We start from the raw sequence: 55,436 nt of genomic DNA, 5'->3' as shown, positions 1-55,436 counted from the left end.
TGCAGTCACCCCGCGCGCTGGATTTGTCATATCTTCATAGCGTTGGGCGCATGAACCACTCACCGCGTCTTTGGACGGTACTCAGCTGCTCCCTGCTGGTCGCGTCCCTCGGGGCCGGCGCCACCGCATGCGGGTCCGGCGACAACAACCCGCTGTCCGCCCGCCCGTACGACGCGGGCGACCAGGTCGTCTTCAACCAGCCCCCCGGCGGCCGCCCCACCGACCCCGACAAGCCGCTGGAGATCACCGCCAAGGGAGCCGAGGCGCGGATCACCGACGTGATGGCCGTGGACACCCACGGCCGCCGCCTGGCGGGCGAGCTCTCGGCCAAGGGCGACCGCTGGCACAGCACCGTCCCGATGGCCGCGGGCGTGCGCTACACGGTCATCGTGAGCACGGAGGACCAGCGGGGCGCCCCAGGGCAGCGCACGCTGACTTTCGAGACCACCCCGGCCAAGAAGGTCCTCAAGGTCGAATTCGGCCCGGACGAGGGCAAGTACGGCGTCGGACAGCCCCTCACGGCCGAACTCAACGAGCCCGTCAAGGACAAGGCCGCCCGCGCCGTCGTCGAACGGGCCCTCGTCGTCGACGCGCCGGCCGGCGTCGACGGCGCCTGGCACTGGGTGGACGACAAGAACCTGCACTACCGCCCGAAGGACTACTGGCCCGCCCACACCACCGTCTCCGTACGGAGCAACCTGGAGGGCATCAAGGTCTCCGACGAGCTCCACGGAGCCGCGTCCAAGCCGCTGAAGCTGGAGATCGGCGACCGCGTCGAGGTCACCACCGACGCCGCCTCGCACTACCTCACGTTCGAGCGCAACGGCGAAGTGATCAACACCATCCCGGTGACCACCGGCAAGCCCGGCTTCTCCACCCGCAACGGGGTCAAGGTGGTCCTCGGCAAGCAGTACTTCGTCCAGATGCGCGGCGACACCGTCGGCATCGGCGGCAGCGAGTACTACAACTTGCCCGTCTACTACGCCACCCGGGTGACGTGGAGCGGTGAATACGTCCACGCCGCGCCGTGGTCGGTCGGCTCCCAGGGCTACGAGAACGTCAGCCACGGCTGCACCGGCATGAGCACCGGCAACGCCGCCTGGTTCTACGAGAACATCACCGAGGGCGACATCGTCAAGGTGATCAACAGCATCGGCGACGACATGGACACCTTCGGGAACGGCTTCGGCGACTGGAACATGGAGTGGAAGGAGTGGCGCGAGGGCAGCGCCCTCCTGAAGGGCACCCAGGAAGGCCGCAGCCCCGTCGACCAGGCGCGGCTGCGCCCCACCGTCTGAGAGCCCCGCAGAAGGCCGTACGGGCCCGCGGGCGGCCGACAGGCCGGCCCGCGGGCCCGCGTCACGTACCGGGGCGTCTCCGGCGCCCCGGGCGCCCCCGGCGCCCCGGCAGCCTCAGGCGGCCGACGACAGCCGCGACCGCAGCAGCCCCGCCAGGGTGTCGGGGAAGTCGACCGGGTCCACCGGAAGGGTGACCGCCGCGTCGGCCCGGCTCCACGTGGCCAGCCAGGCGTCCTGGGGACGCCCCATCAGCAGCAGCACCGGGGGGCACCGGAAGATCTCGTCCTTGATCTGCCGGCACACACCCATGCCCCCGGCCGGCACCGCCTCGCCGTCCAGCACGCACAGGTCGATGCCGCCCGCGTCCAGCTCCTTGAGGACCGCTGGAAGCGTGGCGCACTCCAGGAACTCCACCGGCGGCAGGTCAGCGGCGGGCCTGCGCCCGGCGGCCAGCCGCACCTGCTCCCGGGTGCCCGCGTCGTCGCTGTAGACCAGAACCCGCGCAGTCGCCCGCATTTCGTCCTCCACCCGGCCGTGAATCACGCTGATGATGCGCGGGATGCTACTCCGTCCGACCCGCTGTCAACATCGGTTCCGCAAGCCTCGCGACCGGTCTTCTGATGGGCCGTTCGGGCCTTGCACACCCCCCTGACACTCCGAACGGCACCCCCCGGGGTGAGGGCGGGATAAGCGACCGACATAATGTCGGTCGTGGCGACAGCAACGACAGTAGATACCGGGCACGCGCACCCGACGGTCAATCGGCCGAACCTCGTCAGCGTCGGAACCATCATCTGGTTGAGTTCCGAGCTGATGTTCTTCGCGGCCCTCTTCGCGATGTACTTCACCCTGCGATCCGTGACGGGTGCCGAGTACTGGACAGAGCAGGCCGAGGCCTTGAATCTGCCCTTCTCGGCAACGAACACCACGATCCTGGTGCTCTCCTCCCTCACCTGCCAGCTCGGCGTGTTCGCCGCCGAGCGCGGTGACGTGAAGAAGCTCCGGACGTGGTTCATCATCACGTTCGTCATGGGTGCGATCTTCATTGGCGGCCAGGTGTTCGAGTACACCGAGCTGGTCAAGCACGAGGGCATGTCCCTCTCGTCCGGTCCGTACGGCACGGTGTTCTACCTGACCACCGGCTTCCACGGTCTGCACGTGACGGGCGGTCTCATCGCCTTCCTGCTGGTCCTCGGCCGGACGTACGCGGCCAAGAGGTTCACCCACGAACAGGCCACGTCGGCCATCGTCGTGTCCTACTACTGGCACTTCGTCGATGTCGTCTGGATCGGCCTCTTCGCGACGATCTACCTGATCAAGTAGCGAACACGTCGCCGGGTACCGCTCGGCACACCGTCCAGAAACACCGACGCAGAAGATCCTGACACCGGGGTAATCCGTGAAAAAGCTCTCCGCACGACGACGCCATCCGCTGGCGGCGGTCGTCGTTCTACTCTTCGCGCTGGCGGTCACGGGGGGGCTGTACGCCGCCTTCGCGCCCGCGGGCAAGGCGCAGGCCGATGAAACCGCCCAGTCCCTCGCCATCGAGGAGGGCAAGAAGCTCTACGCCGTGGGCTGCGCAAGCTGCCACGGAACCGGCGGTCAGGGTTCCACTGACGGCCCCAGCCTGGTCGGCGTCGGCTCCGCGGCCGTCGACTTCCAGGTGAGCACGGGCCGCATGCCCGCCCAGCAGCCCGGCGCCCAGGTGCCGAAGAAGCCGAACATCTACACCCAGCCCCAGATCGACCAGCTCGCGGCGTACATCGCGTCGCTCGGTGCCGGCCCGATCACGCCGACCGAGAAGCAGTACGACCCGGCTGGTGCCGACATCGCCGCTGGTGGCGAGCTGTTCCGCAACAACTGCGCGCAGTGCCACAACTTCACCGGCGAGGGTGGCGCGCTGACGCTCGGCAAGTACGCCCCGAACCTCGAGGACGTCGAGCCGAAGCACATCTACGAGGCCATGCTCACCGGCCCGCAGAACATGCCCTCCTTCCCGGACAGCACCATGCCGGAGAAGCAGAAGAAGGACATCATCGCGTACCTCCAGAACGTCAACGGCGAGAAGTCGACCAGCCCCGGTGGCCTCAAGCTCGGTGGCCTCGGCCCCGTCTCCGAGGGTCTGTTCGGCTGGATCTTCGGTCTGGGTGCGCTGATCGCTGTCGCCGTCTGGGTCGCGGCCCACACCGCTAAGGCCAAGAAGTCATGAGTAGCCAAGACATTCCCGAAGACAAGCACCTGCCGAGCGAGCAGGGCGACGCGCACCACGGTGCCGTAGCGGTCGCGGACGACCCGTTCGCGGACCCCGGCCTCCCGGTCCACAAGCCGCGCATCCAGGACATCGACGAGCAGGCCGCCAAGCGGTCCGAGCGTACGGTCGCGATGCTGTTCACGCTGTCGATGCTGGCCACGATCGGCTTCATCGCCTCGTACGTGGCCATCCCGGTCGACAAGATCGTTTTCATCTTCCCCGTCGGGAAGGTCAGCGCGCTGAACTTCGCGCTGGGTCTGACGCTCGGCACGGCCCTGTTCTGCATCGGCGCCGGCGCGGTCCACTGGGCCCGCACGCTGATGTCCGACGTCGAGGTCGCCGACGAGCGCCACGAGATCGCCGCCTCCCCGGAGGTCAAGGCGAAGGTCATGCAGGACTTCGCCGACGGTGCGAACGAGTCCGGCATCGGCCGCCGCCCGCTGATCCGCAACACGATGCTCGGCGCGCTGGCCCTGCTGCCGCTCTCCGCCGTCGTGATCCTGCGCGACCTGGGCCCGCTGCCCGAGGACAAGCTGCGCAAGACCCTGTGGTCCAAGGGCAAGCTGCTCATCAACCAGAACACGATGGAGCCGCTGCGTCCCGAGGACGTCCTGGTCGGTTCGCTGACCTTCGCCATGCCGGAAGGCCTGGAGGAGGACCAGCACGACTTCCAGGTCCAGATCGCCAAGGCCGCCCTGATGATCGTCCGTATCCAGCCGGAGGACATCAAGGACAAGCAGGAGCTGGAGTGGTCCCACGACGGGATCGTGGCCTTCTCCAAGATCTGCACCCACGTCGGCTGCCCGATCAGCCTGTACGAGCAGCAGACGCACCACGTGCTCTGCCCGTGCCACCAGTCCACCTTCGACCTCTCCGACGGCGCCCGTGTCATCTTCGGCCCGGCCGGTCACGCTCTGCCGCAGCTGCGGATCGGCGTGAATAGCGAAGGCTTCCTCGAGGCGCACGGCGACTTCGAAGAGCCCGTCGGTCCTGCATTCTGGGAGCGCGGATGAGCACCTCAGACAACAACGCGCGCAACGCGTCGCGCGGCGAGCGCGTAGCCGACTGGGCGGACGGCCGCCTGGGCATCTACGGCCTCGCCAAGGCGAACATGCGCAAGATCTTCCCGGACCACTGGTCCTTCATGCTGGGTGAGATCTGCCTCTACAGCTTCATCATCATCATCCTCACGGGTGTGTACCTGACGCTGTTCTTCCACCCGAGCATGAACGAGGTCGTGTACCACGGCTCGTACGTGCCGATGCAGGGCGTCATGATGTCCGAGGCCTTCGCCTCGACCCTGGACATCAGCTTCGACGTCCGCGGTGGCCTGCTGATCCGCCAGATCCACCACTGGGCGGCGCTGATCTTCGTCGCGGCCATGGTCGTGCACATGATGCGCGTCTTCTTCACCGGCGCGTTCCGCAAGCCGCGTGAGGTCAACTGGATCTTCGGCTTCCTGCTGCTGGTCCTCGGCATGTTCACCGGCTTCACCGGTTACTCGCTGCCGGACGACCTGCTCTCGGGTACCGGTGTCCGCTTCATGCAGGGCGCCATCCTCTCCGTCCCGGTCGTCGGCACCTACCTGTCGATGTTCCTGTTCGGCGGGGAGTTCCCGGGCGGCGACTTCGTCGCACGCTTCTACTCGGTGCACATCCTGCTGCTGCCCGGCATCATGATGGGCCTGCTGGTCGCGCACCTGATCCTGGTGTTCTTCCACAAGCACACCCAGTTCGCCGGCCCCGGCAAGACGAACAACAACGTCGTCGGCATGCCGCTGCTGCCGGTCTACATGGCCAAGGCCGGAGGCTTCTTCTTCCTGGTCTTCGGTGTCATCGCGGCCATCGCGGCGATCGCCTCGATCAACCCGATCTGGGCGCTCGGCCCGTACCGCCCGGACCACGTGTCCACCGGTGCGCAGCCCGACTGGTACATGGGTATGCCGGAAGGCCTCATCCGAGCCATGCCGGGCTGGGAGATCAACCTGTGGGGCCACACGCTCGTCCTGGGCGTGTTCATCCCGCTGCTGCTCTTCCCGCTGGTCCTCGGCGCCATCGCCGTCTGGCCGTTCATCGAGTCCTGGGTCACCGGCGACAAGCGCGAGCACCACATCCTGGACCGCCCGCGCAACGTCCCGACCCGTACGGCCTTCGGTGTCGCCTGGATCGCGGAGTACATCGTGCTCCTCATCGGCGGCGGCAACGACATGTTCGCCCAGTACTTCCACCTGTCGATCAACTCGATCACGTGGTTCGTCCGGATCGGCTTCTTCGCCGTCCCGGTCCTGGCGTTCATCGTCACCAAGCGGATCTGCCTCGGCCTCCAGCGCCGGGACCACGACAAGGTGCTGCACGGTCGCGAGACCGGCATCATCAAGCGCCTGCCGCACGGTGAGTTCGTCGAGGTCCACGAGCCGCTGTCGCAGGGCAAGCTGCACACGCTCACCGCGCACGAGCAGTACAAGCCGGTCGAGATCGGCCCGACGGTCGACGAGAACGGTGTCGAGCGCAAGGTGACGCGCGGCGAGAAGCTGCGTGCGAAGCTCAGCAAGGGCTTCTACGCGGAGAACAACCAGATTCCGAAGCCCACGGTGGAGGAGTACAAGGAGATCCAGGCCGGACACGGCCACCACTGATCTCCGGCACGACCGCTTGAGGGACCGGTTCCGGCCGATCCTGGTGTCGCCACGGCGAGAGCCCCGTCCAGTCGCTGGACGGGGCTCTTTGCCGTCTCCGGGGCTGGATAGGCTGAGATCCTTCCCATCGGACGTACGAACCCCGACGAGCAGCAGGAGCTGACCATGAACGTTGCGACCCCGGCAGGCGGCGACAGCGTGGCGGCCCGCGGCTGGCCGGGCATCCTCGAAGCGCTGGTCAACCGGCAGGACCTCGGCAGCGACGACACCGCCTGGGCGATGGAGCGGATCATGCGCGGCGAGGCCACGGACGCGCAGATCGCGGGCTTCGCGGTGGCCCTGCGGGCCAAGGGCGAGACCGTGGCCGAGTACACGGGGCTGGTCCGGACGATGTACGCCCACGCCAACCTGATCGAGGTGCCCGGGCGGACCGTGGACATCGTCGGCACGGGCGGCGACGGCGCCAAGACGGTCAACATCTCGACCATGTCGGCCATCGTGGCCGCCGGTGCGGGCGCCAAGATCGTCAAGCACGGCAACCGGGCGGCGTCCTCCGCCAGCGGCTCCTCCGACGTCCTGGAGAAGCTCGGCGTCAACCTGGCCCTCACCCCTGAGCGGGTGGCACAGGTCGCCGAGGAGGCCGGCATCACCTTCTGTGCCGCGGTCGTCTTCCACCCGGCCCTGCGGTACGCCGCCTCGGCCCGCCGCGACCTCGGGGTGCGCACCGCCTTCAACGGCCTCGGCCCGCTCACCAACCCCGCCCGCGTCAAGGCGCAGGCGGTCGGCGTGGCGGACGCGCGGCTGGCCCCGATCATGGCCGGGGTGCTCGCCGAACGGAACACCTCCGCCCTGGTCTTCCGCGGCGACGACGGCCTGGACGAGCTGACCACCACCGGGACCTCCCGGGTGTGGTGGGTCCGGGACGGCGAGGTCACGGAGCACGCCTTCGACCCGCGCGACGTCGGCATCGAGACGGTCGACATCTCGGCCCTGCGGGGCGGCGACCCGTCGTACAACGCGGACGTCGCCCGCCGCCTGCTGGCGGGGGAGACGGGCCCGGTGCGCGACGCCGTGCTGCTGAACTCGGCGAGTGCCCTGGTGGCGCTGGACCCCGGCACGGGCACGCTGGAGGAGCAGCTCGCGGCCGCCATGGCCCGCGCGGCCGGGGCCATCGACTCCGGGGCCGCCCGTGCGGTGCTGGAGCGCTGGGTGGCGGCCAGCAACGCCTGAGCCCGCGCGGCCCCTCCGGCCACGGCCCCGGTCCACGATGTGGACCGGGGCCTTGCGCGTGCGGGATCTTGTGGCAGGATGCTTTCCAAGGTCACGAGTGACAGCGTTTAGGCCCCGGCTTGCTGTCCGGCAACCCTCCTTCCGTGGCGGGGTGCCCCGGGTGATGACCAGGTCGTAGGCAGCGAGGTCTACGGCAAGCGCGGATCCCTCGACACCAGGGGTCCTGGTCTCTCGAGGAGCGTTTTCCGTGAGCAAGCGAATGCGATAGGGCGACTCCGCCCCTTCTTCAACCCTCGGATCAGGGTCCCTTCCGCGTACCCCCGATCAGTCCGAGGACTTTCCCGTACCCCTGACGGCCGCCGCCGCGCAGCCGTACCCGCGTACGGGCACACCGAAGCCATTCAGCCCTGCCTGCCGGGAGATACCGCCATGTCCGCATCCCTGAACGCCGCCACCGCCGCCTGCACCGCCGACGCCGGGGGCCCCGCCTGTGACGGGCCGCTGCCGGTGCTCGGCCGGGACGTCACCGTCCCCCTCGTCACCGGCGGCGAGGTCACCTACGCCGCCCTCGACTACGCGGCCAGCGCCCCCGCGCTCCAGCGGGTCTGGGACGACGTCGCCGCGTACGCCCCCTACTACGGCAGCGTCCACCGCGGCGCCGGGTACCTCTCGCAGCTGTCCACCGACCTGTTCGAGCAGAGCCGGGCCACGGTCGCCGAGTTCCTCGACTGCCGCCCCTCCGACCAGGTGGTCTTCACCCGGTCCACCACCGACTCCCTCAACCTGCTCGCCGCCGCGCTGCCCGCCGGCTGCCGGGTCTTCGTCTTCGAGACCGAGCACCACGCCTCCCTGCTGCCCTGGGGCGACGCCCGGGTCACCTACCTCAACGCCCCCCGCACACCCGGCGAGGCCGTCGCCACGCTGGAGCGGGCCCTCGCCGACCGCACTGCATCCATTGAAGAGGGCCACGGCCCGGCCCTGGTCTGCGTCACCGGCGCCTCCAACGTCACCGGTGAGCTGTGGCCGGTGAAGGAGCTCGCCGCCGCCGCGCACGCCCACGGTGCGCGGATCGTGCTGGACGCCGCCCAGCTGGCCCCCCACCACCCCGTCTCCGTGCGGGAGCTGGACGTGGACTGGGTCGCGTTCTCGGGCCACAAGCTGTACGCCCCCTTCGGCTCGGGCGTGCTGGCAGGCCGCGCCGACTGGCTCCAGGAGGCCGAGCCGTACCTCGCCGGGGGCGGCGCCTCCCGCAAGGTGGCCCGCCGCGAGGACGGCGGCGTCGACGTCGAGTGGCACACCACCGCCGCGCGGCACGAGGCCGGCTCGCCGAACGTCATCGGCGTCTACTCCATCGCCTCCGCCTGCCGCGCGCTGCGGGAGGCCGGCTTCGAGAACCTCGTCGCCCGGGAGGAGCACCTCATCGCCAAGGTCCGCGAGGGCCTGGCGGAGGTCCCGGCCGTGCGGGTGCTGTCCCTGTTCGGGGACGACGCCCCGCGCGTCGGCGTCATCTCGTTCGTGGTCGACGGCTGGAACAGCTCGCACTTCGCGGCCGCGCTGTCCGCCGAGTACGGGATCGGGGTGCGGGACGGCCTCTTCTGCGCCCACCCGCTGGTACGGACCCTGCTGGGCAGCGAGCCGCAGGCCCAGGGCGCGTGCGGGGCGCCGGAGGCGGCGCCGGGGGAGCGGTCGCTGAACGCGATCCGGGTCAGCTTCGGGGCCGGCACCCCGGACGAGCACGTCGAGCGCTTCGTGAGGGCAGTTCGGGAACTGGTCGAGGACGGCGCGAAGTGGCAGTACCGCACGGAAGAGGGCCGCTGCGTCCCGGCTGTGTAGTGCGGTGGCGCGGTGGCGGCCGCTGCGCGGGGAGCGGCCCCGCGCAGCGGTGACCGGGTACCGGCCCGGGAGGGGGCTAGGCGTCCAGGCCGATGGCGAATGCGGCTTCGAGGTCGTGCTGGGAGTACGTGCGGAACGCGACGTGGGTGTCGGTGGCCTCGACGCCCGGGATCTTGCTGATGCGCCCCGGGATGATGTCCGCGAGGTTCTCGTGGCGGGCCACGCGGACCAGGGCGATCAGGTCGTACGTACCGGTGACGGAGTAGACCTCGCTGACGCTGTCCAGCTGCGCGATGGACTCGGCGATCTCGGGGATCCGGTCCACGCTGGTCTTGATGAGCACGATCGCGGTGATCACGGTTGGCTGTCTCCCTCGCCGGCAGTCACTGGTCTCCTCACTCTAGTCGTACGGCGATAGCGGGCCCACGCGTAGAAGAAGCCCAGCGAGAAGCCCACCACGTGGGCCAGATAGGCCACTCCGGGACCGCTTCCCGCGCGGTGCGCCGCCAGCCATTGGAGGCCGAACCAGAACAGCAGCACGATCCACGCCGGGAACCGCAGCGGCAGGAAGAGCAGGAACGGGAACAGGCTCGTCACCCGGGCCCGCGGGAAGAGGCACAGGAAGGCCCCCAACGCCGCCGAGATCGCCCCCGAAGCCCCCACCAGGGTCTGGTCCGAGGACGCGTTGGCCGCCGCGTAGGCCGTCAGCGCGAGGTACCCCGTACAGACGTAGAACACGAGGAACGGCGTGCGGCCCATCCGCTCCTCCGTCATCGCGCCGAAGACGTAGAGGAACAGCATGTTCCCGAGCAGGTGCAGCCAGCTGCCGTGGACGAAGAGCGCCGTCAGAGGGGTCAGCAGCGGGCGCCCGGCACCCGAGAACAGCTCGTCGGGTACGACGCCCCAGTGCCGGAAGTACGCCGTCCCCGTCTCGACCAGCAGGTCGCCCGTCCCGTAGGCCGGGTTCAGGCCGGAGGCGGGGCCCATGAAGAACACCGCGCAGCAGGCGGCGATCAGCGCGTACGTGACCACGGGGCCCCGGGCGGCATCGCACAGGGTCCGCCACTTTACGATCATGAGACAGAGCATGACGCAGGCGGACCCACCTGAGGGTGGTGCCAGGCCGTAGGGTTACGTGCTGCGGTCCGCCGACCGCGGCGTAGGGCTTTAATTGAATGAGCTACGAAGGAGAGAGCGGCCTGATGACGGTTCCCCTGCCGACCGACACCACCCGGTGGCGCTGCACCCTGTGCGGCAACCTCACGCGGTTCGATGTCACCCGATCGTCGAAGGTCGTGGAGTACGTCCACCTCGATCTTGCCGGGGAGCCCAAGGTCGAGGAGCGCGAGGTGGTCAGTGAGACCATCGAGTCGGTCCGCTGCCGCTGGTGCAACGCGGTGGACCAGATCGAGCTCGTGGACAGGCCGGGCGCCGACTCCTGACGGAGCCGGGCCCACAGTAGATCACGGTAGGGGTGACGGATTGTGGAGCCAGCAAGCGGCGCGAGGCCGGCCGACGCGGCCGGCGACGCCGCGGAGGTCCTCGACCGCCCGCTGCCGGAAGGCGTGCGGCGCCGGGTCGTCGCGATCGTCTCGGACGCCTTCGGCGGTCTGACGGTCGGGGACCTCCCGGCGCAGCTGCGCCAGTACGCCCGGTTCACCCCGACCCGGCGCGCCAAGTTCGCGGGCAACGCCATGGCCGCGGCCGTGGAGACCGACGGGGTCTTCCGCAGCCGGATCGCGGAGAAGCTGCGCGAGGCCCAGCCGGAGCTGGCCGGGGCCCTGGAGTCCGGGGCGCCGCCCGCCGCGGCGGACCCGCTGGACGTGGCGGCAGCCGCGTACGTGCTGCGCCCGGTCGGCTGGGTGAAGCTGGTGGCGTCCGCCGGTGAGGAGGCGCAGCGCGCCGACGCCGAGCGGGTCGGCGACGAGACCCGGCGGGAGCTGGAGCGGCTGCGCGAGGAACTGGCCCACCTGAAGGAGGCCCACCGCTCCGGGGGCGAGCAGGTGCGTGCCGAGCTGGAGGCCGCCCGCAAGGAAGCGGAATCGCTTCAGCGCAAGCTGCGCAGCGCCCTGAGCGACGTCAAGCGGGGCGAGGCGGCCCTGCGCAAGCTGGGCGGCGAGATCGACGGGATCCGCGGTGAGGCGGCGGCGCAGGTGGCCGCCGCCGAGAGCGAGTCCCGGCGCCTCAAGTCCCGTCTCGCGGAGGTGGAGTCGGCGCTGGAGACCTCGCGCCGGGCCACCCGTGAGGGGCGCAGCATCGAGGACATGCGGCTGCGGCTGCTGCTGGACACGGTGCTGGACGCGGCCGCGGGGCTGCGCCGCGAGCTGGCGCTGCCGCCGGTGTCCACGCGGCCGGCCGACACCGTGGACGCGGTGGAGCCGGGCCGGATGACCCCGAAGGACATTGCGGCGCGCGCCCTGTCCGAGACCGATCCGGCGCTGCTGGACCAGCTGTTGGCGCTCCCTCAGGCGCACCTGGTGGTCGACGGCTACAACGTGACGAAGACCGGCTATCCGACGATGCCGTTGGAGAAGCAGCGGCTGCGGCTGCTGGGCGGGCTGTCGATGCTGGCCGCGCAGACGGGTGCCGAGATGACGTGCGTCTTCGACGGCGCGGAGCTGGCGGCGCCGGTGCTGCTCGCGCCGCCGCGCGGGGTGCGCGTGCTGTTCTCCAAGGCGGGTGTGACGGCCGACGAGTTGATCCGCCAGCTGGTGCGGGCGGAGCCGCCCGGCAGGCCGGTGGTGGTGGTCTCCACCGACCGTGAGGTGGCCGACGGGGTGGCGAAGGCGGGCGCCCGGCCGGTGACGTCCGCATTGCTGCTCAAGCGGCTTTCGCGCGTTTCGTAACGCAAGCGGAAGACGTACTGTCAGCTCCTCGGTACTCAGCGTGGGGCCTCTGTGAAGAAAGCGGAACGGCGTTGGGATTTTTTCTGCAGGGGGTTTGAAGTGATCAAGGACAGGTCGTTAGGGTCCGCTCAAACCTTCGTGCGGTAGCTCACTCGTTCGGGTGCGGGCGGGGGTGACCCCTAGGGAGAAGGAGCCCGCCCCCGTGGCGTCCCACCGTCGACCCAAGCCGCCGGCCCGCACGCGCGTGACCGTGCTCACCGCGACCGCCGCCGCGGCGGTCGCCCTCTCCTCGCAGTCCGCCACGGCCGCCCCCGCCGGGCCGGACAAGGACGAGGTCAAGAGCAAGGCCGACGCCCTCTACGAGGAGGCCGAGCAGGCCACCGAGAAGTTCAACGGGGCCCGCGAGCACCAGGAGCGGCTCGAAAAGGAGATCGCGCAGCTCCAGGACGCCGTGGCCCGCGACCAGGGCGAACTCAACGACCTGCGCAACACGCTCGGTTCCCTGGCCACCGCCCAGTACCGCGGCGGCGGCGTCGACCCGTCCGTCGCACTCCTGCTCTCCGGCGACCCCGAGACCTACCTCGACAAGGCCTCCACCCTCCAGCAGTTGAGCAGCAGGCAGTTGGAGGCGATAGCCAGGATCCAGGCCAAACAGCGCGCCCTCGCCCAGCAGCGCCAGGAGGCCGCCGGCAAGCTCGCCGACCTCGACGCCACCCGCAAGGAGCTCGGCGAGAAGAAGAAGGCCGCCCAGGACAAGCTCGCCGAGGCCCAGGCCCTCCTCAACACGCTGAGCGCGCAGGAGCGCAGCCGGCTCAAGGAGGAGGAGGCCAAGCAGAGCAGGGCCGGCCAGAAGGCCGCCCCCGCCGTCAGCGCCTCCGGCCGCGCCGGAGCCGCGCTGGCCGCGGCGAAGACCAAGCTGGGCAGCGCGTACATCATGGGCGCCACCGGCCCCAGCGCCTACGACTGCTCAGGGCTGACCCAATGGGCCTACGGACAGGCCGGCGTCGGCATCAGCCGTACCACCTACACCCAGGCGAACGACGGCACGCGCATCGGCCGCAGCCAGCTCCAGCCCGGCGACCTGGTCTTCTTCTACGACGACCTGCACCACGTCGGCCTGTACGCCGGCAACAACCTGACCCTGCACGCCTCCAACCCGCGCGGCGGCGTCAAGTACGAGTCGATGGACAACATGCCGTTCCAGTTCGGCGTCCGCATCTGACCCGACGCCCCAGGGGGTGCGCCGCACACCGCCCATCCGGGCGAATTGCGCGGACCCGCCCTGACCCCGCGCCCCGCCCATGACCTGCGTCTGAGGCGGGGCGCCGTCATGTGCGCTCCCCGGCGGCCGTTGGCCGGTGCGTGGCCGCGCGGCTACTGTCTGCCAGCGCGGAACCCGGCACACGTCCGTCCACGGGGGGCGGACCCGGGCCGCGCGCAGCGGAAGGGAGCGGTTCCCCATGGCGTCCCACCGCCGGCCCGGGCACAGCGGCCTCGACCGGAACACCAAGGTCACCGCCTTCACCGCCGCCGCGGCCGGCGCCGCCGTGGCCATCACCGGCGCACCCGCGCTCGCCTCCCCGGGCCTCCCCCAGGAACCCGCCGGCGGCGCCCGCGCCCAGGTCGACCGGCTCTTCGAGGAGGCCGAGCAGGCCACCGAGCGGTACAACGAGGCCGGCGAGAAGGCCGACGCCCTGCGCACCGAGATCAGCCGCGCCCAGGACGCCGTCGCCCGCGGCCAGGACCGCATCAACACCATGCGCGGGGTCCTCGGCACCTTCGCCGGCGCCCAGTACCGCTCCGGCGGCCTCGACCCCACCGTCGAGCTGATGCTCTCCGACGACCCCGCCGCCTACCTCGACAAGGCCGCCGTCCTGGGCCGCCTCAGCGGCCGCCGCGCCCAGCAGCTGGGCGAACTCCGCGAGGAGCAGCGGAGGATCGGGCAGCAGCGCCAGGAGGCCGCCCGCAAGCTCGCCGAACTGGAGGCCCTGCGCACCGAGGTGGCCACCCAGAAGCGCTCCGTCACGGCGAAGCTCGCCGCCGCGCGCCGGCTGCTCAACGAGATGCCCTCCGAGGAGCGGGCCGACTTCGAGCGGGCCTCCCGCTCCGGCGGCCGCGGCGCCGACCGCTTTGGCGGACCGCCCGACCTGCCCTCCGGCGGCGGCCGCGCCTCGGGGCGCGCCATGGCCGCCGTGATGGCCGCCCGGGCCGCCGTCGGCCGGCCGTACGTGTGGGGCTCCACCGGTCCCTCCGGCTTCGACTGCTCCGGGCTGATGGTGTGGTCGTACCGCCAGGCCGGCGTCTCCCTGCCGCGCACCTCGCAGGCCCAGCGGTACGCGGGCCGGCAGGTCCCGCTGTCGCAGGCGCAGCCCGGGGACCTGGTGACGTACCGCTCCGACGCCAGCCACGTCGGCATGTACGTGGGCAACGGCCAGGTGGTGCACGCCCCGTACCCGGGCGCGCGGGTGCGGTACGACCCCGTCGGGATGATGCCGGTGTCCTCGGTGACCCGGCCCTGAGTCCGGCCGTGCGTACGATCGGCGGATGATCCCGGTCCGCCGCCGCACCGCCGTACGCCTCCTCGCGCTCGCGCTGTGCCCCCTGCCGGCGGCGGCAGGCTGCACGGACCCGGCGCCCGCCGCCCGTGACGACGCGGCCGTACGGCGGGCCGTGGCCGACTGGTCGGCGGCCCCGCCCGCGCGGCTCGCCGGGATCCCGCTGGAGGGCTGGTCGTACGAGGCCGGCCCGGTCCGGCGGGACGGCGTACGGGCCTTCGCGCGCGCGGAGCTGCGCTACCGGCTCGCCGGCTACGACGCCGCCCCGGCCTCCTCGGCCCGCGAGGTGGAGCTGACCAGGGACGGCACCGGCTGGCGGGTCACCGCGGACCGGCCGGCCCCCGGCGCGGCGGCGCAGCTGTGGGACCAGGGCGAGCCGGCCGCCGTACGGGGTGCGCACAGCCTGGTCCTCGGCGTCGGCCGGAGCGCGCAGGAGCTGTCCGCCCTCGCGGCCGAGGCCGACCGGGCGGTGCCGGCGGTCAGCGCCGCCTGGCCGGGGCCGTGGGCGGGGCGGGTGGTGGTCCTGGCCCCCGCGACGCTGGACGCGATGGCCGCGCTGCTGGGGCGGCCGGCCGGCACCTACCGGGGCCTCGGGGCCGTCACCACCGGAACCACCGGGGGAGGGCCGGCCCCGGCCGACCGGGTCGTCGTCAACCCGGAGGGGTACGCGGGCCTGTCGCAGGCCGGGCGGCGGATCGTCCTCACCCACGAGGTCACCCACGTCGCGACCCGCGCCGCCACCTCGGCGCGGACCCCGCAGTGGCTGTCCGAGGGCTTCGCGGACTGGGCGGCGTACCGGGGGACCCCCACCACCCCGGCGGAGGGCGCGCCCGAGCTGGCGGGCGCCGTACGCCGCGGGGAGCTGCCGGGCGCGCTCCCGGCCGACACGGCCTTCGCCTTCGGCGGCGACCCTTCGGCGGCGGCCCGGGCGTACGAGGGCGCCTGGCTGGCCTGCCGGCTCGTCGCCGCCCGCTGGGGCGAGGCGGCGCTGGTGCGCCTGTACGAGCTGGCCGGCCGCGAACCGCTGCCGGCGGCGCTGGAACAGGCCCTCGGGGTGGATCTTCCCGGGCTCACGGAGGCCTGGCGGCAGGCGCTGCGGGAGGACCTGGCGTAACCGTCGGGTACGTTGGCGGGGATGCACAAGACGCTGATCGTGACCAACGACTTCCCGCCGCGCCCGGGCGGCATCCAGGCCTTCCTGCACAACATGGCGCTGCGGCTGGACCCCGAGCGGGTCGTCGTCTACGCGTCCACGTGGAAGCACAGCGCGGAGGGCCGCGAGGCCACCGCCGCCTTCGACGCGGAACAGCCGTTCCAGGTGGTGCGCGACCGTACGACCATGCTGCTGCCGACGCCCCGGGTGACCCGGCGGGCGGTGTCCCTGCTGCGCGAACACGGCTGCGAGTCGGTGTGGTTCGGGGCCGCGGCCCCGCTCGGGCTGATGGGCCCGGCGCTGCGGAGGGCGGGCGCGCGGCGGATCGTCGCCACGACGCACGGGCACGAGGCCGGCTGGGCGCAGCTGCCGGCCGCGCGGCAGCTGCTGCGGCGGATCGGCGAGGGCACGGACACCCTGACGTACCTGGGGGAGTACACGCGGTCGCGGATCGCCTCGGCGGTGACGGACCGGGCGGCGGCGCGGATGGTCCGACTCCCGCCGGGAGTCGACGAGAAGACCTTCCACCCCGGCTCGGGCGGCGCGGAGGTCCGGGCCAGGCTGGGCCTGTCCGACCGCCCGGTGGTGGTCTGCGTCTCCCGTCTGGTCCCCCGCAAGGGGCAGGACACCCTGATCGAGGCGATGCCGCGGATCCTGGCGGCGGTGCCGGACGCGGCGCTGCTGATCGTCGGCGGCGGGCCGTACGAGGCGGACCTGAGGGCGCTGGCCGTCTCGACCGGGGTCGCGGACTCGGTGGTCTTCACGGGCGCCGTCCCGTGGGCGGAACTCCCGGCCCACTACGGCGCGGGCGACGTCTTCGCGATGCCGTGCCGGACCCGGCGGGGCGGGCTGGACGTGGAGGGGCTCGGCATCGTCTACCTGGAGGCCTCGGCGACGGGCCTGCCGGTGGTCGCGGGCGACTCGGGCGGGGCGCCGGACGCGGTGCTGGACGGCGAGACCGGCTGGGTGGTCCGGGGCGGCGCCCCCGACGACGCGGCGGACCGCATCGTCACCCTCCTCCAGGACCCGGAACTCCGCACCCGCATGGGCGAAGCGGGCCGCGCCTGGGTGGAACGCCAGTGGCGCTGGGACCACCTGGCCGAGGGCCTCCGCGCGTTGCTCTGATTCTTCACGCGCCGCTCGCACGGTTCGGCCGCGGGCCGGTGGGTCTGGTGCGGGTGGTGTGCCGCTGCGCGGGGCTGGCCCCTCCCCGCCCTTCAACCGTTCTCGCCCTCAATCGCCGGGCGCGGCCTGGGGGTATCCGGCGCTCCGCGCCCGCGCCTCAAACGCCGGCGGGGCTGAAATCCAGCCCCGCTGGGGAACTCGCCCCGCGCAGCGGAACCCGCGGCCCGGCAGCCGACCCACCGGTAACAGCCAAGGGCACCGCCCCCGCCCCGCGCATGCGGAGTACCGACAAGAAGCGGCAAACGGCGGCATTTCCGGTCCGGCAAGGGCAATCGTGGGCGGAATCGCGCAGACCGGAGGTCGTCCGCCCCCACCCGGTTACGGTCCACACATGTCTGACTGTTACTCACATGCATGGCAGTGCGAGTTATGGCCGGTTGGGCGGAATCCGCTCATGATGCGGCCATGACACCCAACCTGACGCGCCGTCAACTCGGCCTCAACGCCCTCCGCGCCGCCGCGGCCCTCGGCATCACCCGCATCGGACTCGGCGCCGCCGCCGCGGCAGAACCCGCCGCCGCCCAGTACGCGCCCGCCGTCGTCGTCGGCTCCGGCTACGGGTCCGCCGTCGCCGCGCTGCGCCTCGGGCGGGCCGGCGTCCGGACCGTCGTCCTGGAGATGGGGCGGCTGTGGGACACCCCCGGCCCCGACGGCAAGGTCTTCCCGTCCACCTCCGCGCCCGACCAGCGCTCCATGTGGTTCCGCACCCGCACCGAGGCCCCGCTCGCCCAGTTCCTCTGGCTCGACGTGGTCAACCGCGACATCAGCCCCTACCCCGGGGTCCTGGACCGGGTGAACCACGGGGACATGTCCGTCTACGTGGGCCGCGGCGTGGGCGGCGGCTCGCTCGTCAACGGCGGCATGGCCCCGACCCCCAGACGCTCCTACTTCACCGAGGTGTTCCCCGGCGTGGACGCCGAGGAGATGTACGGCACCTACTACCCCCGCGCCCGCGCCATGCTCGGCGTCAACGACATCGACCCCGCCTGGTTCGAGTCCACGGAGTGGTACCGCTTCGCCCGGACCTCCCGAAAACACGCCCAGAACACCGGGCTGAAGACCACCTTCGTGCCCAACGTCTACGACTTCGAGTACATGAAGCGCGAGGCCGCCGGCACCGCCACCCGCTCGGCCCTCGCCGGCGAGGTCATCTACGGCAACAACCACGGCAAGAAGAGCGTCGACAAGACCTACCTCGCCTCCGCCCTCGGCACCGGCAACGTCACCATCGAGACCATGCAGCGCGTGGTCGCCGTACGCCAGGACCCGGCCGGAGGCTACGTCCTGACGGTGCACACCAGCGACGTGACCGGCCGTGTCACCCAGGTCCGCGAACTCGGCTGCAAGCAGCTCTTCCTGGGCGCCGGCAGCCTCGGCACCACCGAGATCCTGCTGCGCGCCCGCGAGACCGGCGCCCTGCCCGCGCTCAGCGAGAAGGTCGGGCTCGGCTGGGGCCCCAACGGCAACGTCATGACCGCCCGCGCCAACCACCTGTGGGACACCGTCGGCTGCAACCAGGCCACCATGCCCGCCCTCGGCATCGACGACTGGGACAACGCGGCCAACCCGGTCTTCGCGGAGATCGCCCCGCTCCCCATGGGCATCGAGCACTGGATCTCGATGTACCTGGCCATCACCAAGAACCCGGAGCGCGGCCGCTTCACCTACGACGCCGCGAGCGACTCGGCGCGGCTGAACTGGACGCGGGACCAGAACGCCCCGGCGGTCGCGGCGGCCAAGAACCTCTTCGACCGCGTCAACCGCCGCAACGTCACCATCTACCGCTACGACCTGTTCGGCGAGAACAAGGCCTTCGCCGACAACTTCACCTACCACCCGCTCGGCGGCTGCGTCCTCGGCGAGGCCACCGACGCCTACGGCCGGGTCAGGGGCTACCAGGGGCTGTACGTGCTCGACGGCTCCCTGGTGCCCGGCTCGCTCGGAGTGAACCCGTTCGTGACGATCACGGCCCTCGCCGAGCGGAACATGGACCGGATCCTCGCCCAGCCCTAGGGACTAGCCCCGGTACAGAGCGTCGATCTCGTCCGCGAAGTCCTTCGCCACCACGTTCCGCTTCAGCTTCAGCGACGGCGTGATGTGGCCGGACTCCTCCGTGAACTGGGAGCCCAGGATGCGGAACTTCCGCACCGATTCCGCCTTGGACACCGCCGCGTTGCCGTCGTCGACGGCCTTCTGGACGGCGGCGATCAGCTCCGCGTCCTCGCGCAGCTCCGCCGCCGTCACCCCGGCCGGCTTGCCGTTCTCCGCGGCCCACCGGCCGAGGAACTCCTCGTCGATGGTGACCAGCGCGGCCACGAACGGCCGCCCGTCGCCGACCACCATGCACTCCGCGACCAGCGCGTGCGCCCGGATCCGGTCCTCGATCACCGCGGGGGCGACGTTCTTGCCGCCGGCCGTGACGATGAGCTCCTTCTTCCGCCCGGTGATCCTGAGGTAGCCGTCCTCGTCGAGGGTGCCGACGTCGCCGGTGTGGAACCAGCCGTCCGTCATCGCCTCGGCGGTGGCCGCCTCGTTCTTCCAGTACTCCTTGAAGACGTGCTCGCCGTGCACCAGCACCTCGCCGTCGTCGGCGATGCGCAGCACGGAGCCGGGCAGCGGCTGGCCGACCGTGCCGATCTTCTGCTTGTCCCACGGGAGGAAGGCGGTGGCCGCGCAGGTCTCCGTCAGGCCGTAGCCCTCCAGGACCGTGAAGCCGATGCCGCGGAAGAAGTGGCCGAGCCGCTCGCCGAGCGGGGCGCCGCCGGAGATCGCGTACTCGCCGCGCCCGCCGAGGACGGCGTGCAGCTTGGAGTAGACGAGCTTGGAGAACAGCTTGTGCTTGAGCTTCAGGCCGAAGGACGGGCCCGAGGGGGTGTCCAGCGCCCGGCTGTACGCGATCGCCGTGTCGGCGGCCGCGTCGAAGATCTTGCCCTTGCCGTCGGCCTGCGCCTTGGCCCGCGCCGAGTTGTAGACCTTCTCGAAGACGCGCGGCACGCCGAGGATCAGCGTGGGGCGGAAGGACTGCAGCTCGTCGGTGAGGTTCTTGATGTCCGGTACGCAGCCCAGCCGGATCGGCGCCAGCACCGCCGCCACCTCCACCAGGCGGCCGAAGACGTGCGCGGCCGGCAGGAAGAGCAGCACGGAGCACTCGCCGGTGCGGAAGAGCGGCTTCAGCCGCTCCACCACGTTGCCGCACTCGGCGAAGAAGTTGCGGTGGGTCAGCACGCAGCCCTTGGGGCGGCCGGTGGTGCCCGAGGTGTAGACGATCGTGGCCGGGTCGTCGGCGACCGCGAGGGCGCTGCGCGCGTCCACCTCGGCGTCGGTGACCTCCGCGCCGGCGGCCACGAGGACGCCCTGGGCGTCCTGGTCGATCTCCCAGACCTCGCGCAGCTCCGGCAGCCGGTCGCGCAGGGAGGCCACGTTCGCGCTGTGCCCGGGGCTCTCCACGATGGCCGCGACGGCCCCGGAGTCGCCGAGGATCCACTGGATCTGCTCGGGGGAGCTGGTCTCGTACACGGGGACGGTGACGCCGCCCGCGGTCCAGATCGCGAAGTCGAACAGCACCCACTCGTAGCGGGTGCGGGAGATCAGGGCGACCCGGTCACCGGGCTCGATGCCCGCCGCGACCAGACCCTTGGCGGCGGCCCGGACCTCGGCGAGGAACTCCGTCGCGGTCACGTCCTGCCACCGGCCGTCGACCTTGCGGCTGATGACGGCGGTGTCTGGGTGCTGGGCGGCATTGCGGCGGATGAGATCCGTCAGGTTCCCGTCCGACGGGACCTCGTACAGGGCCGGAAGGCTGAACTCGCGCAAGACTGCTGCTCCTCTGGGCGCCATCGCCACCGTGTGGACCGACCGGACGTTACCCACCGGTAGTGGGTTCCGGATAGAGGGAACCGGCCAGATGTTCCGTGCGTCACATTCTGTACATCGTGATGCGCCGCAAGACCCGCCAATACGCTGCCGACAGTAGTCGACCGTGTTCGCGACTCGGAAGTAACCGCAGGTCCGGCCGCCTGCGACCCTCCCTCTACCCGGCCGGAGCCGGCCCCCCTAGGGTGAGCGCATGGGTGGCAGGAAGAGTCGTACGCGGATCCACGTCGTCAGCGACGTCCACGGCAACGCCGAAGCGCTCGCACGCGCAGGAGACGGCGCCGACGCGCTCGTCTGCCTCGGCGACCTGGTGCTCTTCCTCGACTACGCCGACCACTCCCGCGGCATCTTCCCCGACCTCTTCGGCGTCGAGAACGCCCACCGCATCGTCGAACTCCGCACCGCCCGCCGCTTCGCGGAAGCGCGCGAATTCGGCCGCCGGCTGTGGGACGGACTCGACAGGGAACGCATGATCGAGGAAGCGGTCCGCCGGCAGTACGCGCAGATGTTCGCCGCCTTCCCCAGCCCGACGTACGCGACGTACGGCAACGTCGACATCCCCGGCCTGTGGAGCGAGTACGCCGGACCCGGCACCACCGTCCTCGACGGCGGGCGCGTGGAGATCGGCGGCCGCGTCTTCGGCTTCGTCGGCGGCGGCCTGCCGTCACCGATGCGCACGCCGTACGAGGTCGACCCCGAGGAGTACGCCGCCAAGGTCGAGGCCCTCGGCGAGGTCGACGTGCTCTGCTCGCACATCCCGCCGGAGGTCCCCGAACTCTGCTACGACACCGTCGCGCGCCGCTTCGAGCGCGGCAGCGAAGCCCTGCTGGCCGCGATCCGCCGGACCCGGCCCCGGTACGCGCTCTTCGGCCACGTCCACCAGCCGCTCGCGCGCCGCGCCCGCATCGGCGCCACCGAGTGCGTGAACGTCGGACACTTCGCCGCCACCGGAAGGCCCTGGGCCCTGGAGTGGTGACCTCCACACGCACGGTAGCCTGCACGCGGCGGCCGCAGGCCGCACACTTCCTCGAAAAACTCCCCGGAGGAGCCACCGCGATGGCGGAACACACCAGCTCAAGCATCACGATCGACGCCTCCCCGGCCGACGTGATGGCCGTGATCGCCGACTTCGCCCGCTACCCGGAGTGGACCGGCGAGGTGAAGGAGGCCGAGGTGCTCGCCACCGACGCCGAAGGCCGCGCCGAGAAGGTCCGCCTGCTGCTGGACGCCGGCGCGATCAAGGACGACCACACCCTCGCCTACACCTGGAAGGGCGCCGACGAGGTCAGCTGGACGCTGGACAAGTCCCAGATGCTGCGGCAGCTGGACGGCTCCTACCGGCTGGCCCCGCTGGACGGCGGCCGCACCGAGGTCACCTACCAGCTGACCGTGGACGTCAAGATCCCCATGCTCGGCATGATCAAGCGCAAGGCCGAGAAGGTCATCATCGACCGCGCCCTCGCGGGCCTGAAGAAGCGCGTCGAGACCCCCCGCCCCTGAGCCGCCGGCCCCCTCCGGGACACCGCGCGCGCGGAGCCCGGAAGGGGGCCCGCGCCGGCACGGACCAGAAGAGCAAAGGCACCGCACCACCATGCAGACCCTCCTCGTCACCGGCCCCGGAGGCGCAGGCAGCAGCACCGTCGCAGCCGCCACCGCACTCGCCGCCGCACGCGGGGGACAGCGGGTACTGCTGCTGTGCGCCGCCGGAGCCGACCCCCTCCCCGACGGGATCCCCGGGCTGCGCGTCACCCCCGTCGACTCCGGCCGCGAGTTCCGCACCGAACTCGCCGCCCTCCAGGAACGCGGCGCCTCCCTCATCGGCATGCTCGGCGGCCGCCCCCTCGGCGCCGAGGAACTCACCGAGCTCCCCGGCGCCGAACAGTTCGCCCTGCTCCGCGCCCTGCGCCGGGCCGCCGCCGAACCCGCCACCGACCTCGTCGTCGTGGACATGCCCCCGCTGCACCAGGCCGTCGCCACCCTCGCCCTCCCCGCCCAGCTGCGCCGCTACCTCGCCCGGCTGCTCCCCGCCGAGCGCCAGGCCGCCCGCGCCCTGCGCCCCGTACTGGCCCAGCTCGCCGGAGTGCCCATGCCGGCGCAGTGGCTCTACGAGACCGCCGCGCGCTGGGACGAGGAGCTCGCCGCCGTCCAGGCCGTGGTACAGGCCCCCACCACCCGAGTCCGCCTGGTCGCCGAACCCGGCCCCGCCGCCGGCACCGCCCTGCGCACCGGGATGCTCGGGCTCGCCCTGCACGAGCTGCCGGTCGAGTCCCTCGTGGCCAACCGCCTCGTACCGCCGGACGCCGCCGCGGCCCACCCCTGGGCCGCGGGCATCGCCGACCGGCAGCGGGCCTTCCTCGACGCGTGGGCCGGCCCGGAGCTCCCCGTCCACGAGCTCGCCCACCTCGGCCGGGACCCCCGCGGCACCGACGACCTGGAGGTGCTCGGCACCGCCCGGGGGATCGCCCCCGGCCCCGCCCCCGCCCCCGCCCCCGGCTGGACCGTCGAGGACCGGCTCGCGGACGACGGGGTGCTCGTCTGGGCGATCCCGCTGCCCCGCGCCCGCAAGAGCGAGCTCGACCTGGTCCGGCGCGGAGACGAACTGCTCGTCGCCGCGGGACCGCACCGCAGGATCGTTCCGCTGCCCTCGGCCCTGCGCCGCTGCACCGTCTCCGGCGCCGCCCTCGCCGACGGCGCCCTCCGCGTCCGCTTCACCCCGGACCCGCGGCTGTGGCCGAGGGAGCGCTGAGACCCGTACCGCCGTTCGGGTACCGTCGAAGGAAGACCCACCGCAGCTGCCGCCAGGAGAGTCCGCCATGAGCGAGGCCACCGACCACCCCGCCAACGACGACGCCTGGGCGCGGGCCTGCGCCGAGGACCTCGCCGCCGAGAAGGAACGCCGCAGGTCGGAGAAGGCCGGCGGCGCAGGGACCGGCACCGGGACCGCCGCCGAGGAGCTGTTCAAGCTCTTCGAGGCCGTCGCCGACAAGGTCTCCTCCCTGAACAACCCGGCCGTCGGCGCCGCCGCCCAGGACGCCGTACGCCAGTTCGTCAACCAGGCCAAGACCGCCGCCAAGCCCGTCATCGAGCGCAACCCGGAGGTCTTCGGCCACCTCGCGGCCGCCGGATCCGAACTCCTCGCCGCCTACCGGTCCGCCGTCGAAGGCCATGAGCGCCGCTGGACCCACGACGAGCCGCCCGCCCCCCGCAAGCCCACCGACAGGGGCGACGAAGGCCCCGGAGCGGGCCCGGCCGAGCGGATCGATCTCGACTGATCCTCCGCCCGCCCCGTGTACGGTGGGCCGTGGCGGGGTTTGACCGGAAACCGAGGGACTAATGGGACTCACCATCGGCGTCGACATCGGCGGCACGAAGATCGCGGCCGGCGTGGTCGACGAAGAGGGCACCATCCTTGAGACGTACAAGGTGCCCACCCCGCCGACCGCGGACGGCGTGACGGAGGCGATCTGCGCCGCCGTCTCCGAGGTCAGCAGCAGCCACACCATCGACGCCGTCGGCATCGGCGCCGCCGGATACGTCGACGACAAGCGCGCCACGGTGCTCTTCGCACCCAACATCAACTGGCGGCACGAACCGCTCAAGGACAAGGTCGAACAGCGCATCGGCCTGCCCGTCGTCGTCGAGAACGACGCGAACTGCGCCGCCTGGGGCGAATACCGCTTCGGCGCCGGCCAGGGCCACGAGGACGTCATCTGCATCACCCTCGGCACGGGCCTCGGCGGCGGCATCATCATCGGCAACAAGCTGCGCCGCGGCCGCTTCGGCGTCGCCGCCGAGTTCGGCCACATCCGGGTCGTCCCCGACGGCCTGCTGTGCGGCTGCGGCAGCCAGGGCTGCTGGGAGCAGTACGCCTCCGGCCGCGCCCTCGTCCGGTACGCCAAGCAGCGCGCCAACGCCACCCCCGAGAACGCGGCGATCCTCCTCGGCCTCGGCGACGGCACCGCCGACGGCATCGAGGGCAAGCACATCAGCGAAGCCGCCCGGGCCGGCGACCTGGTCGCCATCGACGCCTTCCGCGAGCTCGCCCGCTGGGCCGGCGCGGGCCTGGCCGACCTGGCCTCCCTCTTCGACCCGTCGGCCTTCATCGTCGGCGGCGGCGTCTCCGACGAGGGCGACCTCGTCCTCGACCCGATCCGCAAGTCCTTCAAGCGCTGGCTGGTCGGCGGCGCCTGGCGCCCGCACGCGCAGGTACTCGCCGCACAGCTCGGCGGCAAGGCCGGCCTCGTCGGCGCCGCGGACCTGGCCCGCCAGGGCTGACGCCTCCCCCCTTTCGGCCGTGACTGCCCGCCGTGCCCCCTGTGGGAGCGGCGGGCAGCTGCGTATGTTGCAGGGCATGCCGCACACGCTGCACACGCTGCCCAAGTCCGTCACCGAGCCCGACGGTTCAGCCGTGATCCGGGCCCTCAGCTACAACGTCCGCTCGCTGCGCGACGACGAGGAAGCGCTGGCCCGGGTCATCCGGGCCTGCGCCCCGGACCTCGTGTTCGTCCAGGAGGCGCCGCGCTTCTTCCGCTGGCGCAAGCACGCGGCGAGGCTGGCCGCGAAGACCGACCTCGTGGTGCTGAGCGGGGGAGCGACGGCCGCCGGGCCGCTGCTGCTGTGCTCGCTGCGCGCCTTCGTGGAGCGGACCGAGGACGTACTGCTCCCGCGCACCCCCGGACTGCACCGGCGGGGCTTCGCGACGGCCGTGGTCCGCTTCGGCGCCGCCCGGGTCGGAGTGGTCAGCGCGCACCTCTCGCTGGACGCGCGGGAACGGCGGGCCCAGGCGGACCTGCTCCTGGACCGGGCCGCCGCGCTGGACGCGCCGCACGTGATCGCCGCCGCCGACGTCAACGAGGCCGCGGGGGGTCCGGCCTTCGGCCGGCTGTCGGGGGCGCTCCAGGACTGCTGGACGGTCTCCCCGTGGGGCGACGGCGACACCTTCCCCTCTGCGGCACCGAACCGGCGCATCGACGCGGTGTTCGCGTCGCGGGGGGTGCAGGTCCTGGCCTGCGGCGTCCCCGCGGGCCTCCCGGGGGTCACCACCCCCGACCTCCGCGCAGCCACCGACCACCTCCCGGTCCTGGCGACGCTCCGCCTGCCGGCGGGGTGACGCGGGGTGCGGGCCGGCTACCTCCCCCTCGACCCCGTGGGGCGGGGCGGTGGCTGCCCACCCGCCCCCTTGCCTGCGGGCCGGTGGGGAGGGGAGCGGGGTCCTGGCGGGGCGGTGTCAGGGCTGGTTTGGGGGTTTCCCGTCAGTCCCATCGTCCTTCCGGTGCGGGCCGGTCCCTCAAGGGCGCTCCTTCGTCGCGTCACTTCGTGATCGCCTTCGGCGACCCTTGACCGACCGGCCCGCCCCGGAAAGACAAGGACTGCCGGGAAGCCCCCAAAAGAACGGTCACGGGGCAGGAGAGGGGGAGCGGGCCCGCCAGGGACGAGACGAGGGGCCGGGCGTTTGCCGACCGGGCATCCGGGCCCTCAAAGTCGAGATTCCGAGCCGGGGCGCGACTAGACGCACGAGAGGTCGATCAGAGTCACCTGCGGAGCACCCAGACGCACCAGATCGCTACGCGCTCCTGTCGTCTCAGCGTCTGGGGACCGCCCGAGGCTGATACCCGCACCAGAGGTTGATCAGGGCAGCGTGGAAGAGCATGGGCGCGACGGATCGCTACGCGCTTCTCTGATCTTAGCGTCCGGCGGCTGTGCGGGGCTGATATCCGCACTGTGGGAAGGTCGGCTCACTCCGGGGGCCGGCTGTACCTCTCCACCGTCGCCTTGGTCGTGGATCGGTCCACCAGCCGCAGTTCCCAAGGGCCGGTGTTCACGTCGAAGTCCTTGCCGAAACCGACCCATTTGCCGGCCATGCGCCGTCCGGTCGGCTCGACCAGGAGTTGGATGGCTCCGTGGGAGCGTGCCCCGTTGTTGTAGCCGTCTGCGGCAGTCTGCTCGACCCAGGTACCCGTGACCATGTTGCGGTCGACGGTGAGGTCGAGAGTGAGAGGGCTGTCCGGGTTGTGCTCGCCCCGGGCAGGCTCTGAACGGTGAGCCGATTCCCGTGCTGGACGATCACTACGTAGTGCTTGCCCTCGTACGAGGCGTCCCGGCTCGAAGAGAAGAACTCGTAGCGGCTGAGCCACACGCCCGAGAATGTCTCCTCACCCGTCTGCGCGCCTGCAACGGTAGGCCCGACACCGGTTGTTGCACCAGCCTCCATGTCATGTCCTCCCTTCCCGTCTGCGTGAACTCGCGCCTTGGGCTCGGAAGGGGTTCTAGCCCCGGCGACGAGCCTTCACGGCATCGGTGTACAGCTCACGAGTGAAGTCGTCCGCGCCAATGCCCAGCTCAGCCAGAACAGCACGGACATCATCGAGTGCCGCAGGCACGTCGGCTTCCTCGACGAGGGTCTCCAACTCCAGGAAAGTGCCGTCCAGCTCGGGGACCCGCACCAAGGTGGCGAGCATCTGCCGGCCCCGCGCCTGGAAGGAGTAGTTCCTGCACCTCTTCTCGAACTCGATGGCCGGGGCATAGCCGAGGGCGCGGAGCATGGCGTGTACGGCCTCGGCGTCTTCAACCCGAGTCTCGTGCTCAGGCTTGGATCCAGACGCCTCATCGACCCGGGCGCCCTTGTAGGTGAGGACCGTGCGGGTCGAATCCGAAGCGTGCACCGTGCGGACTCGAAGCTCTTGGTCCTTGGCCCCCAAGCCTCCGTCCACCGTGTCGTAGTAAGTGTCCCGATACACCTCAGCCCGGCCCTCAGCCCGGGCGTCCAGCCGCCTCAACGTCTCCTGCGGCACGGGCACACGGGCCTTCAGCTCCGCTTCGATCATTCGTCCGTCCTCCCTCAAACCGTGCGTTCCGCGCCCCTGACGATCACCTCGAACATGCGCCGAAAGCCTCGGAACAGAGGACCGTGCGGTGTCTCCATCACCTTGTACGTGGCGGACTCGTGCCCTTCCCACCCTGCGTCGAACGCTCCGACGAACAGGACGGAGTCAGCCCGGATCAACCGCCATGTAGGCAGCATGGCGTACCTGTACACCTCGATATCGCAGATTCCCGCAAGCTCGCGCAGTCGAGCCTCGGCCAGTCGTACACCGCTGGCGAGCGATTCCGGCGATTCGCCGATCTCGGCCGCTCGTATGGCAAGGGCCGGCGACTCCGGATCGAGCAACAGCACCCGGACACGAATATCACTGGCCTTCCTCGCGAGGTGAGTTCGCAGCATTGAGTCCTTCAGGCCGACCAGACCAAGACCACGGACGGCAAGAATGTCGATCTCTTCGGCCTCGCCTGCTTGCTGCTGGATCTCCTCCCTAGCGGAGACCTGGGCGGAGTACACGCGGACGACTTCTGGAAACACCGCGAGATCGAACGCGGCGCCGCCGGAGCGCCGCTCACGGCCCGCCGCCAGCCCCAGGAGATGGCGAGCGTCATCCGGCATGCCCAGCCCGTCAGCGGTCCGCTCGTACACGTCGAGACGCGACACCTCACGGCGACGGTTGATGATCTCGTTCACACGTGCCTGCGTCATGCCGACCGCCGCAGCAATGCGCCCCTGACTTACACCGCTGTACTGCTGCACGAAGCGGAACATCGCACCCACATCACGCGCACGAAGAGCCTGACGCACCTCCGCCCGCTCCCACGCCCAATCGGGCAGGGAAGCCGGCACCAGGGGTGTGGCCACGACGACTCCCGTCATCCGCCTACGAGATGGGACCCCATCCCACCGTGAGATTACCGTGCGGATATCGACGGTGTACCCAATGTCACCAGATCCTCTTGGTGTGCCCGATCGAACCAGCACCCCAGCCAGCCGGAGGAACCGCCCCATGCCTTTCCATGCAGACGACAAACCGGAAACACCGCCCTGGCGAGGGCTCGATGCCAGAGCCAGCCAGGAGCTCCTCGATCGCGCCTGCGCCGGCTGGGAGCGCTTCCTCACGACCTTCAAGGCGGCGTCCGATGAGTGAGTGCTACGAGTACGTGCCCCACCGCCTCCTCCGCCAGCGCGTCCGCGACATCGCATCGGGTACCGAGGGCGTGCTGATGGCCGTGATCAACGAGAACGTCTCCGACACCGGCATCGAGCGCTGGATGGAGCTCGCCTACATCCGCAACTCCACCGGCCGCGAATTCACGACCGCCGCCACCAACGTCGAACCCGCCCACGACCAGCCCCAGACGGCCGCCGGCCGCCGAGATAAGAGAAGCGCGTAGCGATCTGGCGCGTCTGGGGGCTCCGCAGGTCGCTCTGATCAACCTCTCGTGCGCATAGGCGCGCCCCCGGCCCGGAATCCAGAGGCCCGGATGCCCGGCCGGCCAAGGCCCGGCTCCGTCGCCTCATCCCTGACGGACCCGTCCCTCCAACTATGGACCGTGCCGTTCTTTTGGGGGCTTCCCGGCAGTCCTTTGTCTTTCCGGGGCGGGACGGTCGGTCAAGGGTGGCCGAAGGCCATCGCGAAGCGACGCGACCGAAGGGAGCGCCCTTGAGGGACCGGCCCGAACCGGAAGGACGATGGGACTGACGGGAAACCCCCAAACCAGCTGCGAGACCGCCCGAGGGGATACGGCCCCAGCCCACCGGCCCGCAGACGGGGAGGCGGGTGGGCAGCCACCGCCCCGCCCGCACCCCTCGCGGGGAGACAGCCGGCCCGCGCCGCAAGGCGCGTACGCCCGGCCGCCTACACCACCGCGCCGCGCCCCGGGTCGTCGTCGTCCTCGTCGTCGCCGCCCGACATGCGGGCGATCAGGGTGGCGAAGCCGCCCAGGAAGCCGCCGATGCCCAGGGTGGTCAGCCACCAGGTCATGTCCCACTGGAGCAGCACGGCCAGCAGCAGCAGCACCGGCCCGCCGATCACCGCGAGCCAGGCGAACTTCGCCGTCGTGTCCGCCTCCGGCAGCTCCGGTTCCGGGGGCACGAAGTGGCCCTCGTCCGCCGGCTCGGCGGGGGTGTGGTCCCGCGGGCCCGGCGTGGGGGCCGGTACGGGCACGCCCGCGCCCACGCCCGGGGCGAACGTGATCGAGCTGCCCAGCTCGGGCTTCGGCTCCGGCTTCGGCTCGGCCGCCGGAGGCTCCGCCTTGGGCTCCGGCTTCGGCTCGGGCTTCACGTCCTCCTCCGGCAGCATCAGGTTCTCGATCGGCCGGAACGGCCTCGCCCCGGGCGGGTCCGGGGGTTCCTGTCCGTACCCGGCGACGATCGCGGCCCACGCCGCTTCCTCGTCCAGCGGGGGCACGCCCCCGGAGGACTCCTCGTGCTCAGCCACCGCTGGCCGCCCCCTCCCTGCCGACACTCTTCGCGAGCCGCCCGATGAACGCGTAACTGTCCGCGAAGATCCGCTCCGCGTCATGGTCCAACGTCGCCACGTGGTAGCTCTGTTCCAGCAGGGTCTCGGTGACGTCGGTCGAGGACACGCGCGACAGGATCCGCGCCGAGTCCACCGGGGGGACCACGTGGTCCTGGGGGCTGTGGAGCAGCAGTACGGGCTGTGTGACCTGCGGCAGCTCGGTGTCCACCAGCTGGAAGAACTTCCGCAGCGAGTGGGCGGCCTTGGTCGGGACCCGGTCGTAGCCGACCTCCTCCGAGCCGGGCTTCGCGATGTCGCTGGCGATCCCCGGCGTCGACCGGATGAAGTGCTTGGCCACCGGAAGGGCGAACGCCAGAGGGTCGTGCACCTTGTTGGCCGGGTTGACGAGGACGATGCCGCTGATCGCGTCCCCGTGCCGGGCCGCCAGCCGCAGGGTCAGCGCGCCGCCCATCGAGAGGCCGAAGACGAAGACCTGCCCGCACCGCTCCAGCAGCTCGCGCAGCGCACGGTCGACCTCCGCGTACCAGTCCTGCCAGCCGGTGAGCTGCATGTCCTGCCAGCGCGTCCCGTGCCCGGGCAGCAGCGGGAGCGAGACGGTCAGCCCGCGCTCGGCCAGGTACTCGGCCCAGGGGCGGAGCGACTGAGGCGAACCGGTGAAGCCGTGGCAGAGAAGCACGCCGACCTCTCCGCCCTCGTGGCGGAACGGCTCTGCTCCAGGGAGGACGGGCACCAGGGTCTCCTTCGAAGGGTGGGGGGTGCGTTGCGCTGTGTGACTTCACCGTACGCGACCGGGATGACACCGACCAGGGCCGTCGGGCGCTCCGCGCGGGCCCACGGGATATGGTCTGTTCGACAGACACAGGAAGGCTTTCGAGTTGATCTACGGCGCAATGAAGTTCTCCATCGGGGGTTCCCTGAAGCTCGCCTTCAGGCCGTGGGTGGAGGGCCTCGAGAACATTCCCGCCGAGGGGCCGGCGATCCTCGCGAGCAACCACCTGTCCTTCTCCGACTCCTTCTTCCTGCCGGCCGTACTGGACCGGAAGGTGACCTTCATCGCGAAGGCCGAGTACTTCACCTCCCCGGGGGTCAAGGGCAAGCTGACGGCCGCCTTCTTCAAGGCCGTCGGCCAGCTCCCGGTGGACCGCTCCGGCGCGCGCGGTGCGGGCGAGGCCGCCATCAAGAGCGGCATCGAGGTCATCGAGCGCGGGGAGCTGTTCGGTATTTACCCCGAGGGGACGCGTTCACCCGACGGCCGCCTCTACCGCGGCAAGCCGGGCGGCCTGGCCCGGGTGGCGCTGGCCACCGGTGCCCCCGTGATCCCGGTCGCGATGATCGACACCGAGAAGATCCAGCCGCCCGGCAAGGTGGTCCCGAAGCTGATGCGCCCGGGCATCCGGATCGGCAAGCCGCTGGACTTCAGCCGCTACCAGGGGATGGACGGGGACCGCTTCATCCTCCGCTCGGTGACCGACGAGGTCATGTACGAGATCATGAAGCTCTCCGGCCAGGAGTACGTGGACATCTACGCGACGGCCGCCAAGCGGCAGATCGCGGACGCGGAGAAGGCGGCCAAGGAGAGCGGCAAGGCGGCCGACAAGGCGGCCAAGGCCGAGAAGGCCGAAGCCGACAAGGCCAAGGGAGAGACGGGCGCGGAGTAGCGCGCGCGGCGGGCCGGCCGGGAGGCCGTGCCCGCGGGAACGGGGCGGGTGGGGGAGATGGCGAAGCGCGAGCGCGTCGTACGGATGTCGGTCGAGCAGCCGCTGTGGCGGGCCCTGACGGCGTACCGGCTGCTCACCATGGTCTACGCGGCACTGCTGTTCGCCGCGGCGTACCGGAAGTTCGACCGGCCCGGGGTGGCGGTCGGCTACCTGGCCCTCCTCGCCGTCTGGACGCTGGCCACCCACCGCCGGGTGGCGAACGCGGCCAGCTGCACCAAGGGCTTCCTCGTCGCCGACCTCGCCGTCGCGCTGACCGGCATCCTGCTCACCCCGCTCGCCGACACGCACCAGCGGATCACGGAGGGCGGCCCCACCCTCCCCAGCATCTGGACCGCCGGGTCGGTCCTGGCCTTCGCCCTCAAGGGCGGCTGGCGCTGGGCCGGCTTCGCCTCGACCTTCGTGGCCGCCGCCAACCTCGTCATCCACGGCGGCGACCCCACCCGGGACGCCCTGCACAACGTGCTGCTGGTCTGGGTCGCCTCCATAGCCATCGGCTACGTCGTCGAGGTCGCCCGGGCCAGTGAGGCCACCCTGGCCCGCGCCCTGGAGATCGAGGCCGCCACCCGCGAGCGCGAGCGCCTCGCCCGCGACATCCACGACGGGGTCCTCCAGGTCCTCGCCATGGTCCAGCGGCGCGGCACCGAGCTGGGCGGCGAGGCCGCCGAGCTCGGCCGGATGGCGGGCGAGCAGGAGGTGGCGCTGCGCACGCTGGTCTCCAGCGGACTGGTCCGGCCCTCCCGGGTCTCGCGCGACGGGTCGCTCGGCGCGTTGGTCGACACGTACGAGGTGGAGGAGCCCGGCGCGGAGGAGGCGGAGCTGGACCTGCGGTCCCTGCTGGCCCCGCACGCGGGCTCCCGGGTGAGCTTCGCCGAGCCGGGCACGCCGGTGGTGCTGCCGGCGGCCGCCGCAAAGGAGTTGGCGGCGGCGGTCGGCGCGGCCCTCGACAACGTGCGCAAGCACGCGGGGGAGGGGGCCAGTGCCTGGATCCTGGTGGAGGACTGGGGCGACGAGGTGATCGTGACCGTACGGGACGACGGCCCGGGCATCCCGGCCGGCCGGCTCGACCAGGCGGAGGGCGAGGGGCGCATGGGCGTGGCCCTGTCCATCCGCGGTCGCCTGCGCGACCTCGGCGGGAGCGCCGAGCTGGTGTCCGTCCCCGGACAGGGCACCGAAGTGGAACTGAAAGTACCGAGGGGGAGGACCCAGTGAACGACGCAGGCAGCGAGCTCCATGACATCAAGGTGATGGTCGTCGACGACCATCCGATGTGGCGGGACGCGGTGGCGCGCGACCTGGCCGCCGCGGGCTTCGACGTCGTCGCCACGGCGGGCGACGGCCCGGAGGCGGTACGCCGTGCCCGCGCGGCGGCGCCGGGGGTGCTGGTCCTCGATCTCAATCTGCCGGGCATGCCCGGGGTGCAGGTCTGCAAGGAGCTGGTCGGCACCGATCCCGCGCTGCGCGTACTCGTCCTGTCGGCCAGCGGTGAGCACGCCGACGTCCTGGAGGCGGTGAAGTCCGGGGCGACCGGCTACCTGCTGAAGTCGGCCGGGGCGCAGGAGCTGATCGACGCGGTCCGCCGGACGGCGGCCGGCGACCCGGTGTTCACTCCGGGGCTGGCCGGCCTCGTCCTCGGCGAGTACCGGCGCCTGGCCACCGACCCGGCGCCGGCCGCCCCGGACGAGCCGAAGGCCCCGCAGCTGACCGACCGGGAGACCGAGGTGCTGCGGCTGGTGGCGAAGGGGCTGTCGTACAAGCAGATCGCCGAGCGGCTGGTGATCTCCCACCGCACGGTCCAGAACCACGTGCAGAACACCCTCGGCAAGCTCCAGCTGCACAACCGGGTGGAGCTGGTCCGGTACGCGATAGAGCGCGGGCTCGACGACGCGTAACCCGTTCGTACGTCGTACTTACTTCCACCCCGCCTCCCCGTACGAGTGAACGGGGCCTACGCAACGTCCCGTGTTTTCACCGGAATTGCGCTCTCCGGACCCCTTGCTGTGACCTGGGTCACCACTAGCGTGACCGTCATGGCGAAGGGAGATTCCATGAAGGTCGGAGTGCTCACCGGCGGCGGCGACTGCCCCGGACTCAACGCGGTGATCAGGGGCGTCGTCCGCAAGGGCACGCAGGAGTACGGATACGGGTTCGTCGGCTTCAAGGACGGCTGGCGGGGGCCGATCGAGGGGGACACCGTCCCGCTCGACATCCCCGCCGTCCGGGGCATCCTGCCCCGGGGCGGCACCATCCTCGGCTCCTCGCGCACCAACCCGTTCAAGACGGAGGACGGCGTCCGGGCCATCAAGGAGAACCTCGCCAAGTTCGAGGTCGACGCGCTCGTCGCGATCGGCGGCGAGGACACCCTCGGCGTGGCCGCCCGGCTCTACGAGGAGTACGGCGTCCCCTGCGTCGGCGTACCGAAGACCATCGACAACGACCTCTCGGCCACCGACTACACCTTCGGCTTCGACACCGCCGTGGGCATCGCCACCGAGGCCATCGACCGGCTGCACACCACGGCCGAGTCCCACATGCGGGTCCTGGTCGTCGAGGTCATGGGCCGGCACGCCGGCTGGATCGCCCTGCACTCCGGGCTGGCGGGCGGCGCCAACGTCATCCTCATCCCCGAGCAGCGCTTCGACGTGGACCAGGTCTGCGCCTGGGTGACCTCCCGCTTCAAGGCCAGCTACGCGCCCATCGTGGTCGTCGCGGAGGGGGCCATGCCCAAGGACGGCGACCTGGTCCTCAAGGACGCCGTCTCCCGCGACTCCTTCGGGCACGTCCGGCTGTCGGGCGTGGGCGAATGGCTGGCCAAGGAGATCGAGGCGCGGACCGGCAAGGAGGCCCGTACGACGGTCCTCGGGCACATCCAGCGCGGCGGCACCCCGAGCGCCTTCGACCGCTGGCTCGCCACCCGCTTCGGGCTGCACGCGATCGACGCGGTACGCGACGGGGACTTCGGCAAGATGGTCGCGCTGAAGGGGACGGACATCGTCCGCGTGCCGATCGCGGAGGCCACCGCGAAGCTGAAGACGGTCGACCCCGCGCTGTACGAGGAGGTCGGGGTCTTCTTCGGCTGACACCCTGGCCGACGCCTCGGCGGGCCCGAGCGGGCCCGAGCGGGCCCGAGCGGGCCCGGGCCACGGGTCGTATCGTGACGAAACGACCCGTGGCCGACCTGTGGGGAGCGAGCGTGGAGATCCTGGCCTTCGGTGTGACCGCCGACGAGAAGCCCCTCCTGGAGCGCGCCTTCGAGGAACGCTTCGAGGGGCGGCACGAGGTCCGCTGCCTCGACGTCTTCCTCGGCGAGGACACCGCCCCGATCGCCGCCGGGTACGAGGTCGTGTCCTCCAGCGTGAACGCCGAGCTGCACGGCCGGGTCCTGCGCACCCTGGCCGCCGGCGGCACCCGGATGATCGCGCAGCGCTCCACCGGCTTCAACAACATCGACCTGGACGTGGCCCGGCAGCTCCGCATGACCGTCAGCCGGGTCTCGTACTACTCCCCGTACTCGGTGGCCGAGTTCGCCTGGACCCTGGCCCTGGCCGTGAACCGGCGGATCGTCCGCGCCTCCAACCGCACCCGGGACTTCGACTTCCGCCTGAACGGGCTGATGGGCCGCGACCTGCGGGGCCGCACGGCGGGAGTCCTCGGCACCGGCAAGATCGGCGAGGCCTTCACCCGGATCGCCCACGGCTTCGGCATGAAGCTGCTGGGCTGGGACCTCGCGCCGAACCCCGCGTGCGTGGAGCTGGGCATGGCGTACGTGGACAAGGACGAGCTGTTCGCGTCCGCCGACCTCATCAGCCTGCACGTGCCGCTGATGGAGTCCACGCACCACATCGTCGACGCGGCCGCGCTGAAGGCGATGCGGGACGACGTGGTGCTGGTGAACTCCAGCCGGGGCGGGCTGATCGACACGGAGGCCCTGGTCGCGGAGCTGCGGGCGGGCCGCTTCGCGGGGGTGGGCCTGGACGTGTACGAGGCGGAGGCCGGGGTCTTCTTCACGGACCGCTCGCTGGAGGCGGTCGAGGACGACACCCTGGCGCGGCTGGTCACCTTCCCGAACGTGGTCGTCACGTCCCACCAGGCGTACTACACGCTGGACGCGGTGGGGCAGATCGTCGACGCCACCGTCCGCAACGTGGAGGACCACCTGGCGGGGCGCCGCTCCGAGAACACCCTTGTTCCTCCCGGGGGCTGACGCGGGCGGGGTGCCGGTGCCGGGTGCGGGCGCCTGCGGCGGGCCGTCCCCTACCCGCCCTTCCACCGTTCCCCGGGCGCTGCCCGGACCCGCGCCTCAAACGCCGGCGGGGCTGGAAGTGCGCTGCGCGCACTCCAGCCTGGAGGCACCTCCCAGCGGTAGCCGGGGGAGGGTCTGGGGGCGGAGCCCCCAGGAGGGGTCCGGGCGCAGCCCGGGGAACGGGCGAAGGGAGGGTAGGGGACCGGCCCGACAGGGAACGGCCCCGCCCCCAGGCCCCGGCTAAGCGAGCCGACCCCGGGTAGGGGACCGGCCCCCCCGCAGGGAACGGCCCCGCCCCCAGGCCCCGGCTAAGCGAGCCGACCCCGGGTAGGGGACCGGCCCGGCAGGGAACGGCCCGGCCCCCGGGACCCGGCTACGCGAGCCGACCGGCGGCCCCCGCCACCGACCGGACGGCGGCGGACACCAGCTCCGCCCCCCGCAGGCTGAGCACCGACTCCGGGTGGAACTGGACCCCCGCGAAGCCCCGCGCCGCGCAGCGGACCGCGTGCACCTCCCCCGTGACGGCGTCGCGCGACACCTCCACCCCGTGCGCGGACAGCTCCGCCTCCGCCTCCGCGTCACACGCCGCGGTGTACGTGTTGTAGAAGCCCACCACCTCCGGCGTGCCGAAGAGGTCGACCACCACCTGCGCCCCCTGCGCCGGCTCGGCCTTCCGCACCAGCGGCAGCCCCAGCTCCGCCGCGATCAGCTCGTGCCCGAGGCACACCCCCAGCAGCCCCCCGCGGTGGGAGGTGAGGAGCTCCCGCGCCAGCCCGCGCAGCATCCGCATCTTGGGGTCGGCCGCGTCCGCCGGGTTCCCGGGGCCGGGGCCGAGGACGACCGGGCCGTCCCAGGCCAGGGCGAGGGACCGCAGCCCGGGCTCGTCGTAGCGGCGTACGGTCACCTCCAGCCCGGCCACCCGCAGCACGTGGGCCAGCATCGCCGTGAAGGTGTCCTCCGCGTCGATCACCAGCGCGTGCCCGCCCGCGTCCGCCGGCCGCTCCTGCATGCGGAGCCAGAACGGCGCCAGGTCCGCCCGCCGCGAGGCGAGGGCCGCCTGCACCCGGGGGTCGTCGGCCAGGCCGGCCCCGTCGAAGGCGGGCCGGGGCGCGGCCGGCCGTACGCCCAGGGCCGCCAGCACCCCGGCGGCCTTGGCGTGGGTCTCGGCCACCTCGCCGAGCGGGTCCGAGTGGCGCACCAGGGTGGCCCCGACCGGCACCCGCAGCGCCCCGTCCGGGGCGATGTCGGCGGTGCGGATCAGGATGGGGGAGTCCAGGGTCTGGGCGCCGGACGCGTCCAGGCCGAGCAGTGCCAGCGCGCCCGCGTAGTAGCCGCGGCCGCCGCTCTCGTACCGCTCGATCACCCGGCAGGCGTTCTGTACGGGCGAGCCGGTCACGGTCGCCGCGAACATGGTCTCCCGCAGCACCTCCCGGACGTCCAGCGAGGAGCGTCCGCGCAGCTCGTACTCGGTGTGCGCGAGGTGGGACATCTCCTTCAGGCGCGGGCCGACGACGACCCCGCCCATGTCGCCGACCGTGCACATCATCTTCAGTTCCTCGTCGACCACCATCGACAGCTCCTCCGTCTCCTTGCGGTCGGCGAGGAAGGCGAGGAGCGATTCGGCGGTCGGGCCGGAGGCCGGGTAGCGGTAGGTGCCGCTGATCGGGTTCATCACGACCGTTCCGCCGGACATCCGGACGTGCACCTCGGGGCTGGCGCCGACGAGGGTGCGGTCCGGGGTGTGGACCACGTACGTCCAGTACGCGCCCCGCTCGCCCTCCAGCAGCCGCCGGAACAGGGCCAGCGCGTCGGCCCGGCCGAAGCCGTCGATCCGGCCCTCGTAGGTGCGCCGGATCACGAAGTTGGCGCCCTCGCCGCGGCCGATCTCCTCGCGGATCACCCGGTCGACGGTGGCCGCGTACTCCTCGTCGGGGACGTCGAAGCCGCCGCCGTCCACCCGGACGCCGTGGTCCGGGAGCCCGGCCAGGGCGGCGGCGAGCGGGATCTCGTACGCCTCCTCGGCAACCAGCACGGCCAGCGGCGTGCCGTCGTCGCGCACGTCGAACCCGCGCTCGTAGATCTGCCGGAACGGGACCAGGGCCAGGGTGGGGAGCTCCCGTACGGGCAGGTCGGCGAGGCGGCCGGCCTCGTGGACGGGGCCGAGGAGCACCTCGACGGTGTCGTGGTCGCGGCCCGGGGTCCGCCGGCGCAGCAGCGCGAAGGGCGGGGCGGAGTCCTTGAGGAGCCGGGCGAGGTCGAAATCGGGCCGGGGCGTGGGGTGGTTCATGGGGCGTCCTTCCGGATGGGTTCGGAGGGGGAGGGACGGCCCGTGTCGGCATACGCAGAAGGCCGCCCCTCGGGGCGGCCTTCGCTTCGCTCGTGTCAGTGGGTACGCGAGAGGAGTGGGCCGCCGGGAGCGGGCCACCACCAGTTCAGGTTGGCGTGCGCGTACATGGGAGGCACCCTAGCCCACCGGGACGCCGTCCCGCCGCATCTGACCCTTTCGGACATGTGAACCTTGCATTCCGTTAATCCCCGGCCCCCGGACCTTCGAACGAAACCCGAACGACACCGTCTCACCAGGTGGTCGTCCGGCCGGACACGGCGTTTGACGACGTAATGTGTACGAGGTGACCGTGAACGCTGATACCCACGCCCTCGCCGCCAAGGCGACCTGGCGAGACCTTCCCGCGGCGCAGCAGCCTTCGTACCCCGATGCCGAGGCCCTGCGCGCTGTCGTCGCGGACCTCGAGTCGTATCCTCCGCTCGTCTTCGCGGGCGAGTGCGACCAGCTGCGCGCCCGCCTGGGAGCCGTCGCCAAGGGCGAGGCGTTCCTGCTGCAGGGCGGTGACTGCGCCGAGGCCTTCGACGCCGTGTCCGCCGACCACATCCGCGCCAAGCTGAAGACGCTGCTCCAGATGAGCGCCGTCCTCACGTACGCGGCCTCCGTGCCCGTCGTGAAGGTCGGCCGCATCGCCGGCCAGTACTCCAAGCCGCGCTCCAAGGACACCGAGACCCGCGACGGCGTCACCCTGCCGACCTACCGCGGCGACTCCGTCAACGGCTTCGCCTTCACCGAAGAGGCCCGCGTCCCGGACCCGGAGCGGCTCAAGCGCATGTACCACGCGTCGGCCTCGACGCTGAACCTGGTGCGCGCCTTCACCACCGGCGGCTACGCCGACCTGCGCCAGGTGCACGCCTGGAACCAGGACTTCGTGAAGTCCTCCCCGTCCGGGCAGCGCTACGAGCAGCTCGCGCGGGAGATCGACAACGCCCTGAACTTCATGAAGGCCTGTGGCACCGACCCGGCCGAGTTCAAGGCGGTGGAGTTCTACGCCTCCCACGAGGCGCTGCTGCTGGACTACGAGGGCGCGCTGACCCGTACGGACTCCCGTACCGGCAAGCTGTACGACACCTCCGGCCACATGGTCTGGATCGGTGAGCGCACCCGCCAGCTGGACCACGCGCACATCGAGTTCTGCTCGCAGATCGCCAACCCGATCGGCATCAAGCTCGGCCCGACCACCACGGTCGACGAGGCGCTGACGTACATCGACCGCCTGGACCCCGAGCGCGAGCCGGGCCGGCTGACCTTCGTCGTCCGCATGGGCGCCGACAAGGTCCGCGACAAGCTCCCCGAGCTGGTCGAGAAGGTCACCGCGTCCGGTGCGACCGTCGCGTGGGTCACCGACCCGATGCACGGCAACACCTTCGAGGCGGCCTCCGGCCACAAGACGCGCCGTTTCGACGACGTGCTCGACGAGGTCAAGGGCTTCTTCGAGGTCCACAAGGGCCTGGGCACCCACCCGGGCGGCATCCACGTCGAGCTCACCGGTGACGACGTCACCGAGTGCGTGGGCGGCGGCGACGAGATCTTCGTCGACGACCTGCACCAGCGCTACGAGACGGCCTGCGACCCGAGGCTCAACCGCAGCCAGTCCCTGGACCTGGCGTTCCTGGTCGCCGAGATGTACCGCGACCAGTAGTCGCGATCAGTAGGTACCTTCCTACGACGACGGGGCGCGGATCGATGTGATCCGCGCCCCATCGTCGTACCAGGGTCTTTTAGGGGACCCTAAGTTTGGGTACGGTTAGGTAAGCCTCACCGAATAGGGGATGGCCCGCCGAACCGTTCCGCTCCAGGGAGGTGAACCGCGTGTACGTCTGCTCTTGCTTCGGGGTCACCGACAAGCAGGTGAAGGAACACGCGGCTGCCGGGGCCTGCACCCCCCGCCAGATCGCCTCGGCCACCAAGGCCGGCACCGACTGCGGCTCCTGCGTGCGCACCATCCAGGGCATCCTCGGCCGTGGGGCCTGCCCCCGCCGGGAGCTGCTGGAGAAGGGCAGCGCCGCGGCGGTCCTCGCCGCCGACCCCGGGCCGGCGTCCGGTCCGGAGCTGGCCGAAGCGGCCTGAGGGCTGCTAGCTCGGCTGCTCGATGAGCTGCGCGATGTACAGCGCCTCGCCGATGGACTCGATGAGCTCCAGCTGGGTGTCGAGGTAGTCGATGTGGTGCTCCTCGTCCGCCAGGATCTCCTCGAAGAGGCGGGCGGACGTGATGTCGCCCTTCCCGCGCATGACCTCGATGCCGCGCTTGAGGCGGTCGATGGCCTCCACCTCGACCTGCCGGTCCGCCTGGAACATCTCCGTGATCGTCTGTCCGACGCGCACGTGGAAGAGGCGCTGGTAGTTCGGCAGACCGTCGAGCATCAGGATGCGCTCGGTGATCTTGTCCGCGTGCTTCATCTCGTCGATGGACTCTTCACGCGTGTACTTGGCGAGCTTGGTCCATCCCTTGTTGTCCTGGATGCGGTAGTGCAGCCAGTACTGGTTGATGGCCGTGAGCTCGCCGGTCAGCTGCTCGTTGAGGAATTCGAGGACCTCGGGGTCGCCCTGCATCGCAGAGGCTCCTTCCAGGCAATGTCAGCTAGTGACTGGGCAGTGCGCGCATCCTTGCACTGCCGTCCTGGGGCGTCCAGTAAGTGCCTCCTTAGTGGGAGTTGCCGGGACTTGCCCGAATCGGGTCGTACCTGGTCGTGACCACCCCGCCACGTCTGTCACCATGGAGGCATGGGTCAGCCGGAAAGCCGGGAATCTCCGGGAGCAGAGCAGCTCGAGCTCCCCCCGGGGCAGCGGTTGCAGAGGGGTTGGCCCGTCACCCACTACGGTCCCGTGCCCAAGTTCAAGCCGGACCGCTGGGAGTTCCGCGTCTTCGGTGCGACCGCCGACGGCGAGAAGCACTGCTGGAACCACGAGGAGTTCGCGGCCCTGCCGTTCGACTCGGTCGTGGCCGACCTGCACTGCGTCACGAAGTTCAGCATGCCGGGTGCCGAATGGGGCGGCGTGCTGGCGCGTACCGTACTGGCCCTGGCGCCGCCGGCCCCGCAGGTCACGCACGTGATGGTGTGGGCCGAGTACGGCTTCAGCTCCAACATGAGACTGGCCGACTTCGCCTCCGACCGGACCGTCTTCGCCACCCACATGGGCGGCGAACTGCTGACGGCCGAGCACGGCTTCCCGCTCCGGCTCGTGGTCCCGCACCTGTACGCCTGGAAGGGCCCCAAGTGGGTCCGCGGTGTGGAGTACATGACCGCCGACCGCCGGGGCTTCTGGGAGGAGCGCGGCTACCACAACATCGGCGACCCCTGGCGCGAGCAGCGCTACTCGTACCAGGAGGAACCGGGCGACGGCCCGGAGCTGTAGCTCACGGGCCGCCGCGGGTCGGTGGTGCTCGCCGGTACCCCTGGGTGGTACCCCTGGCGGTGGCTCAGTGGTGGTACTGGTGGACGACGGCGTGACCCTTGCCGCGGCCGATCATCCACTTGTTGACCGGGGTGGTCAGGACGAAGGCGACGACGAGCGCGATCGCCAGCACCGTCCAGAAGAGCGGATCCGACAGGTGGGCGTCCATGGCGCCGGGCCACAGGGCGATCACCCCGTTGTCGACCAGCTCCATGACGGCGATCGACAGGGTGTCCGCGGCCAGCGCCACCCGGATGGCCGACCGCAGGTCCACGCCGGCGGCGAGGATCCCGCGCAGGGTGAGCGCGTAGCCGAAGAAGAAGGCGAGGACGATCGCCAGGATCATCGTCGGGACGTTCCCCCAGCCGAGCGCGGTGCCGATGATCATGCCGAGCACCTCGCCGATGGCGCAGCCGGTCAGGCAGTGCAGGGTGGCCTTGGCCGCCATGGCCCAGCTGACCTTGCCGCCGTGGGCGCCGTGGGCGCCGTGGGCGTCGTGGCCGTGTCCGGCACGGGCGGCGTGGCCGGCGCGGCCCTGGTGCTCGGCTCCGTGGTGCTGGTGGTCTGCGTGGTGCTGGTGGTTCTCGTGCTCCATGACAACCCCCGGAAGCCTGAGGGGAACGCCTGGTGGCGGTCCCGTCGATACGACAGAACCGTATACCCCCCTAGGGTATTCCTCAACAGATCTTCAGGGGGTCAGTGGAGGTCGCGGAGCTCCTTCAGCAGCGCCACGTCGGCCGCGTGCCCCTCCTTGCCGCCCGGCGTCTCGATGATCAGCGGTACGCCGTCCATCTCCGGGTGCGAGAACAGCTCGGCGAAGGCCTCCCGGCCGATGTGGCCCTGCCCGATGTTGGCGTGCCGGTCCTTGTGGGCGCCGACGCCCTCCTTGGAGTCGTTGGCGTGGATCAGCTTCAGCCGGCCCGCGCCCACCGTCTCCACCAGCAGGTCCAGCGTCTGCTTGGTGCCGCCGGGCTCGGCGAGGTCGTGCCCCGCCGCGAAGATGTGGCACGTGTCCAGGCAGATGCCCAGCTTCGGGTGGCGGTCGAGCGCCTCGAAGTACGGGCCGAAGTCCCAGGCGCGCGAGCACAGCGAGGAGCCCTGCCCGGCCGTGGACTCCAGCAGCAGGAAGGGGTCGTCGTCGTGCGTCAGCTCGTCCAGCAGCGGCAGCATGTGCTCCCTGACCTGCTCGTACGCCGCCTCGCGCGGGCGGCCCCCGGTGGCCGAGCCGGTGTGCACGACCACCCCGAGGGCGCCGATCTCCCGGCCCCGGCGCAGCGAGTGGCGCAGGGACTCCACCGACTTCTCCACGGTCGCCTCGGTGTGCGAGCCGAAGTTGATCAGGTACGGGGCGTGCACGTACGCCGGGATCGACTCCTCGGCGCACTGGGCGCGGAACAGCTCGTCCTGCGCCGGGTTGCCGGTCGGGGTGGCCCAGCCGCGCGGGTTGGCGACGAAGACCTGCACGGCCTCCGCGCCCATCTCGCGGGCGTAGGTGAGGCCGACCGAGGCCAGCCCGCCGGCGACGGGGACGTGCCCGCCCACGGGATTGCGTGTCACTGGTACTCAGAGTCCCTTGGTCTTGACGGTGATCGTGCTGCCCTCGGGCGCGCTCTGGCCGGCGGGCACCGACTGGGTGTCCACGGTGCTGCTGAAGGAGAGGAAGGGGCGGTCCACCTTCACCTTGAAGCCCAGGGCCTCCAGCGTCTTGCGGGCCACCTCCACGTCCTGGCCGGTGACGTTCGGGACCTGGACCTGGCGGGGGCCCTTGGACAGGGTCAGCGTGACCGTGTCGCCCGCGGCGGCCGAGGTGCCCGCTGCGGCCGACTGGTTGGCCACCGTACCGGCGGGGGAGGGGGAGTTGACCTGGTCCGCGGCCGTCTCCACCTTCAGGCCGACGGCCTCCAGCGCGGCCCGCGCCTGGTCGACGGGCTTGCCGGTGACGGCCGGGACCTGCACCGGGCGGCCCTTGCTCACGAGGAGCGCGACCGCGGTGTCGGGGGCCCGCTTCTGGCCGCCCGCCGGGTCGGTGCTGATCACCGAGCCCTGGGCGACGTCCTGGCTGAAGGCCTGCGTGACGATCCCGGGGGCCAGCCCCGCCTTCGTCAGCTCCGCCTTGGCCTCCTCCAACGGCCTGCCCTTGAGGTCGGGCACGCTGACGACCTCGGGGCCCCGCGAGACGGTGAGGACGACCGCGTCGTTGCCGCGGATCTGCTTGCCGCCGCCGGGGTCGGTCGCCATGACCGTTCCGCGCTCGAAGGCCTCGCTGAACTTCCGGTCGATCTTCTTGACGCCGAGGCCGGCGGCCGAGAGCTCGTCGCGGGCCTGGGCCTCCGTCTTGCCGAGGAGGTTCGGGACCTTGGTGAACTGGCCGGAGTTGATGTACCAGACGCCGCCGCCGATGCCGAGGACGAGCAGGACCGCGGCGATGACGAGGAGCACCCCGCGCGGGGGCGCCGTCCGCCGCGCCGGGGCGGCGGGCTGCTGCTCGGCTGCGTGCGGGCGCTCCAGGCGGGAGGTGTGGTGCACGTGCCCGCCAGGTCCCACCGGCCGGGGGATCACGCTGGTGCGGTCCTCGGTGGCGGACCGCTCCTGCGCCCGGGCCTGCGGCGGTACGGCGTCCAGTTCGGCCTCGCTCAGCCGCTCCCGGGCCTCCCGGGTCAGGCCGAGCAGGGCGGCGGCGTCGTACGGGCGCAGCTCGGGGCTGCGGGAGGCGGCGTGCGCGACCAGCTCGTCGAGCGCGGCGGACAGCCCGGGGACGGCGGCCGAGGGGGGCGGAACGTCCTCGTTGAGGTGCTGGTACAGCACCTGGGCGGGGGTGCCGCCGGTGTGCGGCTTGGAGCCGGTGAGCATCTCGTACAGGACGACACCGCAGGCGTAGACGTCCACGCGGGTGTCGGTGATCCCGTCCTCGATCTGCTCGGGCGCGAGGTAGGAGACGGTTCCGAGGACGGAGCCGGTGGTGTTGGTGGCCGAGTCCACGGAGCGGACCAGGCCGAAGTCGGCGACCTTGACGCTGCCGTCGTCGCCGATCAGGACGTTCTCGGGCTTCATGTCCCGGTGCACGAAACCGGCCCGGTGGGCGGTGCCGAGTGCGGCGAGGACCGGCTCCAGGATGTCGAGCGCGGCCCGCGGCTGGAGCGCGCCGCGCTCGCGCAGGACGTCGCGCAGGGTGCAGCCGGAGACGTACTCCATGGCCAGGTAGGTGTACGGCCCGTCGGTGCCCTGGTCGAAGACGGCCACGACGTTGGGGTGGGCCAGGCGGGCCACGGACTTCGCCTCGCGGATGAAACGGTCGACGAAGACGGCGTCGGCGGCCAGGTCCGGGTGCATGATCTTCAGCGCGAGCACCCGGTCGAGGCGGGTGTCGACGGCCCGGTAGACCGTCGCCATTCCGCCCGCCGCGATACGGGCGTCGACGCGGTAGCGGCCGTCGAGCACGCGCCCGACGAGGGGGTCATCCAGGGTCGTATCCACCCGGCGATTCTACGAGCCGGTGAGTTTGAGCCGTCCGGGGTGTCCACGCTTGCAGCGCAGCCGTGACATGAGGGGGGGTGGTGGGGGTGTACGGGGCATACGGGGCTTGCGGCGCGGGCCGGCTATCTCCCCCTCGACGGGGCGGGGCGGGTCGATGGTTGCCCACCCGCCCCCTCGTCTGCGGGCCGGCGGGCCGGGGAGCGGTATTCCCTTGGGCGGTGTCAGGGATGGCTTGGGGGTTTCCCGTCAGTCCCATCGTCCTTCCGGTTCGTGCCGGTCCCTCAAGAGCGCTCCTTCGTCGCGTCGCTGCGCGATGTCGCTTCGCTCCACTCTTGACCGACCGACCCGCCCCGGAAAGACAAGGACTGCCGGGAAGCCCCCAAAAGAACGGCACGGTCCAAGGGGAGGGGACAGCCGTATCAGCGATGAGGCGAGGTGCCGGGCCTTGGCCGGCCGGGCATCCGGGCCCCTTGGCGGCCTAGCCTAGGGCCGGGGGGCCCGACTACCTGCACCAAAGGACGATCAGAGCCCCCTGCGGAGCACCCAGGCGCACCAGATCGCTACGCGCTCCTCCCGGCACGGCGTCCGGCGACCGTCTTGGGCTGATACCCGCACCAAAAGACGATCAGAGCGCCGCGGGAAGCGGGCAAGCGCACCAGATCGCTACGCGCTTCTCTGATCCCGGCGACTGACGGCCGTCCGGGGCTGGTCGTAGGCGGGTTCGACGTTGGCGACGGCGGTGGTGAATTCGCGACCGGAAGCGCCTCGAATGTAGGCGAGCTCCATCCAGTGCTCGATGCAGGTGTCGGAGACGTTCTCGTTGATCACCGCCATCAGCACACCCTCGACACCCGAGGCGATATCGCGGACGCGCTGTCGGAGGAGCCGGTGCGGCACGTACTCGTAGCACTCACTCATCGGACGTCGCCTCGAACGTGCTCAGGAAGCGCTCCCAGCCGGCCAGCGCGCGGTCGAGCAGGTCGGCGCTGGGCGCGACGGTCGCAGCCACGGTCCTTGGCTGGCTGTCATCGCTACTGTCCACGGGGACCTGAGGCATGCCCGTCCTCCTTCTTGCTCACATTCGGTAGCAGAGTGACTACGACGTTACTCACAGTGTTTCTGCGAATCAAGGGAAACTGTTAGTCGCAGGATGTCTGCGTGCCTGCGACACTGTCTGCGACTCGAAAGGAGCACGTATGAGCGAGGGATTCGGCCTGGTTGTGCGCTTCTCCCTGCGCGATCAGGGAGCCGCGAAGGCATTCGACGAGCTGTGTGCGATCACCCTGGAGGGCATCAAGGGCGCGGAGCCCGGCACGCTGACCTATGTAGTCCACGTTCCGGAGGGTGAGCCCTTGGTGCGTGTGTTCTACGAGCTGTACGCGGACCGTGCGGCTTTCGACGCCCACGAGGCGCAGCCGCACACCAAGCACTTCCTCGCCCAGCGGGACCAGTACCTTGCCGGTGTCGAGGTCACGTTCCTCGACGCGATCGCCGGGAAGGTGGCGGCACGGCAGTGAGTTCCGAGGAGCGGCGCGTCTTTGGGGCGCGCGTGGCCGATCTGCGCAGGCAGAAGGGCATGAAGCAGGGAGAACTCGCTGCGGCCATCGGCCGCACGGCGAGCTGGCTGTCGCAGGTCGAGCGGGGCATCCAGCCGGTGAACCGCCTGGACGTGCTGCGGCTTCTCGCTGAAGGCCTCGGCGTGCCGCTCCAGGTCCTCCAGCCCGACGCACCGCCTCCGGCCGAGGTTGCGGCTTCGCCCGCGTCGGAGACGAACGACCTGGATCAGGCCCGTCTGGTGCTGTCCGGACATCCAGCGCTCGATGTCCTCCTCAAGCCACGCCAGGGCTTCCGGCCGGACGAGCTCCTGGCCCTCCGTTCGTCGGTGGACCGGATCTGGACGCTCACCCACAGCGCTCGGTTCGCGGAACTGAGTGCGGAAATGAGTGCGTTGGTCCCGAGGCTGGAGCTGGCCTGTCGTACGGCGTCGCCTGATCACGCACCCGAACTGCACGATCTGCTGGCCAGGGCCTACCAAGCCCTGGCTGCAGCCTTCGTGCGCCAGCACGAGGCAGACGCAGCATGGGTCGCAGCGGACCGGGCGATCCGCGCGGCCGAGCTTTCGGACAACCCACTGAGCGTCTTCGCCGGGATCTACCGCCTGTGCCACGCCTTCGTACGCCTGAAGCACCTCGACCAGGCGGAGCGCGCTGCCACCACGGCCATCAGCGCCCTCGAAAACGCCAGAGGCGACGAGCCCCAGAACCTTTCCGTCCTGGGGTCGCTGCACCTGGTGTTGGCGCTCGTGCACGCCCGCGCGGGTGAGAGATCCTCCGCGCGGCAGCAGATCGAGGCCGCTCGAAGCGTCGCCCGACGGCTGGGTGGAGACCGCAACGACTTCAACCTTGAGTTCGGCCCCACAAACGTGGAGATCCAGGCCGTCTCGACCGCCGTCGACCTCGGAGACGCCGGCGAGGCCCTCGACCTCTCCAAGGGGCTCCACGCGGACGGCTTGTCCACCGAGCGGCAGGCGCGCCTGCTGATGGACATGGGTCGAGCCCACGCACAGCGCCGCCAGCAGGCGGACTCACTGGATTGCCTGCTGCGCGCCGAGGAGCTGGCACCTGAAATGATCCGCACCCACCTTGCAGCCCGGATGGCCATCAGGGATCTCCTGCTCAGCGCAGGCCGTAGCGCATCCGACGAACTGCGAGCCCTGGCCGAGCGTACGGACAGCCTCGGTTGAGACCGATGAGCACGCCGCCGAAGGGCTCAACGCCCCGTCAGTCCATCTCAGTAGCCGGAGCGGTAGTGAGCAGCCCCCAGGTGCGAAGCCACGACGGACGTCAACTGTTCACGGACCAGCCCCAGACGGCCGCCAGTCGCCGAGATTCGAGGAGCGCGTAGCGATCTCACGCGTTGCCCGCTTCCCACGGCGCTCTGATCGTCCTTTCGTGCAGGTAGCCGGGCCCCCGGTCCTCGGCGAGGGCTGAACGGGCCCGGATGCCCGGCGGGCCGGCGCCCGGCCCCGTCGCCTCATCCCTGACAGGGCCGCTCCTTCAACCATGGACCGTGCCGTTCTTTTGGGGGTTTCCCGGCAGTCTTTCGGCTTTCCGGGGCGGGTCGGTCGGTCAAGGGTGGCCGAAGGCCATCGCGAAGCGACGCGAACGCAGTGAGCGCCCTTGAGGGACCGGCACGACACGGAAGGACGATGGGACTGACGGGAAACCCCCAAACCGACTGTGACACCGCCCAGCCGGCACCCCGCCTCCTGACCCACCGGCCCGCAGACGGGGGGCGGGTGGGCAAACGGAGATAGCGGGCCCGCGCCGCAAGCTGCGTACGCACACGCGCCCGCCCGCGCTGCAAGCCCCGTACCCCCCGCCCCCTCAGAACGCCGGACGTTCCGGGTCCAGTACCGCCCGCCCCTCCACCGGGGAGGAGGCTTCGGCGAAGCGGCGTTGGGGGATGCGGCCCGCGCGGTGGGCCAGGCGGCCCGCCGAGACGGCGTCGCGCATCGCCGCCGCCATCAGGGCCGGCTGCTGCGCACGCGTCACCGCCGAGGCGAGCATGACGGCCGCGCAGCCCAGTTCCATGGCCAGGGCGACGTCCGAGGCGGTCCCCGCGCCCGCGTCCAGGATCACCGGGACCCCGGCGCGCTCGACGATCAGCTCGAAGTTGTGCGGGTTGCGGATGCCCATGCCCGAGCCGATCGGCGACCCGAGCGGCATGATGGCCGCGCAGCCCACGTCCTCCAGCTTCCGGGCGAGGACCGGGTCGTCATTCGTGTACGGCAGCACCGTGAAGCCCTCGTCGACCAGGACCTCGGCGGCGTCCAGCAGCTCGACGCCGTCCGGCAGCAGGGTGCGCTCGTCCGCGACGACCTCCAGCTTGATCCAGTCGGTGCCGAGCGCCTCCCGGGCCAGCCGGGCCGTGAGCACGGCCTCGCCGGCGGTGAAGCAGCCCGCCGTGTTGGGCAGGACGGCGATGTCCAGCTTGGACAGTACGGACAGGACGGAGCCCTGCACCGTCGGGTCCAGGCGGCGCATGGCGACCGTGGTCAGCTCGGTGCCGGAGGCGATCAGGGCGCGTTCCAGGACGTCCAGGCTCGGGGCCCCGCCCGTGCCCATGATCAGCCGGGAGGAGAAGGTGCGGCCGCCCAGGGTGAAGACGTCGTCAGCCATGGTTCAGCCTCCCTGGACCGCGGTGAGGATCTCGATCCGGTCGCCCTCGTCCACCGGTGTCGCGGTCCACTGCCCGCGCGGTACGACGGTCTCGTTGAGCGCGGCGGCCACGCCGGAGGGGGCGGTGGTGAGGGTGGCGACCACCGCGTCGAGGGTGGTGCCGGCCGCGACCTCGCGCGGCTCGCCGTTGACGGAGATGGTCATGCGTAGGACTCCTGACGCGTGGAGGAGAAGCGGCGCGGGGTGAAGGGGCGGGCGATCTCCGGCACGGTGCCGGTGGTCAGCAGCTCCGCCATCACGTCGCCGGTGAGCGGGGTGAGCAGCACCCCGTTCCGGTAGTGCCCGGTGGCCAGGTGCAGGCCGGGGAGGTCGGTGGGGCCGAGCAGCGGCGCGTTGTCGGGGGAGCCGGGGCGCAGGCCCGCCCGGGTCTCGACGAGGGGGAGCTCGGTGATGCCGGGCACCAGTTCGTGGGCGTCGCGCAGCAGCTCGTACACCCCGCCGGCGGTGACGGTGGTGTCCCAGCCGAGTTCCTCGCTGGTGGCCCCGACGACGAGTTCGCCGTTCTCGCGCGGCACGAGGTAGACGTGGCTGCCGCGTACGACGGCCCGCACCGTCCGGGACAGGAAGGGCGCGTACGCGGGCGGTACGGCGAGGCGCAGCACCTGTCCCTTGACGGGCCGTACGGGCGGTACCGCGTCCGCCGGTACGCCGGCCAGCCGGCCGCTGAGCGAGCCCGCGGCCAGTACCACCTGGTCGGCGCGCAGCTCGGTGCCGTCGTCGAGCAGGGCTCCGGAGGCCCGGTCGGCGGTGACGAGGAGCCGCTCGGCGCGGGCCCGGTGGATCGCCACGCCCGCCCGCTCGCAGGCGGCCAGCAGGGCGGCGGCGAGCCGGCGGGGGTCGACCTGGTGGTCGCCGTCGACGCGCAGCCCGCCGCGTACGCCGGGGGCGAGCATGGGCTCCAGGCGGCGGCATTCGCGGCCGGTGAGCCACTCGGACTCCAGGCCGCAGCGGCGCTGGAGGGTGTGGAGTTCCCGCAGGTGGAGGCGGTCGTCGGCGTCGAGGGCGACGGCGAGGGTGCCGCAGGCGCGGTAGCCGAGGTCCATGCCGCCGCTGGCTTCGGTGAGCTCGGCGGCGAAGCCGGGGTAGCGGGCGGCGGAGGCGAGGTTGAGGCCGAGCAGGGTCTCCTCGCCGTAGTGCAGCTCGGTGACGGCGGCCAGCATGCCGGCGGCGACGCGGGCGGCGCCGCCGCCGGGGTCGGGGTCGGCGAGTGCGGTGCGGAGCCCGTGCCGGGCCGCCCGCCAGGCCGTGACCAGGCCGATGATGCCGCCCCCGATGACGAGGACGTCGAATCCCCTGTCGGATCCGTTCCGAGATGAGTGCATGGGCGTCCAGCCCCTCCCTTCGCCGGCATGACCCGGATCAGGTTCGTACGGTCGGAGGCCGGCCAGCCTCCCTCTCAGCCCGGTGCGCCCGGACTCCCGCGATAGGTACGGTGGCCAGGTTAACCCCGGCGCCGGAGTCGGGTAAGGCTGCCTCCCCGGTGCCCGCCCGGCGATCTCCCGGCCCACTGTTCCTGACGGATCGTCAGTTCACTAGGCTGGGCCGCGTGAGTGAGCAGACGGAACAGACGAACCCCGGTGTCGTGATCGTGGGCGCCGGAATGGCCGGCGTGCAGACCGCCGTGGCCCTGCGGGAACAGGGCTACGAGGGCCCCGTGATCCTGCTGGGCGCCGAACCCCACCAGCCCTACGACCGGCCCCCGCTCTCCAAGGCGGTGCTCCTCGGCAAGGCCGAGGACTCCGCGTTCGAGGTGGACTTCGAGGGCCTGCGCATCGACCTGCGCCTCGGCATCGAGGTCACCGGGCTCCGGGCCGGCGCCCGCGAGGTCGACACCGAGGCCGGCCCGGTCCCGTACGAGGTCCTCGTGCTGGCCACCGGAGCCGTGCCGCTGACCCTGCCCGGCACCGAGGGGGTCCCGGGGGTCCACCTGCTGCGCACCCTCGACGACGCCGCCCGGCTGCGCCCGGTGCTGGCCGCCGCCCCGGAGACCGTCGTGGTGGGGGCCGGCTGGATCGGCGCCGAGTTCGCCACCGCGGCCCGCGAGGCCGGCTGCGCCGTCACGGTGGTCGAGGCGGCTGACCGGGTACTGGCGGGGGCCCTGCCCGCCGAGGTCGCCGAGCCGATGGCCCGCTGGTACGCCGAGGCCGGCGCCACCCTGCTCACCGGCGCGAAGGTCGCCGGGATCGAGGAGGGCCGGGTCCTGCTGGCGGACGGCCGCGAGCTGCCCGCCGGCGCCGTCGTCGTCGGCATCGGAGCCCGGCCCGCCACCGACTGGCTCGCCGGCACCGGGATCGAGCTCGGCGCAGACGGCTCCGTCACCGCGGACGCGTACCTGCGCACCTCGCTCCCCGGCGTGTACGCGGTCGGCGACTGCTCCTCCTTCCCGTCGGCCCGCTACGGTGCGCGGCTGCTCGTCCACCACTGGGACAACGCCCTCCAGGGCCCCCGGGCCGTCGCGGCGAACATCCTGGCCGGGGAGCCCGTCCAGGCCTACGACCCCGTGCCGTACTTCTGGTCCGAGCAGTTCGGCCGCTTCGTCCAGTACGCGGGCCACCACGGCGGGGCCGACGCCCTGGTGTGGCGCGGCGACCCGGCGGGCCCCACCTGGTCGGTGTGCTGGCTGCGCGGGGGAGCGCTGGCCGCCGTACTGGCCGTGGGCCGTCCCCGGGACCTGGCGCAGGGCCGCAAGCTGATCGAGACCGGCGCGCCCGTGGACCCGGCCAAGGTGGCGGACCCGGCCGTTCCGCTGAAGTCGGCCCTGGCCTGACGCCTCCCGGGGGCCGGGTGGGCCCGCCCGGCCGGCCGCGTCCGGCCCCGGGAAGCCCCGTCCGGCCCCCGGCCCGGCCCCGGACGGACGGGGCCAGGTACCGGCGGCCCGCCCGAAGTGGCAGGCTTGTGCCCGTGACCGAGATTGACGCAAAGATCGATGCCCTTGTCCCCTCCTGGCTGTACCTCCCCGACATCGCGGAGATGCTCGACATCGAGGTGACCCGGGTCCGCCAGATGGTCAAGGAAGGGCAGCTGATCGCCGTACGGCGCGGCGAGAACCGCGCCCTGCAGGTTCCGGCGCAGTTCATCGACGGCGACAAGGTCGTCAAGGGCCTCGTCGGACTGCTGACCGTACTGCGGGACGACCGTTTCTCCGACGAGGAGATGCTGGAGTGGCTCTTCACCGAGGACCCCTCCCTGCCCGGCACCCCCGTGCAGGCGCTGCGGGAGAACCGCGGCACGGAGGTGAAGCGCCGCGCCCAGGCGCTCGCCCTCTGACCGGCTGACCCACGGATGCGGCGGGCCGGGTAACCTCGGCCCGCCCGCACACCGTCACCACCAGGGGGGTACTCCCATGCAGCAGCTGTCCGACGCCCGGCTCTACCTGTGCACGGACGCACGCAAGCGGCAGGGCGACCTCCCCGAGTTCCTGGACGCCGTCCTGGCCGGAGGCGTCGACATCGTCCAGCTCCGCGACAAGGGCATGGAGGCGGGCGAGGAGCTCGAACACCTCCAGGTCTTCGCCGAGGCCGCCCGCCGTCACGGCAAGCTCCTCGCGGTCAACGACCGCGCCGACGTCGCGCACGCCATCGGCTCCGACGTCCTGCACCTCGGCCAGGGCGACATCCCCGTCCCCGCCGCCCGCGCCATCCTCGGCGACCGGGTCCTGATCGGCCGCTCCTGCCACGCCGAGTCCGAGGTGGACGCCGCCGTCGCCGAGCCCGGAGTGGACTACTTCTGCACCGGACCCTGCTGGCCCACCCCCACCAAGCCCGGCCGCCACGCCCCCGGACTCGACCTCGTCCGGTACGCGGCCTCCCTCGTCCAGGACCGCCCGTGGTTCGCCATCGGCGGCATCGACGGCGGCAACCTGGACGAGGTCCTGGACGCCGGCGCCACCCGCGTCGTGGTCGTCCGGGCCATCACCGAGGCCCCGGACCCCGGTGCGGCCGCCGCCGAACTCGCCAAGAGGGTCCGCGCCCGTCTCGGCTGACGGCACGGGGGTGTCCAAAAATCTGTCCAGCTTGTGGACAGCGCTTCGGTGTCCGCCGGGGCGCGTCTAACCTGCCGGTATGGCCCTTGGTACCGCTTCCACCTGGTCGGACCGTGCACACACGGTCCGCGACCTCCTCGCGTCCGGAGCCTCGTTCTCCTTCGAGTTCTGGGCTCCCAAGACCGAGAAGGGCGAGCGCAACCTCTGGAACGCCCTCCGCCGGATCGAGGCGGTCTCCCCGAGCTTCGTCTCCGTCACGTACGGGGCCGGCGGCTCCACCCGGGGCGGCACCGTACGCGCCACCCAGCAGATCGCCTCCGACACCACCCTGACGCCCGTCGCGCACCTGACCGCGGTGGACCACTCCGTCGCCGAGCTGCGCCACGTCATCGGCCAGTTCGCCGACGCCGGCATCCGCAACATGCTCGCGCTGCGCGGCGACCCGCCGGGCGACCCCATGGGGCCCTGGGTCAAGCACCCCGAGGGCGTGGACTACGCGGCCGACCTGGTGCGCCTGCTCAAGGAGTCCGGCGACTTCTGCGTCGGCGTGGCCGCCTTCCCCGAGATGCACCCGCGCTCGGAGGACTGGGACACGGACATCCGGCACTTCGTGGACAAGTGCCGCGCGGGTGCGGACTACGCGATCACCCAGATGTTCTTCGATCCCGAGAATTATCTGCGGCTGCGCGACAGCGTCGCCAAGGCGGGCTGCGAAACCCCGATCATCCCCGAGGTCATGCCTGTTGTGGGCATCAAGCAGCTCGACCGGCTGCCGCAACTGAGCACCGCGGTCTTCCCCGACGCGGTCAAAGAGCGCATGCTCGCCGTCAAGGACGATCCGGCCGCTGTACGCTCCATTGGCATCGAGTTCGCCACGGAGTTCTGCGCGAGGCTGCTGTCCGAGGGTGTTCCGGGACTGCACTTCATCACGCTGAACAATTCCACGGCGACCCTCGAAATCTACGAGAACCTGGGCCTGCACCAGCGGGCCTGACCGGCCGTCTCCTCCTTCCCGCGCGGGCGGCCGTACCGAGAGGGGCCTTGCATGGGAATGACGGTCCTCTACATCGCGTTCGGCATCGTCGCGTTGTGGCTGCTTGCCGAGGTCCTGATGCAGTACAAGGCCCGGCTGCGCTGGCGCCTGCTCGCCTTCACCGGCTTCGTCGGGGTGGTGGCCGGGGTGATATTGCCGTCGGTGATCGTGATCGCCGTCGGTGCGACCGCGTTCGCCGTCGGCCAGACCCTCGTCACGCTGTCCTTCCGCAAGGGCTTCGTGGCCGGCTGGGCACTGCGCCGGGGCGGGCGGCCCGCACCGGGCGAGGCACAGAGCAGACGCCGCCGCTCCGGGGGCGCACCGGCCCCGGAGCCCGCACTGGAGGTCACCGGGCTGGAGTACGCCGCCCGGGACCAGGGCCCCGGCGGGGACACCGGGCCCCAGGACGCGGTGTTCACCCCGCAGCCCGTGCCCGAGGAGACCGGCTCGTACGGGATACAGAGCTTCGTCCCCCAGCAGCCGCAGCCGCAGCAGCCCGGCGCCGAGACCCCCTTCGCCTCGCCGTTCACCACGGCCGAGCAGGACGCCCACCAGTACGCGGCCTACTACGACCAGCAGCAGGCCCAGGGCGGCTACTACCCCGGGGGCGAGCAGCAGGTCTACGCCGCCTACTCGGACCCGTACATCGGCACCGGCGGCGAGGTCTCGCCGGCCCCGCCCTACGACGGCGCGGCCTACCCGCCCTACGCCGACCCGGCCCAGCAGCAGTACTCCATGGACACCCCGCCCGGCGGGGTCTGGGTCCCGCAGCAGCGCGCCACCGACGCGGCCCCGCAGCAGCCCTACCCGGACCAGGACCCGCAGCAGCCGCAGGAGTACCCGT

Annotated in this window: 55 protein-coding genes, 1 pseudogene and 2 riboswitches (1 of these 58 running past the window's edge); of the genes and pseudogenes, 37 read left to right on the top strand and 19 right to left on the bottom strand. The window is 71.7% G+C overall.

The features are described from left to right. The first annotated feature begins 50 nt into the window (after window positions 1-50). Entirely contained in the window at window positions 51-1,298 is a 1,248-nt protein-coding gene (locus ACZ597_RS13360) for a L,D-transpeptidase (RefSeq protein ID WP_471328568.1), read from the top strand. Between the two features lie 114 nt (window positions 1,299-1,412). Here the strand turns inward: ACZ597_RS13360 and ACZ597_RS13355 are convergent, their stop codons facing one another. Beyond that, window positions 1,413-1,814, bottom strand: coding sequence for a DNA-binding transcriptional response regulator (locus ACZ597_RS13355; protein WP_125818806.1), 402 nt, complete (start codon window positions 1,812-1,814; stop codon window positions 1,413-1,415). Window positions 1,815-2,000: 186 nt separating this feature from the next. Between ACZ597_RS13355 and ctaE the strand changes: the two genes are divergently transcribed. The 6 genes from ctaE (at window position 2,001) to ACZ597_RS13325 (ending at window position 9,247) form a co-directional block, all read left to right on the top strand. After that, the gene (gene ctaE / locus ACZ597_RS13350) at window positions 2,001-2,621 is read left to right on the top strand and encodes an aa3-type cytochrome oxidase subunit III (protein WP_007263684.1); all 621 of its coding nucleotides are present in this window, start codon (window positions 2,001-2,003) and stop codon (window positions 2,619-2,621) included. 76 nt (window positions 2,622-2,697) lie between these two features. After that, the gene (gene qcrC, locus ACZ597_RS13345; protein ID WP_125594498.1) at window positions 2,698-3,507 is read left to right on the top strand and encodes a cytochrome bc1 complex diheme cytochrome c subunit; all 810 of its coding nucleotides are present in this window, start codon (window positions 2,698-2,700) and stop codon (window positions 3,505-3,507) included. Further along, a complete protein-coding gene (gene qcrA, locus ACZ597_RS13340; protein ID WP_471328565.1) occupies window positions 3,504-4,562 on the top strand; it encodes a cytochrome bc1 complex Rieske iron-sulfur subunit in 1,059 nt (352 codons plus the stop codon). The genes qcrC and qcrA overlap by 4 nt, the downstream gene beginning before the upstream one ends. Then, entirely contained in the window at window positions 4,559-6,184 is a 1,626-nt protein-coding gene (gene qcrB / locus ACZ597_RS13335) for a cytochrome bc1 complex cytochrome b subunit (RefSeq protein WP_471328563.1), read from the top strand. Before qcrA ends, qcrB begins: the two co-directional genes overlap by 4 nt. A 165-nt stretch (window positions 6,185-6,349) precedes the next feature. Then, complete coding sequence (trpD, locus tag ACZ597_RS13330; RefSeq protein WP_471328561.1) at window positions 6,350-7,414, top strand: anthranilate phosphoribosyltransferase; 1,065 nt, start codon at window positions 6,350-6,352, stop codon at window positions 7,412-7,414. Window positions 7,415-7,503: 89 nt separating this feature from the next. Then, window positions 7,504-7,620, top strand: a riboswitch (SAM riboswitch). A gap of 223 nt (window positions 7,621-7,843) precedes the next feature. Next, window positions 7,844-9,247, top strand: coding sequence for an aminotransferase class V-fold PLP-dependent enzyme (locus ACZ597_RS13325; RefSeq protein WP_471328559.1), 1,404 nt, complete (start codon window positions 7,844-7,846; stop codon window positions 9,245-9,247). 76 nt (window positions 9,248-9,323) lie between these two features. Here the strand turns inward: ACZ597_RS13325 and ACZ597_RS13320 are convergent, their stop codons facing one another. After that, a complete protein-coding gene (locus ACZ597_RS13320; protein WP_007263678.1) occupies window positions 9,324-9,605 on the bottom strand; it encodes an Lrp/AsnC family transcriptional regulator in 282 nt (93 codons plus the stop codon). Beyond that, window positions 9,602-10,336 carry a rhomboid family intramembrane serine protease gene (locus tag ACZ597_RS13315; protein WP_471328557.1) on the bottom strand — a complete coding sequence of 245 codons (735 nt, stop codon included), beginning with the start codon at window positions 10,334-10,336 and terminating at the stop codon, window positions 9,602-9,604. Before ACZ597_RS13315 ends, ACZ597_RS13320 begins: the two co-directional genes overlap by 4 nt. A 113-nt stretch (window positions 10,337-10,449) precedes the next feature. Between ACZ597_RS13315 and ACZ597_RS13310 the strand changes: the two genes are divergently transcribed. From ACZ597_RS13310 to ACZ597_RS13280, 7 genes are all read left to right on the top strand, one after another. Then, on the top strand, window positions 10,450-10,689 hold the full coding sequence (locus tag ACZ597_RS13310; RefSeq protein WP_249771655.1) for a hypothetical protein: 240 nt from the start codon (window positions 10,450-10,452) through the stop codon (window positions 10,687-10,689). 39 nt (window positions 10,690-10,728) lie between these two features. Beyond that, the gene (locus ACZ597_RS13305; protein WP_471328894.1) at window positions 10,729-12,093 is read left to right on the top strand and encodes an NYN domain-containing protein; all 1,365 of its coding nucleotides are present in this window, start codon (window positions 10,729-10,731) and stop codon (window positions 12,091-12,093) included. A 202-nt stretch (window positions 12,094-12,295) separates the two neighbouring features. Beyond that, window positions 12,296-13,315, top strand: a complete 1,020-nt coding sequence (locus ACZ597_RS13300) for a C40 family peptidase (protein ID WP_471328555.1) — start codon at window positions 12,296-12,298, stop codon at window positions 13,313-13,315. 238 nt (window positions 13,316-13,553) lie between these two features. Next, a complete protein-coding gene (locus tag ACZ597_RS13295; protein WP_471328553.1) occupies window positions 13,554-14,612 on the top strand; it encodes a C40 family peptidase in 1,059 nt (352 codons plus the stop codon). A 25-nt stretch (window positions 14,613-14,637) separates the two neighbouring features. After that, a complete protein-coding gene (locus tag ACZ597_RS13290; protein WP_471328551.1) occupies window positions 14,638-15,762 on the top strand; it encodes a hypothetical protein in 1,125 nt (374 codons plus the stop codon). 21 nt (window positions 15,763-15,783) lie between these two features. Continuing rightward, window positions 15,784-16,926: a glycosyltransferase family 4 protein gene (locus ACZ597_RS13285; RefSeq protein ID WP_471328549.1), complete on the top strand. Its 1,143-nt coding sequence runs from the start codon at window positions 15,784-15,786 to the stop codon at window positions 16,924-16,926. Window positions 16,927-17,391: 465 nt separating this feature from the next. Beyond that, complete coding sequence (locus ACZ597_RS13280) at window positions 17,392-18,999, top strand: GMC oxidoreductase (protein WP_471328547.1); 1,608 nt, start codon at window positions 17,392-17,394, stop codon at window positions 18,997-18,999. Window positions 19,000-19,002: 3 nt separating this feature from the next. On the opposite strand, the gene ACZ597_RS13275 is transcribed toward ACZ597_RS13280, so the two are convergent. Then, complete coding sequence (locus tag ACZ597_RS13275) at window positions 19,003-20,799, bottom strand: AMP-dependent synthetase/ligase (protein WP_471328545.1); 1,797 nt, start codon at window positions 20,797-20,799, stop codon at window positions 19,003-19,005. Window positions 20,800-21,052: 253 nt separating this feature from the next. Here ACZ597_RS13275 and ACZ597_RS13270 point away from each other — a divergent pair, with 253 nt between their 5' ends. From ACZ597_RS13270 to ACZ597_RS13245, 6 genes are all read left to right on the top strand, one after another. After that, window positions 21,053-21,835, top strand: coding sequence for a metallophosphoesterase family protein (locus ACZ597_RS13270; protein WP_471328543.1), 783 nt, complete (start codon window positions 21,053-21,055; stop codon window positions 21,833-21,835). A gap of 80 nt (window positions 21,836-21,915) precedes the next feature. Beyond that, a complete protein-coding gene (locus ACZ597_RS13265) occupies window positions 21,916-22,359 on the top strand; it encodes an SRPBCC family protein (RefSeq protein ID WP_007263665.1) in 444 nt (147 codons plus the stop codon). A gap of 91 nt (window positions 22,360-22,450) precedes the next feature. After that, window positions 22,451-23,605 (top strand): ArsA family ATPase, encoded by a 1,155-nt coding sequence (locus ACZ597_RS13260; RefSeq protein WP_471328541.1) that lies wholly within the window; start codon window positions 22,451-22,453, stop codon window positions 23,603-23,605. Window positions 23,606-23,672: 67 nt separating this feature from the next. Further along, a complete protein-coding gene (locus ACZ597_RS13255; protein WP_471328539.1) occupies window positions 23,673-24,131 on the top strand; it encodes a DUF5304 domain-containing protein in 459 nt (152 codons plus the stop codon). A gap of 61 nt (window positions 24,132-24,192) precedes the next feature. Continuing rightward, the gene (locus tag ACZ597_RS13250) at window positions 24,193-25,134 is read left to right on the top strand and encodes an ROK family glucokinase (protein WP_388935570.1); all 942 of its coding nucleotides are present in this window, start codon (window positions 24,193-24,195) and stop codon (window positions 25,132-25,134) included. A 76-nt stretch (window positions 25,135-25,210) separates the two neighbouring features. Next, complete coding sequence (locus ACZ597_RS13245) at window positions 25,211-25,969, top strand: endonuclease/exonuclease/phosphatase family protein (protein ID WP_471328537.1); 759 nt, start codon at window positions 25,211-25,213, stop codon at window positions 25,967-25,969. 625 nt (window positions 25,970-26,594) lie between these two features. On the opposite strand, the pseudogene ACZ597_RS13240 reads toward ACZ597_RS13245, so the two are convergent. From ACZ597_RS13240 to ACZ597_RS13230, 3 genes and pseudogenes are all read right to left on the bottom strand, one after another. Further along, window positions 26,595-27,112: pseudogene (locus ACZ597_RS13240) on the bottom strand (XRE family transcriptional regulator); the annotation flags it as partial. Window positions 27,113-27,125: 13 nt separating this feature from the next. Then, complete coding sequence (gene cyaB / locus ACZ597_RS13235; RefSeq protein ID WP_469113272.1) at window positions 27,126-27,683, bottom strand: class IV adenylate cyclase; 558 nt, start codon at window positions 27,681-27,683, stop codon at window positions 27,126-27,128. A gap of 14 nt (window positions 27,684-27,697) precedes the next feature. Next, a complete protein-coding gene (locus tag ACZ597_RS13230; protein ID WP_471328535.1) occupies window positions 27,698-28,543 on the bottom strand; it encodes a helix-turn-helix domain-containing protein in 846 nt (281 codons plus the stop codon). 145 nt (window positions 28,544-28,688) lie between these two features. On the opposite strand from ACZ597_RS13230, the gene ACZ597_RS13225 reads away from it, so the two are divergent. Further along, complete coding sequence (locus ACZ597_RS13225; protein ID WP_471328534.1) at window positions 28,689-28,829, top strand: hypothetical protein; 141 nt, start codon at window positions 28,689-28,691, stop codon at window positions 28,827-28,829. Further along, complete coding sequence (locus ACZ597_RS13220) at window positions 28,822-29,076, top strand: hypothetical protein (RefSeq protein WP_471328532.1); 255 nt, start codon at window positions 28,822-28,824, stop codon at window positions 29,074-29,076. The genes ACZ597_RS13225 and ACZ597_RS13220 overlap by 8 nt, the downstream gene beginning before the upstream one ends. A 464-nt stretch (window positions 29,077-29,540) precedes the next feature. On the opposite strand, the gene ACZ597_RS13215 is transcribed toward ACZ597_RS13220, so the two are convergent. Next, a complete protein-coding gene (locus tag ACZ597_RS13215; protein WP_471328530.1) occupies window positions 29,541-30,122 on the bottom strand; it encodes a hypothetical protein in 582 nt (193 codons plus the stop codon). Beyond that, entirely contained in the window at window positions 30,115-30,894 is a 780-nt protein-coding gene (locus tag ACZ597_RS13210) for an alpha/beta hydrolase (protein ID WP_471328528.1), read from the bottom strand. The genes ACZ597_RS13215 and ACZ597_RS13210 overlap by 8 nt, the downstream gene beginning before the upstream one ends. A 160-nt stretch (window positions 30,895-31,054) precedes the next feature. Between ACZ597_RS13210 and ACZ597_RS13205 the strand changes: the two genes are divergently transcribed. The 5 genes from ACZ597_RS13205 to ACZ597_RS13185 all read left to right on the top strand — a co-directional run bounded on the left by ACZ597_RS13205 (window position 31,055) and on the right by ACZ597_RS13185 (window position 36,083). After that, window positions 31,055-31,822, top strand: a complete 768-nt coding sequence (locus tag ACZ597_RS13205; protein WP_471328892.1) for a lysophospholipid acyltransferase family protein — start codon at window positions 31,055-31,057, stop codon at window positions 31,820-31,822. A 57-nt stretch (window positions 31,823-31,879) separates the two neighbouring features. Then, window positions 31,880-33,091, top strand: a complete 1,212-nt coding sequence (gene macS, locus ACZ597_RS13200; protein WP_471328526.1) for a MacS family sensor histidine kinase — start codon at window positions 31,880-31,882, stop codon at window positions 33,089-33,091. Window positions 33,092-33,126: 35 nt separating this feature from the next. Beyond that, window positions 33,127-33,771 carry a response regulator gene (locus ACZ597_RS13195; RefSeq protein ID WP_471328890.1) on the top strand — a complete coding sequence of 215 codons (645 nt, stop codon included), beginning with the start codon at window positions 33,127-33,129 and terminating at the stop codon, window positions 33,769-33,771. Window positions 33,772-33,927: 156 nt separating this feature from the next. Continuing rightward, complete coding sequence (locus ACZ597_RS13190) at window positions 33,928-34,959, top strand: 6-phosphofructokinase (RefSeq protein ID WP_471328888.1); 1,032 nt, start codon at window positions 33,928-33,930, stop codon at window positions 34,957-34,959. A gap of 113 nt (window positions 34,960-35,072) precedes the next feature. Further along, window positions 35,073-36,083, top strand: coding sequence for a 2-hydroxyacid dehydrogenase (locus ACZ597_RS13185; RefSeq protein ID WP_471328886.1), 1,011 nt, complete (start codon window positions 35,073-35,075; stop codon window positions 36,081-36,083). Between the two features lie 412 nt (window positions 36,084-36,495). Here the strand turns inward: ACZ597_RS13185 and ACZ597_RS13180 are convergent, their stop codons facing one another. Continuing rightward, the gene (locus ACZ597_RS13180) at window positions 36,496-38,409 is read right to left on the bottom strand and encodes an anthranilate synthase family protein (protein WP_471328524.1); all 1,914 of its coding nucleotides are present in this window, start codon (window positions 38,407-38,409) and stop codon (window positions 36,496-36,498) included. Window positions 38,410-38,752: 343 nt separating this feature from the next. On the opposite strand from ACZ597_RS13180, the gene ACZ597_RS13175 reads away from it, so the two are divergent. Both ACZ597_RS13175 and ACZ597_RS13170 read left to right on the top strand, forming a co-directional pair. Further along, a complete protein-coding gene (locus ACZ597_RS13175) occupies window positions 38,753-40,108 on the top strand; it encodes a class II 3-deoxy-7-phosphoheptulonate synthase (RefSeq protein WP_471328522.1) in 1,356 nt (451 codons plus the stop codon). Window positions 40,109-40,269: 161 nt separating this feature from the next. Beyond that, complete coding sequence (locus tag ACZ597_RS13170; protein WP_471328520.1) at window positions 40,270-40,536, top strand: (2Fe-2S)-binding protein; 267 nt, start codon at window positions 40,270-40,272, stop codon at window positions 40,534-40,536. Window positions 40,537-40,542: 6 nt separating this feature from the next. Here ACZ597_RS13170 and bfr read toward each other — a convergent pair whose 3' ends face one another. Continuing rightward, window positions 40,543-41,019 (bottom strand): bacterioferritin, encoded by a 477-nt coding sequence (bfr, locus tag ACZ597_RS13165; protein ID WP_471328518.1) that lies wholly within the window; start codon window positions 41,017-41,019, stop codon window positions 40,543-40,545. A 171-nt stretch (window positions 41,020-41,190) separates the two neighbouring features. Between bfr and ACZ597_RS13160 the strand changes: the two genes are divergently transcribed. Further along, on the top strand, window positions 41,191-41,823 hold the full coding sequence (locus ACZ597_RS13160) for a sulfite oxidase-like oxidoreductase (RefSeq protein ID WP_471328516.1): 633 nt from the start codon (window positions 41,191-41,193) through the stop codon (window positions 41,821-41,823). Between the two features lie 64 nt (window positions 41,824-41,887). On the opposite strand, the gene ACZ597_RS13155 is transcribed toward ACZ597_RS13160, so the two are convergent. The 5 genes from ACZ597_RS13155 to ACZ597_RS13135 all read right to left on the bottom strand — a co-directional run bounded on the left by ACZ597_RS13155 (window position 41,888) and on the right by ACZ597_RS13135 (window position 46,393). After that, window positions 41,888-42,457, bottom strand: a complete 570-nt coding sequence (locus tag ACZ597_RS13155; protein WP_471328514.1) for a DUF4396 domain-containing protein — start codon at window positions 42,455-42,457, stop codon at window positions 41,888-41,890. A gap of 101 nt (window positions 42,458-42,558) precedes the next feature. Further along, window positions 42,559-43,419 (bottom strand): deoxyribonuclease IV, encoded by an 861-nt coding sequence (locus ACZ597_RS13150; RefSeq protein WP_471328512.1) that lies wholly within the window; start codon window positions 43,417-43,419, stop codon window positions 42,559-42,561. Window positions 43,420-43,425: 6 nt separating this feature from the next. Then, window positions 43,426-45,336, bottom strand: coding sequence for a Stk1 family PASTA domain-containing Ser/Thr kinase (gene pknB / locus ACZ597_RS13145; protein ID WP_471328510.1), 1,911 nt, complete (start codon window positions 45,334-45,336; stop codon window positions 43,426-43,428). A 663-nt stretch (window positions 45,337-45,999) separates the two neighbouring features. Then, a complete protein-coding gene (locus ACZ597_RS13140) occupies window positions 46,000-46,254 on the bottom strand; it encodes a hypothetical protein (RefSeq protein WP_471328508.1) in 255 nt (84 codons plus the stop codon). Then, entirely contained in the window at window positions 46,247-46,393 is a 147-nt protein-coding gene (locus ACZ597_RS13135; RefSeq protein WP_471328506.1) for a hypothetical protein, read from the bottom strand. The genes ACZ597_RS13140 and ACZ597_RS13135 overlap by 8 nt, the downstream gene beginning before the upstream one ends. Window positions 46,394-46,532: 139 nt before the next feature. On the opposite strand from ACZ597_RS13135, the gene ACZ597_RS13130 reads away from it, so the two are divergent. Together ACZ597_RS13130 and ACZ597_RS13125 are read left to right on the top strand one after the other, a co-directional pair. After that, complete coding sequence (locus ACZ597_RS13130; protein WP_471328504.1) at window positions 46,533-46,853, top strand: putative quinol monooxygenase; 321 nt, start codon at window positions 46,533-46,535, stop codon at window positions 46,851-46,853. Beyond that, a complete protein-coding gene (locus ACZ597_RS13125; protein WP_471328502.1) occupies window positions 46,850-48,079 on the top strand; it encodes a helix-turn-helix domain-containing protein in 1,230 nt (409 codons plus the stop codon). The genes ACZ597_RS13130 and ACZ597_RS13125 overlap by 4 nt, the downstream gene beginning before the upstream one ends. A 643-nt stretch (window positions 48,080-48,722) precedes the next feature. On the opposite strand, the gene ACZ597_RS13120 is transcribed toward ACZ597_RS13125, so the two are convergent. From ACZ597_RS13120 to thiO, 3 genes are all read right to left on the bottom strand, one after another. Continuing rightward, window positions 48,723-49,517, bottom strand: a complete 795-nt coding sequence (locus ACZ597_RS13120) for a thiazole synthase (protein WP_471328500.1) — start codon at window positions 49,515-49,517, stop codon at window positions 48,723-48,725. Between the two features lie 3 nt (window positions 49,518-49,520). Beyond that, complete coding sequence (gene thiS, locus ACZ597_RS13115) at window positions 49,521-49,721, bottom strand: sulfur carrier protein ThiS (protein WP_471328498.1); 201 nt, start codon at window positions 49,719-49,721, stop codon at window positions 49,521-49,523. After that, complete coding sequence (gene thiO, locus ACZ597_RS13110; RefSeq protein WP_471328496.1) at window positions 49,718-50,899, bottom strand: glycine oxidase ThiO; 1,182 nt, start codon at window positions 50,897-50,899, stop codon at window positions 49,718-49,720. Before thiO ends, thiS begins: the two co-directional genes overlap by 4 nt. Beyond that, window positions 50,897-51,009: riboswitch (TPP riboswitch) on the bottom strand. Its footprint overlaps the gene before it by 3 nt. A 114-nt stretch (window positions 51,010-51,123) precedes the next feature. Here thiO and ACZ597_RS13105 point away from each other — a divergent pair. From ACZ597_RS13105 to ACZ597_RS13085, 5 genes are all read left to right on the top strand, one after another. Beyond that, window positions 51,124-52,344 carry an NAD(P)/FAD-dependent oxidoreductase gene (locus ACZ597_RS13105; RefSeq protein ID WP_471328494.1) on the top strand — a complete coding sequence of 407 codons (1,221 nt, stop codon included), beginning with the start codon at window positions 51,124-51,126 and terminating at the stop codon, window positions 52,342-52,344. Window positions 52,345-52,478: 134 nt separating this feature from the next. Further along, complete coding sequence (locus tag ACZ597_RS13100) at window positions 52,479-52,844, top strand: Rv2175c family DNA-binding protein (protein ID WP_042803199.1); 366 nt, start codon at window positions 52,479-52,481, stop codon at window positions 52,842-52,844. Between the two features lie 76 nt (window positions 52,845-52,920). Then, on the top strand, window positions 52,921-53,559 hold the full coding sequence (thiE, locus tag ACZ597_RS13095; RefSeq protein WP_471328492.1) for a thiamine phosphate synthase: 639 nt from the start codon (window positions 52,921-52,923) through the stop codon (window positions 53,557-53,559). 79 nt (window positions 53,560-53,638) lie between these two features. Beyond that, complete coding sequence (gene metF, locus ACZ597_RS13090; protein ID WP_471328490.1) at window positions 53,639-54,553, top strand: methylenetetrahydrofolate reductase [NAD(P)H]; 915 nt, start codon at window positions 53,639-53,641, stop codon at window positions 54,551-54,553. 51 nt (window positions 54,554-54,604) lie between these two features. Then, window positions 54,605-55,436: the 5' portion of a hypothetical protein gene (locus ACZ597_RS13085; RefSeq protein WP_471328488.1), read on the top strand. It continues 53 nt past the right edge of the window; the window shows 832 of its 885 coding nt (coding positions 1-832); the start codon lies at window positions 54,605-54,607; its stop codon lies beyond the right edge, outside the window.

This window comes from Streptomyces sp. NPDC040718 (genome assembly GCF_055593565.1).
This window is presented reverse-complemented; position numbering and strand designations above follow the sequence as displayed.

Excerpts from the sequence above, each read along its gene's own strand:
- ACZ597_RS13360 (WP_471328568.1), top strand. The coding sequence starts at position 51 with ATGAACCACTCACCGCGTCTTTGGACGGTACTCAGCTGCTCCCTGCTG.
- ACZ597_RS13355 (WP_125818806.1), bottom strand. The coding sequence starts at position 1,814 with ATGCGGGCGACTGCGCGGGTTCTGGTCTACAGCGACGACGCGGGCACC.
- ctaE (WP_007263684.1), top strand. The coding sequence starts at position 2,001 with ATGTCGGTCGTGGCGACAGCAACGACAGTAGATACCGGGCACGCGCAC.
- qcrA (WP_471328565.1), top strand. The coding sequence starts at position 3,504 with ATGAGTAGCCAAGACATTCCCGAAGACAAGCACCTGCCGAGCGAGCAG.
- qcrB (WP_471328563.1), top strand. The coding sequence starts at position 4,559 with ATGAGCACCTCAGACAACAACGCGCGCAACGCGTCGCGCGGCGAGCGC.
- trpD (WP_471328561.1), top strand. The coding sequence starts at position 6,350 with ATGAACGTTGCGACCCCGGCAGGCGGCGACAGCGTGGCGGCCCGCGGC.
- ACZ597_RS13325 (WP_471328559.1), top strand. The coding sequence starts at position 7,844 with ATGTCCGCATCCCTGAACGCCGCCACCGCCGCCTGCACCGCCGACGCC.
- ACZ597_RS13315 (WP_471328557.1), bottom strand. The coding sequence starts at position 10,336 with ATGCTCTGTCTCATGATCGTAAAGTGGCGGACCCTGTGCGATGCCGCC.
- ACZ597_RS13310 (WP_249771655.1), top strand. The coding sequence starts at position 10,450 with ATGACGGTTCCCCTGCCGACCGACACCACCCGGTGGCGCTGCACCCTG.
- ACZ597_RS13295 (WP_471328553.1), top strand. The coding sequence starts at position 13,554 with ATGGCGTCCCACCGCCGGCCCGGGCACAGCGGCCTCGACCGGAACACC.
- ACZ597_RS13290 (WP_471328551.1), top strand. The coding sequence starts at position 14,638 with ATGATCCCGGTCCGCCGCCGCACCGCCGTACGCCTCCTCGCGCTCGCG.
- ACZ597_RS13285 (WP_471328549.1), top strand. The coding sequence starts at position 15,784 with ATGCACAAGACGCTGATCGTGACCAACGACTTCCCGCCGCGCCCGGGC.
- ACZ597_RS13280 (WP_471328547.1), top strand. The coding sequence starts at position 17,392 with ATGACACCCAACCTGACGCGCCGTCAACTCGGCCTCAACGCCCTCCGC.
- ACZ597_RS13270 (WP_471328543.1), top strand. The coding sequence starts at position 21,053 with ATGGGTGGCAGGAAGAGTCGTACGCGGATCCACGTCGTCAGCGACGTC.
- ACZ597_RS13265 (WP_007263665.1), top strand. The coding sequence starts at position 21,916 with ATGGCGGAACACACCAGCTCAAGCATCACGATCGACGCCTCCCCGGCC.
- ACZ597_RS13260 (WP_471328541.1), top strand. The coding sequence starts at position 22,451 with ATGCAGACCCTCCTCGTCACCGGCCCCGGAGGCGCAGGCAGCAGCACC.
- ACZ597_RS13255 (WP_471328539.1), top strand. The coding sequence starts at position 23,673 with ATGAGCGAGGCCACCGACCACCCCGCCAACGACGACGCCTGGGCGCGG.
- ACZ597_RS13250 (WP_388935570.1), top strand. The coding sequence starts at position 24,193 with ATGGGACTCACCATCGGCGTCGACATCGGCGGCACGAAGATCGCGGCC.
- ACZ597_RS13245 (WP_471328537.1), top strand. The coding sequence starts at position 25,211 with ATGCCGCACACGCTGCACACGCTGCCCAAGTCCGTCACCGAGCCCGAC.
- cyaB (WP_469113272.1), bottom strand. The coding sequence starts at position 27,683 with ATGATCGAAGCGGAGCTGAAGGCCCGTGTGCCCGTGCCGCAGGAGACG.
- ACZ597_RS13225 (WP_471328534.1), top strand. The coding sequence starts at position 28,689 with ATGCCTTTCCATGCAGACGACAAACCGGAAACACCGCCCTGGCGAGGG.
- ACZ597_RS13220 (WP_471328532.1), top strand. The coding sequence starts at position 28,822 with ATGAGTGAGTGCTACGAGTACGTGCCCCACCGCCTCCTCCGCCAGCGC.
- ACZ597_RS13205 (WP_471328892.1), top strand. The coding sequence starts at position 31,055 with ATGAAGTTCTCCATCGGGGGTTCCCTGAAGCTCGCCTTCAGGCCGTGG.
- macS (WP_471328526.1), top strand. The coding sequence starts at position 31,880 with ATGGCGAAGCGCGAGCGCGTCGTACGGATGTCGGTCGAGCAGCCGCTG.
- ACZ597_RS13195 (WP_471328890.1), top strand. The coding sequence starts at position 33,127 with ATGGTCGTCGACGACCATCCGATGTGGCGGGACGCGGTGGCGCGCGAC.
- ACZ597_RS13190 (WP_471328888.1), top strand. The coding sequence starts at position 33,928 with ATGAAGGTCGGAGTGCTCACCGGCGGCGGCGACTGCCCCGGACTCAAC.
- ACZ597_RS13180 (WP_471328524.1), bottom strand. The coding sequence starts at position 38,409 with ATGAACCACCCCACGCCCCGGCCCGATTTCGACCTCGCCCGGCTCCTC.
- bfr (WP_471328518.1), bottom strand. The coding sequence starts at position 41,019 with ATGCAGGGCGACCCCGAGGTCCTCGAATTCCTCAACGAGCAGCTGACC.
- ACZ597_RS13160 (WP_471328516.1), top strand. The coding sequence starts at position 41,191 with ATGGGTCAGCCGGAAAGCCGGGAATCTCCGGGAGCAGAGCAGCTCGAG.
- ACZ597_RS13155 (WP_471328514.1), bottom strand. The coding sequence starts at position 42,457 with ATGGAGCACGAGAACCACCAGCACCACGCAGACCACCAGCACCACGGA.
- ACZ597_RS13140 (WP_471328508.1), bottom strand. The coding sequence starts at position 46,254 with ATGAGTGAGTGCTACGAGTACGTGCCGCACCGGCTCCTCCGACAGCGC.
- ACZ597_RS13135 (WP_471328506.1), bottom strand. The coding sequence starts at position 46,393 with ATGCCTCAGGTCCCCGTGGACAGTAGCGATGACAGCCAGCCAAGGACC.
- ACZ597_RS13130 (WP_471328504.1), top strand. The coding sequence starts at position 46,533 with ATGAGCGAGGGATTCGGCCTGGTTGTGCGCTTCTCCCTGCGCGATCAG.
- ACZ597_RS13120 (WP_471328500.1), bottom strand. The coding sequence starts at position 49,517 with ATGGCTGACGACGTCTTCACCCTGGGCGGCCGCACCTTCTCCTCCCGG.
- thiS (WP_471328498.1), bottom strand. The coding sequence starts at position 49,721 with ATGACCATCTCCGTCAACGGCGAGCCGCGCGAGGTCGCGGCCGGCACC.
- thiO (WP_471328496.1), bottom strand. The coding sequence starts at position 50,899 with ATGCACTCATCTCGGAACGGATCCGACAGGGGATTCGACGTCCTCGTC.
- thiE (WP_471328492.1), top strand. The coding sequence starts at position 52,921 with ATGCAGCAGCTGTCCGACGCCCGGCTCTACCTGTGCACGGACGCACGC.
- metF (WP_471328490.1), top strand. The coding sequence starts at position 53,639 with ATGGCCCTTGGTACCGCTTCCACCTGGTCGGACCGTGCACACACGGTC.